At 58.0% G+C, this 57671-nt stretch carries 44 protein-coding genes (2 of these 44 running past the window's edge); 16 read left to right on the forward strand and 28 right to left on the reverse strand.

All coding sequences use genetic code 11. The annotated features are described in order from the left end of the window. Positions 1-1804, reverse strand: the 5' portion of a protein-coding gene (locus tag P4G45_RS12220; protein WP_348266756.1) for a tetratricopeptide repeat protein. The gene continues 17 nt to the left of window position 1, outside the view; 1804 of the gene's 1821 nt are visible here — the first part of the coding sequence; its start codon is at positions 1802-1804; its stop codon lies beyond the left edge, outside the window. A 109-nt stretch (positions 1805-1913) separates the two neighbouring features. Next, a complete protein-coding gene (locus P4G45_RS12225) occupies positions 1914-3728 on the reverse strand; it encodes an alpha-glucosidase (protein WP_348266757.1) in 1815 nt (604 codons plus the stop codon). 630 nt (positions 3729-4358) lie between these two features. On the opposite strand from P4G45_RS12225, the gene P4G45_RS12230 reads away from it, so the two are divergent. Next, positions 4359-7949 (forward strand): TonB-dependent receptor, encoded by a 3591-nt coding sequence (locus tag P4G45_RS12230; protein ID WP_348266758.1) that lies wholly within the window; start codon positions 4359-4361, stop codon positions 7947-7949. A 255-nt stretch (positions 7950-8204) separates the two neighbouring features. Then, on the forward strand, positions 8205-9125 hold the full coding sequence (locus tag P4G45_RS12235) for a tetratricopeptide repeat protein (RefSeq protein ID WP_348266759.1): 921 nt from the start codon (positions 8205-8207) through the stop codon (positions 9123-9125). A gap of 30 nt (positions 9126-9155) precedes the next feature. Here P4G45_RS12235 and P4G45_RS12240 read toward each other — a convergent pair whose 3' ends face one another. After that, the gene (locus P4G45_RS12240; protein ID WP_348266760.1) at positions 9156-10925 is read right to left on the reverse strand and encodes a patatin-like phospholipase family protein; all 1770 of its coding nucleotides are present in this window, start codon (positions 10923-10925) and stop codon (positions 9156-9158) included. A 197-nt stretch (positions 10926-11122) separates the two neighbouring features. Between P4G45_RS12240 and P4G45_RS12245 the strand changes: the two genes are divergently transcribed. Then, on the forward strand, positions 11123-13552 hold the full coding sequence (locus P4G45_RS12245; RefSeq protein ID WP_348266761.1) for a RecQ family ATP-dependent DNA helicase: 2430 nt from the start codon (positions 11123-11125) through the stop codon (positions 13550-13552). Between the two features lie 20 nt (positions 13553-13572). On the opposite strand, the gene dgt is transcribed toward P4G45_RS12245, so the two are convergent. The 5 genes from dgt to P4G45_RS12270 form a co-directional block, all read right to left on the reverse strand. Further along, positions 13573-14715 carry a dGTP triphosphohydrolase gene (gene dgt / locus P4G45_RS12250; RefSeq protein WP_348266762.1) on the reverse strand — a complete coding sequence of 381 codons (1143 nt, stop codon included), beginning with the start codon at positions 14713-14715 and terminating at the stop codon, positions 13573-13575. Between the two features lie 97 nt (positions 14716-14812). Further along, entirely contained in the window at positions 14813-16897 is a 2085-nt protein-coding gene (locus P4G45_RS12255; RefSeq protein ID WP_348266763.1) for a tetratricopeptide repeat protein, read from the reverse strand. Between the two features lie 142 nt (positions 16898-17039). Then, complete coding sequence (purH, locus tag P4G45_RS12260; RefSeq protein ID WP_348266764.1) at positions 17040-18653, reverse strand: bifunctional phosphoribosylaminoimidazolecarboxamide formyltransferase/IMP cyclohydrolase; 1614 nt, start codon at positions 18651-18653, stop codon at positions 17040-17042. 58 nt (positions 18654-18711) lie between these two features. Continuing rightward, positions 18712-19650, reverse strand: a complete 939-nt coding sequence (locus P4G45_RS12265; RefSeq protein ID WP_348266765.1) for a dihydroorotate dehydrogenase — start codon at positions 19648-19650, stop codon at positions 18712-18714. Between the two features lie 70 nt (positions 19651-19720). Next, complete coding sequence (locus P4G45_RS12270) at positions 19721-22105, reverse strand: GH92 family glycosyl hydrolase (protein ID WP_348266766.1); 2385 nt, start codon at positions 22103-22105, stop codon at positions 19721-19723. Positions 22106-22380: 275 nt separating this feature from the next. On the opposite strand from P4G45_RS12270, the gene P4G45_RS12275 reads away from it, so the two are divergent. Next, on the forward strand, positions 22381-24570 hold the full coding sequence (locus P4G45_RS12275; protein ID WP_348266767.1) for a glycoside hydrolase family 3 C-terminal domain-containing protein: 2190 nt from the start codon (positions 22381-22383) through the stop codon (positions 24568-24570). A 67-nt stretch (positions 24571-24637) separates the two neighbouring features. Here P4G45_RS12275 and P4G45_RS12280 read toward each other — a convergent pair whose 3' ends face one another. Together P4G45_RS12280 and P4G45_RS12285 are read right to left on the reverse strand one after the other, a co-directional pair. Then, complete coding sequence (locus tag P4G45_RS12280) at positions 24638-26212, reverse strand: glycosyltransferase family 39 protein (RefSeq protein WP_348266768.1); 1575 nt, start codon at positions 26210-26212, stop codon at positions 24638-24640. 594 nt (positions 26213-26806) lie between these two features. Continuing rightward, positions 26807-28036: a YncE family protein gene (locus P4G45_RS12285; protein ID WP_348266769.1), complete on the reverse strand. Its 1230-nt coding sequence runs from the start codon at positions 28034-28036 to the stop codon at positions 26807-26809. A 96-nt stretch (positions 28037-28132) separates the two neighbouring features. Between P4G45_RS12285 and P4G45_RS12290 the strand changes: the two genes are divergently transcribed. Then, positions 28133-28609 carry a hypothetical protein gene (locus P4G45_RS12290; protein WP_348266770.1) on the forward strand — a complete coding sequence of 159 codons (477 nt, stop codon included), beginning with the start codon at positions 28133-28135 and terminating at the stop codon, positions 28607-28609. A gap of 47 nt (positions 28610-28656) precedes the next feature. Next, positions 28657-29178: a hypothetical protein gene (locus P4G45_RS12295; protein ID WP_348266771.1), complete on the forward strand. Its 522-nt coding sequence runs from the start codon at positions 28657-28659 to the stop codon at positions 29176-29178. A gap of 197 nt (positions 29179-29375) precedes the next feature. On the opposite strand, the gene P4G45_RS12300 is transcribed toward P4G45_RS12295, so the two are convergent. The 7 genes from P4G45_RS12300 to P4G45_RS12330 form a co-directional block, all read right to left on the reverse strand. Further along, positions 29376-29519 (reverse strand): hypothetical protein, encoded by a 144-nt coding sequence (locus P4G45_RS12300; RefSeq protein WP_348266772.1) that lies wholly within the window; start codon positions 29517-29519, stop codon positions 29376-29378. Then, on the reverse strand, positions 29516-30250 hold the full coding sequence (ccsA, locus tag P4G45_RS12305) for a cytochrome c biogenesis protein CcsA (protein ID WP_348266773.1): 735 nt from the start codon (positions 30248-30250) through the stop codon (positions 29516-29518). Before ccsA ends, P4G45_RS12300 begins: the two co-directional genes overlap by 4 nt. A 167-nt stretch (positions 30251-30417) precedes the next feature. After that, positions 30418-31101, reverse strand: a complete 684-nt coding sequence (locus P4G45_RS12310) for a heme exporter protein CcmB (RefSeq protein WP_348266774.1) — start codon at positions 31099-31101, stop codon at positions 30418-30420. After that, on the reverse strand, positions 31098-31577 hold the full coding sequence (gene ybaK / locus P4G45_RS12315; RefSeq protein ID WP_348266775.1) for a Cys-tRNA(Pro) deacylase: 480 nt from the start codon (positions 31575-31577) through the stop codon (positions 31098-31100). The genes P4G45_RS12310 and ybaK overlap by 4 nt, the downstream gene beginning before the upstream one ends. Further along, a complete protein-coding gene (locus P4G45_RS12320; protein ID WP_348266776.1) occupies positions 31574-32281 on the reverse strand; it encodes an ABC transporter ATP-binding protein in 708 nt (235 codons plus the stop codon). The genes ybaK and P4G45_RS12320 overlap by 4 nt, the downstream gene beginning before the upstream one ends. Further along, a complete protein-coding gene (locus P4G45_RS12325) occupies positions 32282-32731 on the reverse strand; it encodes a cytochrome c maturation protein CcmE (protein ID WP_348266777.1) in 450 nt (149 codons plus the stop codon). A gap of 125 nt (positions 32732-32856) precedes the next feature. Continuing rightward, a complete protein-coding gene (locus P4G45_RS12330; protein WP_348266778.1) occupies positions 32857-33360 on the reverse strand; it encodes a DUF892 family protein in 504 nt (167 codons plus the stop codon). Positions 33361-33650: 290 nt separating this feature from the next. Here P4G45_RS12330 and thiC point away from each other — a divergent pair, with 290 nt between their 5' ends. Next, on the forward strand, positions 33651-35120 hold the full coding sequence (gene thiC, locus P4G45_RS12335) for a phosphomethylpyrimidine synthase ThiC (RefSeq protein WP_348266779.1): 1470 nt from the start codon (positions 33651-33653) through the stop codon (positions 35118-35120). A gap of 122 nt (positions 35121-35242) precedes the next feature. Next, positions 35243-36397 (forward strand): acyl-CoA dehydrogenase, encoded by a 1155-nt coding sequence (locus P4G45_RS12340; RefSeq protein WP_348266780.1) that lies wholly within the window; start codon positions 35243-35245, stop codon positions 36395-36397. Positions 36398-36399: 2 nt separating this feature from the next. Here the strand turns inward: P4G45_RS12340 and P4G45_RS12345 are convergent, their stop codons facing one another. Genes P4G45_RS12345 through P4G45_RS12355 form a run of 3 tightly spaced genes read right to left on the reverse strand, consistent with a single transcriptional unit; the run spans position 36400 to position 37934 of the window. Beyond that, positions 36400-36741: a DUF488 domain-containing protein gene (locus P4G45_RS12345; protein ID WP_348266781.1), complete on the reverse strand. Its 342-nt coding sequence runs from the start codon at positions 36739-36741 to the stop codon at positions 36400-36402. A gap of 36 nt (positions 36742-36777) precedes the next feature. After that, positions 36778-37500 carry an FAD-dependent oxidoreductase gene (locus P4G45_RS12350; protein ID WP_348266782.1) on the reverse strand — a complete coding sequence of 241 codons (723 nt, stop codon included), beginning with the start codon at positions 37498-37500 and terminating at the stop codon, positions 36778-36780. Positions 37501-37526: 26 nt separating this feature from the next. Further along, positions 37527-37934, reverse strand: a complete 408-nt coding sequence (locus tag P4G45_RS12355) for a cupin domain-containing protein (RefSeq protein WP_348266783.1) — start codon at positions 37932-37934, stop codon at positions 37527-37529. Positions 37935-38089: 155 nt separating this feature from the next. Here P4G45_RS12355 and P4G45_RS12360 point away from each other — a divergent pair, with 155 nt between their 5' ends. From P4G45_RS12360 to P4G45_RS12385, 6 genes are all read left to right on the forward strand, one after another. Continuing rightward, positions 38090-39535: a dipeptidase gene (locus P4G45_RS12360; RefSeq protein ID WP_348266784.1), complete on the forward strand. Its 1446-nt coding sequence runs from the start codon at positions 38090-38092 to the stop codon at positions 39533-39535. Positions 39536-39597: 62 nt separating this feature from the next. Continuing rightward, positions 39598-40236, forward strand: coding sequence for a molybdenum cofactor guanylyltransferase (locus tag P4G45_RS12365; RefSeq protein WP_373695286.1), 639 nt, complete (start codon positions 39598-39600; stop codon positions 40234-40236). A gap of 28 nt (positions 40237-40264) precedes the next feature. Then, on the forward strand, positions 40265-41296 hold the full coding sequence (locus P4G45_RS12370; RefSeq protein WP_348266786.1) for an ATP-binding cassette domain-containing protein: 1032 nt from the start codon (positions 40265-40267) through the stop codon (positions 41294-41296). Positions 41297-41603: 307 nt separating this feature from the next. Beyond that, positions 41604-43118 carry a sugar transferase gene (locus tag P4G45_RS12375; protein WP_348266787.1) on the forward strand — a complete coding sequence of 505 codons (1515 nt, stop codon included), beginning with the start codon at positions 41604-41606 and terminating at the stop codon, positions 43116-43118. A 17-nt stretch (positions 43119-43135) separates the two neighbouring features. Then, a complete protein-coding gene (locus P4G45_RS12380) occupies positions 43136-44824 on the forward strand; it encodes an NAD+ synthase (protein ID WP_348266788.1) in 1689 nt (562 codons plus the stop codon). Positions 44825-44942: 118 nt separating this feature from the next. Then, positions 44943-45989 carry a thioredoxin domain-containing protein gene (locus P4G45_RS12385; RefSeq protein WP_348266789.1) on the forward strand — a complete coding sequence of 349 codons (1047 nt, stop codon included), beginning with the start codon at positions 44943-44945 and terminating at the stop codon, positions 45987-45989. 65 nt (positions 45990-46054) lie between these two features. Here the strand turns inward: P4G45_RS12385 and purU are convergent, their stop codons facing one another. The 3 genes from purU to P4G45_RS12400 all read right to left on the reverse strand — a co-directional run bounded on the left by purU (position 46055) and on the right by P4G45_RS12400 (position 49431). Further along, on the reverse strand, positions 46055-46912 hold the full coding sequence (purU, locus tag P4G45_RS12390) for a formyltetrahydrofolate deformylase (RefSeq protein ID WP_348266790.1): 858 nt from the start codon (positions 46910-46912) through the stop codon (positions 46055-46057). A 125-nt stretch (positions 46913-47037) separates the two neighbouring features. Further along, positions 47038-47394, reverse strand: coding sequence for a hypothetical protein (locus P4G45_RS12395; RefSeq protein WP_348266791.1), 357 nt, complete (start codon positions 47392-47394; stop codon positions 47038-47040). A 138-nt stretch (positions 47395-47532) separates the two neighbouring features. After that, the gene (locus P4G45_RS12400; RefSeq protein ID WP_348266792.1) at positions 47533-49431 is read right to left on the reverse strand and encodes a glycoside hydrolase family 88 protein; all 1899 of its coding nucleotides are present in this window, start codon (positions 49429-49431) and stop codon (positions 47533-47535) included. A 140-nt stretch (positions 49432-49571) separates the two neighbouring features. Here P4G45_RS12400 and P4G45_RS12405 point away from each other — a divergent pair, with 140 nt between their 5' ends. Further along, a complete protein-coding gene (locus tag P4G45_RS12405) occupies positions 49572-50939 on the forward strand; it encodes a hypothetical protein (protein ID WP_348266793.1) in 1368 nt (455 codons plus the stop codon). A 22-nt stretch (positions 50940-50961) separates the two neighbouring features. On the opposite strand, the gene guaA is transcribed toward P4G45_RS12405, so the two are convergent. Genes guaA through leuS form a run of 4 tightly spaced genes read right to left on the reverse strand, consistent with a single transcriptional unit; the run spans position 50962 to position 56294 of the window. Beyond that, entirely contained in the window at positions 50962-52521 is a 1560-nt protein-coding gene (gene guaA, locus P4G45_RS12410; protein ID WP_348266794.1) for a glutamine-hydrolyzing GMP synthase, read from the reverse strand. 41 nt (positions 52522-52562) lie between these two features. After that, the gene (locus P4G45_RS12415) at positions 52563-52733 is read right to left on the reverse strand and encodes a hypothetical protein (RefSeq protein ID WP_348266795.1); all 171 of its coding nucleotides are present in this window, start codon (positions 52731-52733) and stop codon (positions 52563-52565) included. 58 nt (positions 52734-52791) lie between these two features. Beyond that, positions 52792-53745, reverse strand: a complete 954-nt coding sequence (locus P4G45_RS12420; RefSeq protein WP_348266796.1) for a hypothetical protein — start codon at positions 53743-53745, stop codon at positions 52792-52794. Next, positions 53745-56294 (reverse strand): leucine--tRNA ligase, encoded by a 2550-nt coding sequence (gene leuS, locus P4G45_RS12425; protein WP_348266797.1) that lies wholly within the window; start codon positions 56292-56294, stop codon positions 53745-53747. The genes P4G45_RS12420 and leuS overlap by 1 nt, the downstream gene beginning before the upstream one ends. 211 nt (positions 56295-56505) lie before the next feature. On the opposite strand from leuS, the gene P4G45_RS12430 reads away from it, so the two are divergent. Beyond that, complete coding sequence (locus P4G45_RS12430; RefSeq protein ID WP_348266798.1) at positions 56506-57315, forward strand: hypothetical protein; 810 nt, start codon at positions 56506-56508, stop codon at positions 57313-57315. A 26-nt stretch (positions 57316-57341) separates the two neighbouring features. Here P4G45_RS12430 and P4G45_RS12435 read toward each other — a convergent pair whose 3' ends face one another. Next, positions 57342-57671, reverse strand: the final stretch of a protein-coding gene (locus P4G45_RS12435; protein WP_348266799.1) for a deoxyribonuclease IV. It continues 540 nt past the right edge of the window; only the last 330 of its 870 coding nucleotides appear in the window; the start codon falls outside the window, past its right edge — the gene reads right to left on this strand; it ends in the stop codon at positions 57342-57344.

Below are 57671 nucleotides of genomic sequence, written 5' to 3' on the forward strand. Positions count from 1 at the left end.
CAGCATTGACTGGTGCTTGGGGAACCAGAGCAAGCTGTTGGGCCTTCTGCCGTTCGAGCGCAGCGGCTGCGCTTTGTCCCTGCCGTTCGAGTGCATCCGCCAGCGCGGAATGGGCCTCCGCATACTTTGGATCTGCATCGACCGCCGATTGCAACTGTGCCACCGCCTCGGCTACCTGCCCCTTTTTGAGAAGTGCGCGGCCTGAATCCAAAGCGAAGTTTGCGCGCTGACGGCTGACCGCAATACGGCTGAGATCGGCTGCCTTCTTGCGCTCGGCCAATGCGCCCGCGTGATCGCCCTGCTGGCTGAGAATTGCGGCAAGACTGATGTGCGGGCTCGGCTGATTCGGCATTAGCTCCATGGCCCGCCGCAGTGCAGTTGTTGCCTTCTCTAACTGACTCGTCTCCTTGTAGACATTGCCGAGGATCGCCCATGCCTCCCCGTTATCCGGACGTAATACAGTCGCTCTCTCCAGTTCAACCTGCGCATCGGCAAATCGCCCAAGTTGCATGTAGAGCACGCCCAGCGTGTAAGGAGGATCGGACAGCTGTGGGTCGAGCTCTTCGGCCTGCTTGAACTCAGGGACCGCTGCGGAAGTATCATCCTTCAGCTTGAACGCCAGCCCGAGGTCGTAGTGAAGCTGCGAGTTGTTTGGTTCCAGGGCAAGTCCCGCGCGAAACTGCTCGATCGCATGGTTCAGATCACTCTGCTGCAGGTAGGCGACACCAAGGTCTTCGTGCAGCGTCGCACTCTTCGCATTTAGCGCAAGAGCGCGGTTGTAAATGGGAATCGCGCTCTTTGCATCGCCCGTCTGAACCAGGGCGAGGCCAAAGTTTGTCAGCGCCGCAAAATCTTTTGGCCGCGCAATCGTCACCTGCTCGAAGAGCGGCAGAGCTTCGTGGGCGTGCTCGCTAGCCTGCAAGGTGAGCGCAATTTCATATTTAGTATCGATCGATGCTGGATCAAGCGCCAGCGTTCTATTCAATACAGCAAGGGCCGCTTCGTCCTGATTGTCCGCACGAAGGGCGCGCCCAAGCTGTAGAGCGTATGCAACATTCGCTTTATCAAGATCGTTCGCCTGCGCAAGCTCCGTGACCGCTGCGGCAGGCTGGTTTCGGTTCAGGTAAACGGAGCCAAGGTGAAAGTGCGCGCTCGCCAATGAAGCATCGAGCGAGGTGGCATGCTGAAACTCCGCAGTTGCCTCATCGTAGCGCTTCTGCTGTGCGAGCAATGCACCAAGGGCATCGTGCAGTACAGCGCTGTCAGGCGAGGTTTTGAGTGCGGTCTCCAACTGCCCGAACGCCTCTGCCGACGCCCCCGTCGCAGTCAGCGCGGCGGCATAAGCAATTGCAGCCTGAGAGTTCAGCGGTTCGGCATTTTCCTGGCCGAGAAGCCGAAACGTCTTCACCGCTCTCACAGAATCGTGCAGTTGGGAGTAAGCAATCGCGAGGTTGAGCGTGATACCCGCATCACGCGGATTGATCTTGTGGGCTTTATCGAGCTCCGCGACTGCGGCTTGAGCGTGCCCCTCTGCGAGCAGTACCGTCCCGAATGCACTATGCCCGGCAGCGACATCCGGGGCAAGCAGCACTACTCTTGCAAACTGCACATGTGCTGTGCGCAGATCGTTCTTAAGATACGCGGCTGATCCGGCGCGAAAGGCTTCATCAGCATCCTTCAGCCTCATGGTGGCCGAAGAAGTTGGACGCGCAGGAGGAAGGGTGGAAGTCTGCGCCCAGACCAGTGGCTGCATGGTCGCGATGACGCTATAGAAAAACAACGAGCCTGTTCGAGAAAATAGCATCCAGCGTGATTGTAACCACGCAGGAGTTGCGCGGTCTTTTGGCTTGAAAAAGGCGCCTGAGGAAAGTTGCAAAACCGTCCTCAGGCGCCCGGGTTGAAAGATGCCACCACTATTTAACGCTGCCAATCCAGGAAGCATACGGCGGCAGCGTTATGTTCTGCAGACTGCCATTCCGCTTAAGCGATGGAGCGTCGGTGAGCAGCGTGGTGACTGCCTTCCCATGCACACCTGCCGCCGAAGGATCAAGCGAGATCGTCTGCGGCTTGGCTGTAAAGTTGAGTGCCACAATAATGGCCGGGTGACCCTCCACTCCCTCGCGAACGTACGAGAGAACAGATGGGTTGCTCTCATCGATCATTACCTGCTTTCCATCACGAAGCGTCGGGTCGTTTCTGCGCATGGTAATCAACTGTTCGTGCCAGTGAAGCAGCGAAGAGGGCTCGCTCTCTTCCGTCTTCACATTGACGGTTCGATAATCCGGCGCGACAGGCAGCCACGTCGTTGCAGCATCACTGAATCCTGCATTCTTCGAATCATCCCACTGCATCGGCGTACGCTCGCCGTCGCGGCCCTTCTCCTTTGGCCAGCCGGTTATGCCGATAGGATCCTTCACATCTTCCTTGCGCGTCGGCGTGGTCGTGACCATGCCAAGCTCTTCTCCGTAATACATCAGCGCCGTTGCACGAGAAGTGAGCAAGGTCGTTGCAATCAATCGGGCGATGGCCTGGTCGTGAACACCATCTCCGTAGCGGTTCCAACTGCGAACATTGTCGTGGTTGTCGAAAACGAACAGTGGCTGATTACCGTTGATCTGCGTCTCTGCATCGTTGATCCGTTTACGGAACAAAGACGCATCCAGCTTGTTGGTGAAGCCTACCTGCATATCCATCGGCAGTTGCAACTCATTGTGCTTTGCGCCGCCATACCACTTATCCAGTTCCTGCACGTTCGGCAGATAGGTCTCTCCGATCAGCACGCGATTTCCCGGGTACTTGTCGACCAACTCACGAAGTCGCCGCATGACATCATGCACCTCCGGCAGATTGTTGGTGTAGATATCGCTGAGGTTCGGATCGCCCTGAGCGTTAGTTCCACCTGTTGCCGGTTCATCACGAAGCTGGGGGTCTTCAAAAAGTGTTGGAATTGCATCGAGGCGGAATCCGGCCACTCCGCGATCCAACCAGAAGCGCACCGAGTCGAACATTGCTTTTTCGACCTCCGGGTTACGCCAGTTCAAATCTGGCTGCTGCTTGTAGAACTCGTGATAGTAGAACTGCTTCGTTGTGGGGTCGTACTCCCAGGCAGAGCCTCCAAAGAGGCTGACCCAGTTGTTCGGCGGCAACGGTTTACCATCGGGCCCCACGCCCTTACCGTCGCGCCACACATACCAGTCGCGTTTTGGATTGTTTCTCGAACTCTTCGACTCGAGAAACCATTTGTGCTGGTCAGACGTATGGTTCATCACCATGTCCATGATGATGCGAATGTTTCGTTTCTTCGCCTCCGCAACCAGTTTGTCGAAGTCGGCAAGCGTGCCATACTGCGGGTCGATATTCTCGTAATCGGAGATGTCGTATCCAAAGTCGACTTGCGGCGAAGGATAGATTGGGGACAACCATACCGCATCGACGTCCAGCGAATGAAGGTAATCAAGCCGCTGCGTAATCCCGTTCAGATCGCCTATGCCATCTCCATTCGAATCCTGAAAGCTCCGGGGATAAATCTCGTAGATGAGGGCATGTTTCCACCACGGGCCATCGTTCTGATGCGCGCCTGAACTCCTCTGAGTCGTTGCGGTGACTGTCTGTGGCGCTTGTGCCCATGCGTGGCTCCCTGCGCTCCCCAGGGAGAAAGAGATTAGAATTCCGAGGACGGCTAGAGGCGTCCAGTTTGCGAAAATTGCCGTGCGATGGCGTTGAGTCATATTCAAAGGGTGCCTCCTGGAGTCTGCAAAACTATATAGCTCTGGCTATGCAATAGAGGCCAGTTGCTATGTCACTTGCGTCACTACAATTGCGGGCCGAACGAATGAAGGGTGCCTCGTTCAAAAATCATCATAGCAGTGGCTCACACCTGGGAACGCATCCCAGGCCGAAGCAGACCATGTCGATCTGAAATCGAATGCCACTGCCAACCACGCCTCCCAATATCGTGCAGTTCGGGCTGCGACGGGTGGACGTGCACCATGCGATATATTCGCTCTGCCAACAAATTGATCTGCGCACGCGCTACAGGGTTCTATCTCTCGGCCAGCGGTAGGTTGCATGATCGTTATTTTGCAAGGTCGTACCACCGTAAAACCATAGAATCCTACTCGAATATGTAGTGTCATATCAGCCCATAAAACATGGCGATATAACCTGTGAAAACAATTGACATTCAGTTAGACACGGACGTATGCTCCGCAACGTAACTCAAAACAAATTTTGAGCTTTCCGAGACAAAGGTTTGTTCAGTACACAACAAGGTCGGCAAGTCCACGAAAGTCCGGACAGGAACCGGCAGGGCAAAGAACAGAACCGGCTTAGCAGTACATTTTTTGGAGGACATTGATATGAACAAGATGCGAGTAAGTCTAGCTCTCTTGGCCGTCTGCCTGTTGACTCTGGCGCCCATCAGTTTTGGACAGGCGGTCTATGGATCCATCTACGGAACCATCACCGATGCAAGCGGGGCCGTCGTTCCAAACGCCGCCGTCACCGTGACGGATGTAGCGAAAGGTACATCGACCACCGTTCAATCTAACGGCAGCGGCGAGTTCACCGCCGAGCACCTTATTCCGGACGTCTACGACGTCAAGATTGAAGCGGGTGGCTTCAAGGGCTTTCAGCAAAAAGGCATCCAACTCTATGCGGATACCTCCACTAAGGTTCAGGCAGTTCTTGCCGTTGGCGGTTCCGATCAGACCGTTGAAGTCAACGCCGACTCGGTCCCCCTGTTGAAGACGGACCGCGCCGACGTTTCTACGACCTTTGCTGCGAAGGAGATTGTGGACCTCCCGATTCCGGACAGAAATTTTACGAATCTGCAACTGCTGCTGCCCGGCGCGCAACTACTGGGTTGGAACCATGCTGCGGACGAGAATCCGCAGGGGTCTAAACAGATTGAAGTAGATGGTCAGGCGTTTGCCGGAGTCGCGTTCCAATTAGACGGAACGGATAACCAGGACCCAATCCTCGGAATCATCGTGGTCAATCCAAACGCAGATTCGCTATCGGAGACCAAAATTACGACACAGAACTTCGATGCCGAGTTTGGTAAAGCGGTGTCGTCGGTAGTGACGGCACAGACAAAATCCGGGTCCAATACCTGGCATGGATCCGCGTTCGACTATCGCGAGAGCAACGCTAACCTTGCACGAGATCCGTTTACGCAGGGGCCAGCCCAGCTTTCGGCGGTCAATCCTTTTCCTCAAGGCCTGAAGAACCAGTTCGGCGGATCACTCGGTGGAAAGATAATCACGGACAAGCTGTTCTTCTTTGGAGACTACCAGGGAGTAAGGCAGAAGGTCGGCATCGCAAACGTGCAGACGGTTCCGACTGCGCACCTGGTTTCGACATGCCTTGGACAGGCTACGACAACAACTGGAACTGCAGGGTGCGATTTCAGCGACTATACGCCGGCAGTCGGGCAGCTTTATCACCAGGTAAATGGACAATCGGTTCCGTACGCCGGAAACGTTATCCCAACATCAGATCTTTCTGCTCCGGCAATCAACTTTCTCAAGCTCCTACAGCCGTACGCGCCGAATACGGCGGGCTCGGCAGTGAATGGGGTCTCAGGCCTGAAGAACAACTATGCCGGAAGTGGAACCGGCGGCTTCAACAGCAATCAGTGGGATGTTCGTATCGATTGGACGGCCAACGATCGTGTTCATGCCTTTGGGCGTTTCAGCCGGTTTACCGACACTCTGACGGGTAAGACGATGTTTGGACCAGCCGGCGGCGCAGGGTTTGGGCTGGGCGGCTATGGCGGCACCTCGCAGGGCGCCAACGACAGCGCGGCCGCAGGCGCGGATATTGTGGTGAGTCCGAAGCTGGTGACAGACGTTCGGCTCGGCTACTTCCGGTACAACATCGGCACCTCCAAGTACGACGCGGGCACAAACCTCGCGACGCAGCTTGGCGCGCCGGGTCTGAACATGGGAGACAAGACCACCAGCGGTTCACCTTCGTTCCAACTGACCGAAGTCGGCAGCTTCGGCGGCCCAAATAACTCTCAGGCTACGGGTCCACAATATGGCGCGGGGCTCAACGTCGACCGTTGCAACTGCCCCTTGACTGAGCGTGAAGACCAGTACCAACTGGTAAACAACTGGACCAGGGTAATCGGCAACCATAGCGTGAAATTCGGCGCGGACCTTCGTTATGCTCGCAACCTCAGGGTGCCGAGTGATAATGACCGCACCGGTCTTCTTTTATTCGGCACGGGACCGACGTCAAACGGAAATAACGGAACAACGGGCCTGGGTTTCGCGTCGTTTGTCACCGGAAACGTAACCCAGTTTCAGCGCTACGTGAGTACGACGACAAATGCGAAGGAGTTTCAGAAACGCGACTTCTTCTATGTGCAGGACACCTGGCGCGCTTCGCCGAAGCTGACACTCAATCTCGGCCTGCGGTATGAGCTGTATTTCCCGGAAACTGTCAATGGAAAAGGGAACGGTGCGTTGCTGAACATGGCGACTGGTTATCTCCAGGTCGCTGGTTACGGAAACATCGGCAGCAACATGAACTACCATCTCCCGAACAACACATATAACCCGCGCATCGGTGTCGCGTATCAGGTGACCCCGAACACGGTGATTCGCGCAGGATACGGGCGAAGCTTCGATATCGGCGTATTCGGCTCGATCTTCGGACATGCGGCGACCCAGAATCTGCCGGTGCTTCAAAATCAGGCAATCACCGCGAGCGGAACGGACTCTGCATTCAACCTGAGTGTCGGGCCGCCGGCTGCGACGCCGATCCCAGTGCCTGCCAGCGGATTACTGCCGAACCCTGGTTCCCAGGTAAGCTCGCGCGCGCGGCCGACGACACTTCGACTCCCGACGCTCGATGCCTGGAATGCGAGCCTTCAGCAATCGCTCACGCCCACTCTGTCCGTGACGATCGCGTATGTCGGCAACAAGGGTACCCACACCTTTGGCGACAGTTCCGGCAACACTACCAACCCGAACGAAGCCGCAATCGCCTTGTCTCCGTCGCAGAGCTTTAATGGCCAGGCCCTGCACTGGGATCCGAATCTCCCCGATATTGGTGGCGTGAGCCAGTATGTCAATGGCGTAGGACCCGGCGGCGCGGTCAACAATCAAAACCTGCTGCGGCGGTACTATGGCGGTTCCCTACCGGCCTGCAATGGCCCATGCGGATGGACCAACGACATACAAGACTTCTCCGACAACCTCGACACTCACTACAACGCGCTGCAGGTAACAATGGCAAAGCAATATACCCACGGTATCTCGCTGAATGCGAACTATGCGTGGCAGCAGGCGATCAGCGATGCGACGGGCTACTCCTCCTGGGACAAGCACATCGTAGCGGGACGCGATAGCGCGCTGCGTCAACAGCAGATCATCGTATACGGCCTGCTCGAGTTACCCTTTGGAAGAAAAAGGCAGTTCCTGGCGCACACGAACCGGGTAGTCGACCAGATTGTGAGCGGCATCCAGATCAGTCCGGTCATCAATTTCTCGAGCGGACTGCCCTTTACTTTGAGCTACTCAACCTGCAGCCAGGAGGTCCCCGGCAGCGCACCCTGCCGTGTCAACGGCGATACCCGCGGATTTCACCCCAACGTAACGGGCATTCCGGGAAACAGTTTGTCGTTCTACCCGGCACAGAATATCGACAACGGTGGAATGTTCAGGCGGCCCGCTTTGGATCAGATCGGCAACGTCGGAAGGAACACGGTTTTTGGGCCGCACTTCTTCAATGCTGACCTTTCGATCCAGAAGAACTTTACCATCCGGGAGAAATACACCTTCCAGCTTCGGGCAGATGGCTTCAACGCCTTCAACCACATCAACTGGGGCACGCCGAACGGCAATATAGACCAAGGAGGCTCCATTTCGTCAGGGCCCTTCCCAGGCGGTTCGGCGAATCCTCGACAGCTACAGTTCTCCGGTAGAGTGCAGTTCTAAACCTCAACGACAGACAGCACAAAAAGGAGGAGCCACGGCTCCTCCTTTTTGCTGGTTTATACTCGAGCCGGATCTCCTATGCGTTCCCTGCAGATAATAGTTCAACATCTTTTCCTCTTCACGCTGGCGGTGTGTTCCCTACCGTCTGGATTAGCTCAGACCAGCGCTGCTTCGACGGCACATTCACCTAATCCAACGACCTCGACCAGCGAAGCTACAGCACGCGATTCTTCGCCAGATTTAAAGCGGCTGCGCATGATGATCGATCGCGGACAAATTGCGGAGGCGTTGAAGGAACTCGATGCTCTCGCCGTGGAGCAGCCTGCGCCGCCGGGAGTCAATCGACTGCGCGGCATTGCCATGTATTCCCAGAATCGATTCGCTGAAGCCGACGCTGCTCTTGCGAGTGCATTGAAACAAGATCCCCATGATGAAGAGTCGACGCAGATGCGCGGTCTGGCTCTGTTTCGATTGGGCAAGGCTGCTGAAGCGATTCCACTGCTCGAATCGGCCCACAACTGGACCCCACAAACTCGGGTCGATCCCACCTACGTGCTCGCCCTCTGCTATATCGACACACATAATTACGACAACGCACGCAAAGCCTTCGCCCTGCAGTATGGCTTCCCACCGGATTCAGCCGCGGCCTATCTTCTCGCCGCACGCATGTTATTGCGTCGCGACTACCGCCCCATCGCGCAGCAGTTCGCGCACAAGGCCGTCGAACTCAACCCACAATTGCCGCTGGCGCACCTGCTCCTGGGCGAAATCGCACTCGCCGACGAACACGTCGATGAAGCTATCACTGAGTTTGAAAAAGAACGTACCCGCAACCCCCTCGAGGGCAGCGTCTACGACAGGCTCGGCGACGCCTACACACGCAGCGGCGACTACGTGAAAGCGCAGCAGTCCCTTCAGCAGGCGTTGTTGCTGGAGCCAAACTCAACAGGCCCCTTCATCCTGCTCGGCAAAGTACTGCTCAAAGAGAACGACCCGATGAACGCCATCCTGTACCTGGAGCGCGCGGATCGAATGGATACTGGCAATTACATTACCCACAACCTGCTTGGACGGGCCTATCGCTCCGTAGGCAGGACCGAAGATGCCAACCGCGAATTTCAAACCTCCCAGAAGCTTCAAGCCGGGGACCAGCCCAAACTCGAAACGGTTCACTAAGCATCTTCTTGAAAGGGCGCTAAGTGATCGCTATCTCTGATATGAATCGCCGAGTTGCTTGATGAGTGTCTCGGTGAGGGGACGCCGGGCAAGCCAACGGATGAAGGGCTGACCAAATCTGAGGAACCACTGGAAAACTCGTGACGGGACCAGATCAATGAGGCGGGAAATTACCTCCTTGGAACGCTTGAGAATAAGGGTGACGATAAGTTGAACTCGGTTATGGCTGATTGCGGCACGTTTGACACGAGGTAACTTTTCGCGAAGAGAGTCCGTGCACAGCGGAATGATTGGGAACCACGTGTCGCCACCTTGCTGCTGGTCGGCAGGGAGAGGGATAGCGGCCCATTGCAGCATCTCGGCCGTGTGGGCGTATGTGCCGGGCGCGGGGCGCTTGAACCTTTTGTAGACGGCCTTGCGTGCGGCCGGATCGAGAGCGGCCAGACCCTCCGCGATGATGGCGTTCTTCTCCGGCAAGACGAAAGAGGTGCTGAGAAACTTCTGGCAGTTGCGTCGACCCAGGGCGTAGTCATGCGCGCGGAACTCTCGCTCGAGAAAACCTCCGAAGGCACCCAGCGTGGCGCACTGAAGCGCTGGAGGCTGGTCTTGTGGCGAACCCGCTGCCAAGTATCTTTTTGCGAGTTCGTCGTCCGATGGGGCGATGACAAAACGGCTGAACGTAGTGCCGGTCATGATCTCGCTGAGCGATTCACCAAAGAAACGGGACTGTGAGACAAGTGCGGAGAAGAGTTCCGAAAGGATGGAGAAAATAGAGAACTTTGCCTCTGCATTGGGAATGGGTTTGAACTGTCCCGTAGTCGGAAATGGAGCGATGCTGATGACGGAGCGGTCCGCCTCCAACGGTTTCTGTTGGTCATGACCATCTTCCGGGACGGGATCAAGCGAGGCAAGATAGTCGTGGGCGTAGTTGAAAGGATCGTTATTGGTGACACCCCCATCGGCATTGAGCGTAAGAAAAGGTTGAGAAAAATTTTTTGGGAAGTTCGGCGGAACGGGCGGCGGTGTACCGGTGGCTGCGGAAGTGACCGACAACCAGTGGGGCGGCAGGTATTCGCTGACGTAGCGGTCGAGCAATCGCGGAGCGAGGAAGACCGGGAAGGCGCCAGTCGCCATCGCCGCCGTCTGGAGCACGTCCCACCCGCCAGCCTTTCCCTGAGTTGTGAGATCGAGCTTTCGTACGGTATTTTCCACCAGAGAGGTCGGCCTGGTATGAGTCGTCTCAAAGCGAATGCGATCTCCATAGAAGAACGTGGTCTCTTCGATCGAGCCAGGTGCAGCCGAGTTGAGAGAATACGGAATTCCACCCAGGTTCGTCAGCGAAAGAAAGAGCGTCAGGTGCGGAGATACATAGCGGCGCGGCGTCGGTCGTGGAACTTTGGGAGTGAGAGCATACTCCGCAATGGTGCTGACAATCGCGGAGTCAAGGAGCGAAACGATAGACCTGCGCTTCTTAATATCGTCTGTTTTAAGCAGCTCCTCAATGTCGATTAGGTTGACCCAACTCTCGTAAAACCTGTTGCTCGTGCCTCGTTTGCTTGTGTCGTGAATATGCTCGAAGTCTTCCTGCAGCATGACTGTTGCAATGGCGGCGCACATTCCTCCGGCGGAAGCCCCCGCCAGAACTTCAATGCAAACATCGTGCCGGAGAACAGCCTCGTTATTGTCTTTGGCTTTTTCCCATGCGTCCAGCGCTTCGGTAAGAAAGTCGAGGACACCGGCTGTATAGGCGCCCGCAGAGATGGCGCCCGCCATGCTGATTCCAATCTTGAAGGATGCCATTGTAAAACTACCTCCATCGGCGAAATTGAGGCTATGTCGCAGACCGCATACGGCAACCATCCTAGTCTGTAAGTCTCTTAAGGCGTAATTATCTGAAATAGCTCCTTTATGCCTGCTGGAACTACCGGTCATATCACAATCCCATGCAATTCTGGGGTGCTCAACATGGCAAACAATATGCGAAGATAGGCAAGCGCATGGATTCCGACTCCGATCCCGTAGATCTCTCCGTCCTCCTTCACCAGACCTTCGGTTTCCCGGCCTTCCGCGCCAACCAGGAGGCTGTCTGCCGCGCTGCCACCGATGGCCGCGACGTCCTTCTGGTAATGCCTACCGGCGCCGGCAAGAGCCTCTGCTATCAACTTCCCGCCATCGCTCGCGGCGGCACCGCCCTCGTCATTTCGCCGCTCATCGCCCTCATGGACGATCAGGCCGCCAAGCTCTCCGCCCTCGGCCTGCGCGTGGCGCGCATCCACTCCGGCCTCAGCCGCGAAGACTCCCGTCAAGCCTGCCGCGATTACCTCGACGGCACTCTCCAGTTTCTCTTCATCGCCCCCGAGCGAATGCGCGTCCCCGGCTTCCCTGAGATGCTGGCCAAAAAGAAGCCTGCACTCATCGCCATCGACGAGGCCCACTGCATCTCAGCTTGGGGCCACGACTTCCGCCCCGACTACCGCACCCTCGGCGATTACCTCCCTGCCCTGCGCCCCGCTCCCATCATCGCCCTCACCGCAACAGCGACCCCCACCGTTCAAAAAGATATCGCTACGCAGCTCCAACTCCATCAACCCGCGCTGTTCATCCATGGCTTCCGCCGCCACAACCTCGCCATCGAAGTTGTCGAGATGTCGAAGCCCCGGCGCAACGAGTTCACCGCCAACCTCCTCAAATCCCCGGCCAATCGTCCCGCTATCGTCTACGCCCCTTCGCGCAAAGCAGCCGAAGAGTTGGCCTCCGTCCTTGGCGGTAGCGCCGCCGCCTACCATGCTGGCCTGGAACCCAGCGTCCGTGAAAGAGTCCAGCGCCACTTCCTGTCCGGAAAACTGGAAGTAGTCGTTGCCACCATCGCCTTCGGCATGGGCATCGACAAGGCCGACGTCCGCACCGTCGTCCACACCGCGCTCCCCGGAAGCGTCGAAGCCTACTACCAGGAGATTGGCCGCGCCGGCCGCGACGGGCAGCCCTCGAGAACGGTACTCCTCCACTCCTACGCCGACCGCAAGATGCACGACTTCTTCCTTGAGCGCGACTACCCGCCACCCACCGAACTGGCTCGCCTCGCCGCCGCTCTCAATAACGACTACCAGATGCCCGACATTCTCCGTCAGCGCCTCAAAATGGATATCGAGACCTTCGATCGCACCGCGGAAAAACTCGTCTCCCAGGGTGCGGCGGCCTTCGACATTGCGGGCAACCTTCGCTCCACCGGCCAGACCAACTGGCGCTCCAGCTACGACACGCAACTTGCATTCCGCCGCAGCCAGATCGACCGCATCGTCGCCTTCGCCGAGTCTCCACAGTGCCGCATGTCTGCCCTCGTTCAGCATTTCGGCGACACCGCCGATGGTCTCCGGCCGTGCGGCCACTGCGACTTCTGCTCTCCCGAACGAGCCACGGCGCAAACCTTCCGCCCGCCCACCACACACGAAGACCGCCAACTCAGGACCATCCTCGAAGCTCTCGAAGGGGGCGCCACCAAAGCCACCGGAAAGCTACACACCGATCTCGCTCTCGGCATCGACCGCAAGCAATTCGACGCTTACCTTGACGCCCTCACCCGAGCCGGCCTCATCACCCTCACCACCGACACCTTCACCAACTCCGAAGGCACGCTTATCAACTTCAAGCGAGCCTCCCTCACTCACGAAGGCCGCACCCGCGACGAAGAAGACGACCTCAACGTTCTCCTCAAAGATGCCGCCGATCAAAAAGCCTCGAAGTCTCGCACGACAGCCAGCAGCAAGAGATCCTCTGGCAAAGCAGACAAATCCGAGGCCAGCGCAGCCTACACTCCGGCGCAAAAAGACCTCGATCAGCGCCTCCGCGAATGGCGCAAAGCCGAAGCGGCAAAGACCGGCAAGCCTGCCTTCATTGTCTTCTCCGATGCCATCCTCACCTCCATCGTCCACGCCTGCCCAACCACCATTCCAAGCCTGCTGAATATCTCGGGCATCGGCCCGGAGAAAGCCGACCGCTACGGGGCCGCAATCGTCGCCATCTGTGGTTCAAAACCTGTACCACTCGAGTACGGTGCCATCGACAAACCCGCACCGATCCGCTCTGCCAATTCACGGTCAAAAGTCTCCACGACAATCCCGCGAAAAAGCGGAGAATCCTCACCCGAACTGCACACGGAAACCTTCCAGCGCCATCGCCCCGTCGCTTCCGCCCCGGCAGAGTCCCTCACACCCGACCAACAGGCACTCGACCAACGCCTTCGCGACTGGCGCAAAGCCGAAGCCGAAAAACTTGGCCTTCCTCAATTCTTTGTGCTCGGGTCATCGACCCTGCGAAGCATCGTCCTCGCGCGCCCGCAAAATATCGCTCAATTGAAGACAATTGGCGGCATCGGCTCGGAAAAGACAGAACGCTTTGGGTCCGCTATCGTCGAAGTTTGCAAAGCCTAAAGCGAATTTTACTTAATTTTTTATCGCCGAATCGCCCGCTTGATCTGCGCGTATTGCAAAAGGATAAAGCTGTCGGTCATCCCGGCGATATAGTCCGCGACCACCCGTGCGAGTCCTTCTTCTTCGATGTCTTCAAAGTGCCCTTGCGGCAGCTCTTCCGGATCGTTGATCCAATAGTTGAAGAGCGCAGTCACAACCTCTTCTGCCTTGTCGTGCTCATTTTCTAAAACCTCGCAGGTATAGAGCGTCTCGTACAGATAGCGTTTCTCCTGCAATCGCTCAGCCTCTACCCGAGGCGAAAAGACCGCGAGCCGTGTCGGGCATCGGCGTATATCTTCCAGACTATCAGCCCCGATGGCCTCTGCATTGCGCCGTGTGGTCGCGATTAAATCATCCGTAAGTACGTTCTGCATCAGTTGCAGCGCTTCGTTAAAAAGATACTTCTCTTCGACTCCGGCGTGCTGCTTCTCAACCATTCGATAGCACCTTGCAAGGATGTCGACATGCTCGCGGATATGACCGATCGCCAACAAGCCGGATTCGACGCCATCATCGAGATCCGCCGTCAGGTAAGCAATCTCATCGGCGAGATCGATCAACTGGGCCTCCAGCGGAGGCCGCTGATCCAGCATGTACTCCGCAAGCTCTGGATAATCGAGGACACTGTAATCCCGCGAATGCTTGATGATTCCTTCGCGGACACCAAGCGTAAGGTTCAGTCCACGATGCGCCGCGTATCGCTGCTCAAAGTGTTCAACGATACGCAGCGCATGCAGATTATGGTCGAACCGCCGCCCATGCTCTCGCAGACACTGATCGAGTGCCCGCTCCCCCGCATGGCCAAATGGCGGATGCCCGATATCGTGGACGAGTGCCAGCGTCTCTGCCAGATCTTCATTCAATCCAAGCGTGGACGCCGCAGCCCGGGCAATCTGCGCGACCTCCATCGTGTGCGTCAGCCGACTGCGAAAATGGTCGGAGGCCCGACTGGTAAACACCTGTGTCTTCCCCGCGAGACGACGAAAAGCTCGCGCCTGCACGATGCGTTCACGATCCCGTTGAAAAGGCGTACACGAAGGCCTGAATGGCGCAGGATAGGCACGCGCCATCAGAGGATCGTCCGGCCCACCAATGACCGCACAACGAGAAAGTTCGGTCGACATAGTCAGTTCGAGTGTAACGGAAGAAGAAGCCGCAGCGAAGATCGCTCCTCTCTTCCATTCCGTAAAGAAAGAAGAGAGAGCGATGTCTTCGGCGTCTCTATTTTGCTGGTGCCGGCGACACCTTCGCCAGCTTCACCCGCGCATTTTCGAGCTTATGCTGTACCTTGGCGACATCCGCCGGATCGGCATCCGCAGGCAGGGAGTGCGCATACTCCGTCATCGAGCGCTCCCACTGCGTGACCGCCAGCTTCAGCTTGCCCGTCTTCTCATAGACCTCGCCCAGATGGTCGTGAACGGTCGGATCGGTGCTCATGCGTTCCATTGCTTTACGCAGATTCTGCTCCGCCAGGTCGTATTGTCCGGACTTGAAGTAAACCCATCCCAGCGAATCGAGATAAGCACCGTTCTGCGGGTCGAGATCGACCGCTTTGCGAATCAACGTCAACGCCTCAGGCAGCTTCACTCCGCGGTCGGCAAGCATGTAGCCGAGGTAATTCAGTATCGTCGGGTTCTGCGGGTCGATAGCAAGCGCCTTGTGGAACTCCGCCTCCGCTTCATCGTAGTGCTTCTGCCGGTCTGCAAGCACTCCGCGAAGGAAATACACGTAGAGCTTCTCATCTGGCTTTGTCGACAAAGCCGCAGCACTATCCAACGCCGCAGCAGCATCCGGCCACTGCTTCAGTCGGGTGTAGATCTGTGTCAGCGCAAGATAAGTATCGCGATCCTCCGGCGTAGTCCGCGTCGCCGAAAGCTGCGCCTTCGCCAGCGCGATCCCCTGCTCGGCCTCGCCCGTATCGGCAAGCTGCCCTGCGTACATCAGCTGCACTGCCTGGTCCTTCGGCTGCGCTTTGGCAGCGGCGGCTGCTGAGGCAGTAGCGTCCTTCCACTGGTGAGCATCGCGGTATGCATCTACCTGTCCCTGATACCCGCCCTTGGCGTATTCTCCCCCAAGATCCACCATCTGCTTGTACGCAGCCACAGCCTCGGTTGTCTTATTCTCTTCGCGATAGATGATGCCCAACCGGTCAAGAAAAACCGCTCGGTTCGCCTTATCTCCGTCGCTGTACTTTCCATCCGCATGAGCGGTGTCCGCCACCAGCTTGGTCAGGACCGCCGTTGCCTCGTCATACCGGCCCAGTGAATCATAGAGCAACGCCTCGTTATAGCTAAGTTCCAGCGAATTCTCCGCAAGAGGTTTGGCTTTCTCCAGAGTAGCCAGCGCCTGGTCGTAATGTCCCTGCCTGCGCTCAATCTCCGAGATATGGATCTGCGACTGCGCATCCTGCGGTTCGGCCGCAACAATCTCATTGAAAATCTTCAGCGACTCGTCCAGCTTCCCATCCGCAAGCAAAGCATTTGCCAGACCGCGCTCCGTATCCAGGTTGCCAGGCTCGAGGTCCAGTGCTCGCTGATAAGCCGCTGCAGCTTCCTGCGGCTTCTTGAGCTGGTCATACGTAGCGCCAAGGGCGTACTCAATCCGCGCGCTTCGGTCATCCATCGGAATCCCGTTCAGTACATCCGCGGCGCGCTTCGCATCCCCCTCCTCGCCATAGAGCCGCGCCATATTCAGCGCTACCTCTTCCGAGTTCGCATCGACCTTCTGTGCTTCCTTGAACTGTGCCTCCGCCTTGGCCGAATCGTGGTTCAAGCCATAAAGCTGGCCAAGAAGAAGGTGCGTCTCCACATCTTTGGGCTTAAGTTCAGCCAGCTTCTCATATTCAGTAATCGCAAGCTTCAATACCTGTCCCGATTGAGGCGTCTGCGTGTCCCCCAGCGACCGCAGGTAGACCTTGCCCAGCAACTCATGGGCCCCAATATCGTTCGGGTCTTTGGCTATCCGGTCCTGCGCAGTACTTACCGCCTCGCGAATCCGCCCAATTTTGAAGTAGAGACTGGCCAACCCATCCTGCAGCAGTTGAGAGTTCGGGTCGGCATTCAATGCCAGCTTGTACTCCTCCACCGCCTGCGTCGCATAATCCGACCGGCCAGCGCTTACGGCCATGTCTTCATAAAGATGCGCCAGTCCGTAGTGGTAGTAAGCCGAAGCCCGGTCAGGCGTCGAAGGAGCAGCCTTCGTGGCAGCGGGCGTCTCGGCAAACATCGAATGCGCCGCAAACAATAACACAGCCGCCGGCAACAAGCGGTACGGGCGAAGAGACGAGGCACGCAAAAACAAGGTCATGTGATCTAACTTTCTTGGCTTGCAAACTCTGGACCGAATCATTGCGAGACGAAAGACAGAGGTTAGACGGCTCCGCCTGACGATTGGATGCAGCGCCAGACCGCCGTTTGCGAGGCTGGCGCTGATTATATCCGTCAGTGCCTCATCCGTGCCGGAAGTGCCGGACCCCGGTAAAGGCCATCGCCACCCCCAGCCGGTTTGCGGCTTCGATGACTTCGGCATCCCGGACCGACCCGCCCGGCTGAATCACCGCCGTAGCTCCTGCCTTGGCAACCGTCTCCAAACCATCGGCAAACGGGAAAAAGGCATCCGAAGCCGCGACCGTTCCAGCCAGAGGAAGCACGGCCTTCATCGCTCCAAACCGCGCCGCATCGACCCGGCTCATCTGTCCGGCGCCAATCCCGACCGTCTGTCCGTGGCCATCGGCAAAACGCGCATACACTATCGCGTTCGATTTCACATACTTACAGATACTCCACGCAAACAGCAGCGCCCGCAACTCTTCTGCCGTGGGCTTCCGCTCAGTCACCATCTTCAACTCAGCTTCCGTGACCCGCAGACGGTCAGCATCCTGCACCAGCAGTCCGCCCGAAACCTGCTTCAGCATCCGAGGCGTATCCGCGGGAGTAATCTGCACCAGGCGCAGGTTCTTCTTGACCGCAAAGCGTTCCAGAGCCTCAGGCGTAAATGACGGAGCAACAATCGCCTCGACAAATAGCTTGGCAATCTCCTCCGCGGCCTCGGCATCCACCTCGCGATTGATCCCGATCACGCCGCCGAACGCCGAAACCGGATCAGCCTCGAGAGCCCGCTTGTAAGCCTCCAACACTGTAGACCCGGTCGAAGCCCCACAAGGATTGGTGTGCTTGATGATCGCCACTGCTGTCTCGTCGAATTCGCTTACCAACTCCCAGCAGGCATCCAGATCGACGATGTTGTTGTAGCTAAGCTCCTTACCCTGCAACTGCTTCGCCCCCGCGACGCCCTTGCCGCTGCCATCGACATAGAGCGCAGCCTTCTGGTGCGGGTTCTCGCCATAACGAAGCGTCTTCTCCAGCGGCTCAATAATCCGAATTACCTGCGGCAATTCTGTCGAAAACACCGCCGCCCCACCCGGTTCCTCGATGCTCTCGAGCGCCGTAGCAATCCCCGCATCATAAGCAGCCGTAACCGCAAAGGCCTGCTTCGCCAACCGCCAGCGAGTGGCCCGGCTCAAGCTCCCCCCATTCGCCTTCAACTCCTCCGTCAGCGAGCCGTAATCACCCGCCGAGGTCACAATAGCGACATCGCCAAAGTTTTTCGCCGCCGAGCGCACCATCGAAGGTCCGCCAATATCGATATTCTCAATCACATCGGCAAACGCCACACCCGGCTTCTGCGAAGTCTTCTCGAAGGCATACAGATTCACCACCACCATATCGATCGGCTCAATCGCATGTTCCTTCACCGAAGCCTGATGCTCCGCATTGTCGCGGATATGCAGAATGCCGCCATGCACCTTCGGGTGCAGGGTCTTCACGCGGCCATCCAGCATCTCCGGAAAGCCGGTCAGGTCGCTGATATCCCGCACTGGCAACCCAGCCTCACGCAGGGCGCGAGCAGTCCCTCCCGTCGAGACAAGGTCTACGTTGAACGAGGCGAGCGCACGGGCAAAATCGACAAGGCCGGTCTTGTCCGTCACGGACAAAAGAGCACGGCGAATGGGCCGAAGATCGGCAGGAGCGGCTGAGTTGGAAGCGGAAGAATGTTCAATCATCACACTTCTATTATGCTTGACCCGCCGCCATAAGTTACAGAAGAGCAACCCCGATAAATTACAGCAGCGCCGCCCCAGTCAACGATGCCACCTGCGCCATACCATGCCCCGCGCACCAGCGTTTCAGCCCATTGGCAATGTTTTCTACCGCTCTCGGATCGGCATAGCTTGCGGTGCCGACCTGCACCGCCGTCGCCCCGGCCAGCATAAACTCCACCGCATCTTCCGCCCGCACAATGCCGCCCATTCCCACTACCGGGATCTTCACCGCCCGCGAAACCTCATTCACCATCCTCACTGCAATCGGCTTGATCGCCGGCCCCGAAAGGCCGCCCGTGACGTTGGCGATTCTTGGTTTCCGCGTCTCCACATCGATGGCCAGCGAGACAAACGTGTTCACCAGCGAGACGGCATCCGCTCCGGCATCCTCTGCCATTTTGGCCATCTGTCCAATGCTGGTCACATTTGGCGACAGCTTCACCATCAGTGGCCGTTTCGCCGCCGCCTTGCAACGCGCCGTCAGCTCATACAGGAGTGCAGGATCGGTGCCAAACACCATCCCCCCATGGCTCGTATTTGGGCAGCTCGCATTCAGCTCATACATCGCGATGCCCTCGGCGTCATTCAGGGCCCCGATCACCTCGAGACAATCCTCAATCGTGAATCCGAAGACATTCGCGATCACCACGACGCCTGCGAGCTTCCGCAGCTTAGGCAGCTTCTCCGCGATAAACGGACGCACCCCCATATTCTGTAATCCAATCGCGTTGATCATCCCTGCCGCGGTCTCGATAATTCGCGGAGCGGTATTGCCTGCCATCGGCTCCCGCGACAGACCCTTGGTCACAAACGCGCCAATGCGGTCGAGCGAAACGATCTCCTCGAACTCAATGCCATATCCGAACGTCCCGCTCGCCGCAATCACTGGCGAACGCAACTCTACCCCCGCAAAGCTCACCCGCATATCCGGCCCTTTACTGTGTGCTGCGGTACTCATGATCTGTATCCTTCCTGGCTGGTTCATATCTCGCTTTAGGTTTTTGGAAATGGACGCAACAGATAGCTATTTACTCGGCTCCGAAAGATGGTGGCTCGTCGCCGCGGTTCACGCCCCAGCTCTTATCCGGTGTATCACCCAGATCGAATTCAAGCGTTCCCCCTTTGAGCGCGAAGCTCTCCGGCAGCCAGGTCTTTGAACTGGCTTTTCCATTTACCAGAATGCCACGGATATAAAACCTGTCAGCCGCAGCGGACTTGGACAGTATCCGAATATCTCCTTCGGTTCGATGAATGATCGCTGTTGAGAAGACAGGGCTCCCGAGCACAAGCTCAGCCCTGCCCGGTATCTCGGGATAAATCCCCATCGAAGCAAATACGGCCCAGGACGACATCTCTCCGAGATCGTCGTTACCGGGAATGCCGTTCGGCGCATTCTTCCATATCGTGTTGAGCACCTGTCGCACCAGTTGCTGCGTCTTCCAGGGCTGTCCGGCGAAGTCATAGAGCCATGGCGTCTCAATCGACGGCTCATTATCCAGCTCCGCATGAAGCGGGCCGCACTTGGTCACCGCCGGCGCTCCCTTGTCGTCATAGAAAAACCGATCGAGCCGCGCGACGGCCTTGTCGCGGCCACCCATCTGTTCGAACAGCCCGGCAACGTTGAACGGCACCATCCACACATACTGCGCAGCGCTGCCCTCTACAAATCCAGCGCCGGTCGCTGGTGTAAAGGCATGCGGCTTCTGGTCGTTGTCATCGTCATCGTCCTGCTGCACGGCAGGCCAGCTTCCATCCGCATTGCGGTTCATAAAGTAACCGCCGTCCGGAGCGGCATTCGGGTTCCAGATATTCTTCCAATACTGCGCCCTCACCGCGAACCGCTGGCGCACGCTTTCATCGCCAAGATGTCCTGCCAGCGCCGAGATACCAAACTCCGCCGATACATCCTCCAGCGTGTCAGCCGCCGGTCCCCACGCCGGAGCGCCAACAGGGATGTAGTGCAGCTTCAACCACTGATCGAGTCCAGGCCGCTGGCCCACGCACTCCACCGGGCATCCGTCGTGGCTTAAATCTTCCTTGGTCGGAACGTCGGCCGCCCGCACCAAAGAAGCCAACGCAGCCTTCGCATCAAACCGTCGTCCGCCAAACGCCCATATATCCGCCACCGCTGCCGCTGCCGGGTCGCCGTTCATCACATGCGTCGCCCCGCCCAAGTGGGTCCAGCGATCCCATCGTCCGCCATCCTGCACCGACTGGTTGTACAGGCTCTGCGCAATATCGCTCCCTTGCTTCGCATCCAGCCAGGTCAGCAATTGAAACTGTGATCGATACACATCCCATCCCGAAAAGTTGGCATACTGCACGGTCTGCGGCGCAGCCACTCGGTTGACCTTGCCATCCATGCCCGTATACTCGCCGTTCACGTCGCTGTAAGTGGTTGGCGTCATCAGGGCGTGGTAGAGAGCGGTCGTGAATACGGTTTTTTGCTCCTCCGTACCGCCTTCAATCTCGATCTGATTCAGTCGTTTATTCCAAGCTGCTCGTGCCCGCGCGGCCACCTGTTCGTAGGTTGCGCCGCCGCGGCTCTCCGCATCGAGATTCGCCTTCGCATTCGCCTCGCTTACATAGGAGATCCCAATCCGCACTCGCACCACGCCGCCCGTGCCAAAGCCCAACCACACGCCAGAGCCGTGACCGGCCTCCGGGAATCCCTTCGTCCCAAATCCCGTGCCACCTTCTGCTGTCGTTTCTCCCAAGCTCACTTTGTCATCTTTCCATGCACCCGTCTCCGTCACCGGCCGATCGAACCGCGCCACGAAATGGAGCGTGTAGTAGGAGCGACGATCTTCCGTACCGATGTATCCGCAGAAGTTGCCACTGGTCACCGATCCTGTAACAGTTTCAGTCGCAGTGTCGATGCTGGTCTGCGCCGCAGTAGACCCTACCTCCGAATCAGAAGTTCGCACCAGCACTCGTGCCGGCTTGCCATCGGGAAACCGGAAGGCCGCAACGCCCATCCGCGTCGCTGCGGCAAGGTCGACTTCCACGCCATTGCCCAGTTTCACCCGATAGGAACCCGGCTCTGCCTTTTCATCCGCATGGCTGAATGCCGCAGAATAAGCGTGGCGAAAATCCAGAGACGGCGACTTCTCGACTGCATCCGTAATCGGCATCAACGGTACATCGCCTGAGCCACCCGCGCATCCCCAACCCTCCACATTAGTCAGGCTGAAGCCTCGTATCCTGTCAGCGCGATACTCATAGCCGCCGGGCGCGGCGATCATGCGCTTCAAGTTGACCGGCGTCGCCTCGGGGCTGAACTGCACCATCCCAAACGGCATCGTCGCTCCAGGAAATACATTGCCGCCATTGGCGGTCCCGATCAGCGGATTCACATAAGAAGCTCGATCCGCGGGACCGGCCGCGGCCAGAGATGATGCCGTTGTTGCCATCAGGACAGCAGCAAAGAGTTTGGAAGACACAGATTTGAGGATCACGCACATGACAGTAGCGTAATGGATTGGGCACCTTATCGCCGTAGAACTGCAACTGCAGCGGCGATGTACCCTCAGGGCAACTTTAGAAAAAACTATAAAAATCAGCCATTCAATCGAATTAGCTCCCCGTCGAGTGGTAGCATGGGTTGCTCTCAAGAATGGGCGTGGCGGTCGCATCTAAATCTCGCGCCGCGCTCCGTTCGTAGTAGAAGCGGGAACTCAAAACCATCATGCAAAAGAAATCGCTCGGAATCTTCGTCAGCATCCTCGCCGTCACGCTTGTCCCAGCCTTCGCGCAGCAGCAGAAGCCTTACCCATTCCGCGACACTTCACTTCCTGCCGAAAAGCGCATCGACAACATTCTTTCGCTGATGACCACCGATGAAAAAATCGATTGCCTCAGCACCGATACCGCCGTCCCGCGCCTCGGCATCCCCAGCTTTGGCAGCTCTGAGGGCATCCACGGTGTTGTTCAGCGCGAGCGCATTGGCGGTCCATATGCCCAGGCGGCCATTCCCACCACGCAGTTCCCGCAGCCTCCCGGCATGGGTGAGACCTGGGACCCAGCGATCGTCCGGCAGGCGGCTGGAGTCGAAGGTCACGAGGCGCGCTTCATCTCGCAGACCGCAAAATATCATCACCCCATCCTCATGCTCTGGGGTCCGCAGGCCGACCTCGCCCGCGATCCACGCTGGGGTCGCAGCGAAGAGGTCTACGGCGAAGATCCTTTCTTCAATGGAACCATGGTCACCGCCTTTGTCCACGGCCTTCAGGGCGACGACCCCCATTACTGGCAGGCCGCCTCGCTGCTCAAGCACTTCCTCGCCAACAGCAACGAGAAGGACCGCACCAAAACCTCCTCCAACTTCGACGACCGGCTCTTCTGGGAGTACTACTCCGTCCCCTTCCGCATGGGCTTTCTCGACGGCGGAGCCAAAGCCGTCATGGCCTCCTACAACGCCTGGAACGGCACTCACATGGCCGTCAATCCGGTCCTCAAAAACATCGTCGTTAAACAATGGGGTGTAGACATCCTCTCCAGTGACGGCGGTGCAGTTAAAGCCCTCGTCAAAGACTCCAAGACCTATCCCAACCAGCAAGCCGCCGTCGTAGCCTGCCTCAAGGCCGGTATCAATCAGTTCCTCGACACCTACAAATACGAGACCCGTGCCGCGCTCAAAGATGGCTCCATCACCACCGCCGATCTCGACGAACTTCTGCGCCCCAAGTTCCGCATCACTCTCAAGCTTGGCCTGCTCGATCCGCCATCGATGGTTCCCTACTCAAACGTGAAGGACTCACCCGAGCCCTGGACCACTGAAGCGGACACGTCGGTCTCCCAAAAGATCGCGCTGGAATCGGTAGTTCTCCTCAAGAACGAAAGCGCCACTCTCCCGCTTAATAAGCAGACCCTCAAGTCCATTGCCGTCATCGGCCCGCTCGCTAACTCTGTTCACTGGGATTGGTATGGAGGCACGCCTCCCTACACCGTCACGCCACTCGAAGGCATCCAGAAGATCGTCGGCCCTCAGACCAAAGTCATCTACGCTGCCGACGAAACCAACAACGCCGCCGTCAATGCTGCACGCAAAGCTGAGGTTGCCGTAGTCGTCGTCGGCAACGACCCCACCTGCGGCCCCGACATGGCCCACGACTGGACCGGCAACGGCACGTTGCCCTGCACTGTCCCCAGCAACGGACGCGAAGGCCGCGACCGCGACAGCATCGACCTCGGTCAGCAGGAGCAACTCGTCAAGCAGGTCTACGAAGTCAACCCGCACACTATCGTTGTTCTTGTCTCCAGTTTCCCGTTCGCAATCAACTGGACCCAGGCCAACGTTCCCGCCATCCTCCACATGGCGCACTCCTCGCAGGACGAGGGCACAGCCATCGCGAAGGTCCTCTTCGGCGACTACAACCCCGGCGGCCATCTCGTCACCACCTGGCCTAAATCCGTAGACCAACTCCCCGCGATGATGGACTACAACATCCGCGATGGGCGCACCTACATGTACTTCAAAGGGGAGCCGCTCTATCCCTTCGGCTATGGTCTGAGCTACACCACCTTCAAATTCTCGAACCTCAAGCCCAGCGCCACACACGTCACAAAAGATGGCCACATTACCGTCTCGGTCGACGTCACCAACACGGGCACGCGTACCGGAGACGAGGTCGTCCAACTCTACGTGCAACATCTGAAATCAAAGGTCGAACGTCCCCGCGAGGAACTAAAGGGCTTCCAGCGCGTCACCCTGCAGCCCAACGAAACCAAGACCATCCAGATCCCGCTCGAAGCTGCAAATCTCGCTTACTGGAATGAGAAGCAATCAAAGTTCGACGTCGAATCCGAACCGGTCAAACTCATGGTCGGCGACTCCTCGGCCGACATCAAGCTCAACACTACGGTCCAAATTAACTAGATTCGCCGTGCCGTACAAATAAAGACGACGCCGCTCAATCTACGAAGCGACCCAGGCTGCTTTTTCGTCAGTGATAGTGCTTCTGGTTCTTCCAGTCCGACTGATAGGTTGTTTTTCTGCCGTAACAAAGAAGAATGCGTCTGCGCTCGTAAGGCATCGAGAGAGGATTGTCGACTTTACCTGCAACCTTGCAGGAGGTATAGACCTGCTGTGCCTCATCGACGCTTGCGCTGGAGATGAGAATCATCTCTTTGCCGGTATAGCCTCGCGGGCCCCACAGCCAATAGTTCTGGTGTCCGCTGATGCTCATCGGCAAATCGTATTGGCGTCCAAGAATATCGATGGCCCCTGCTTCTCCATAGTTCTGCGCATAAATGCCGGTCACAGCCTGCTCCTGCGGCGGCAGCGAGTGGTAGACGCGCGCTACCTCTTCAACAAGATCGCTCCACCCAAAGCGGTCCGCATAAAACTGCGGCAGCAGCGGCTCTTCTTCCTGCGTCTCCGAATTCGCAGAGCGATAGTGCAGCTTCTTGGCATAGGCAAGATATTGCATCGGCGGCAGCACGGGTATAGAAAACGGAAGAAATACGAAGAGACCAATCACTTCTACGGCAACAAAGACAAGCACCACCGCATTGCGCCACGCCTTCTGTGCGGCCCATACCATCCACGCCACCGCACCCGCGGCAAAGAAAACAGGATAAGCAGGCGCAAGATAATAGTCTTTGCCATGCAGCGTGAGCATCAGTCCAAAGAAGACCAGGAAGAAGAAGCCCAGAAACCGCACCGGTCGCGCCGCGCGTGCTAACAGCAGCCAAAGAACACCCGTGCCCCACAACAACACATTTTGCGGTGTAAGCATCATGATCTGCTGCAAAATAAATTGTAACGGCGGAAGTTTCGTATTCTTTCCCGAGACCTGAACATTGTGCAGGAACTCTATCGTCGGAAAATGATGTGTCGCCTGCCAGAGGAAGTTAGGCAGCGCAATCAGCAGCATGATCCCAAGCGCTGCCGCCATCCACCGGCTGGCCAAGATGCGCCGCTGCGGTGTAAGCAAAAGGGCCACCAGCATGGCGATCAGAAAGAAGGCAACGGAATCCTTGTTCTCAAACGAGAGTCCCGCACTTGCGCCAAAGACCAGCCACCAGTTACGAATTTCTTTCTCCGACCCCGCCTGCGTAATGCGAATCAGTGCAAGCACGCAAAGCATCCAAAACACCGGGTCGAAGGAGTTCATCGAAAGGAAGCCGTCGATGCCGAGATAGACTCCCGCACTGAGCACACCCAGCATGGCCAGCGCAGCCGCTCGCCGGCTACCGCCGAGCGCCCAAGCTAGCAGGCCGGTAAGAAATACTTTGGCTGCTCCGGCAAGCGCGGACAAAAGCCGTAGCGACCACATATGGTCGTGGCCGAAGAGCAGCTCCGTCAGCCGAGCCTGCAGCGCCACCAGCGGAGGCTGGTCGACATAGCCAAACGCAAGGCGCTGTCCGCAGACAAGGTAATACAATTCGTCACGAAAGATCCCGTAGCCCGCATGTTGCGCCAGAATATTACCGACAATCTGAATGGCAAGCTTTATCCCCGCGAATGCGAGGCAAAGCCAGAGAACAGAGCGCAGATCGGTGCGGGGTCGAGTCATATCCATAGGCATTCGATAAGTATCAGCATGGTATACGAGAGCCGCAATGCAAAGTTCAAACCTGAAGGAACCATCGTCAAAAGAGTTCTCTCCCGCAACCTCATAGCCCTGCCCCTTGAATCACTCTTTTTTTGTCCATCTCTCATCTCCGCCGATGAAAGCATTGTGCCGCAACGTACAACCTCAAACGGCAGCTTCAGGGAGACAAAGAGATGATCCGGCAGGCGATCAATTGCGATATGTGCGGAGCGGAAAAGCAGGAGGCCACTACACACTGGTTCGTGGCTTATGAGCAGGGTGGAGAGCTGAAGCTGCGCGGATGGGAGTCTCCGAAGCACTCCCGAAAGGACGTAAAGCACCTAATTGTAGCGAATTGGGTGGAACTGTTTTGCAATCGATATTTGGTTTGTTTTCTTTTAGTTATATGGTTTCCGAGCTTGACAGGTTTTTGCTTGGGTGTAAGGCCTCCGAGCAGTTTCCGGCGGGGATAGGTAGTCCAAACGCAGATTCCTCTGCTTCGCCTGCGGAATGACAACCAAAAAGAAAAACTCTTTTTCGAAATGTGCGTTCTGCCCCAACTCTCGGGATACTGCGTCAGGGTTTTAGTTTGAAGGCTTTGGTGACGATGGCGTTGGGCATGCTTCCGGCGGGGAGAATGGTGAAGAGGGTGGGGCCGGTCTTGTCCTGGGTGCGGATGACGGAGACGTCGCCGGAGTGGGCATCGGCGGCGAGGAGGAGATGCTCGTCGGCGGAGAAAGCAAGGGCGTCGGGCTCGGAGCCGGTGTGGACGCTGCTGGCAACGCGACCGTCGTCGATGCTGTAGAGGCTGAGGGAGTCGGCGCCGAAGTTGGAGACCCAGAGGGAGCTGTTGTCGCGGCTGACGATGCCGTGGGTGGGCTTGTTGCCGATGGCCTGGGTCCAGCCGACCTGGTTGTTCCAGGTGTCGATCTCGGAGATGCTGTCGGAGTCGAAGTTGGAGACGAAGATCTCGCCGCCGTCGGGCTTGAGGGCGAGGTTGACGGGGGTGTCGCCGACGTCGAGCAGGGTGAGCAGATGATCGGTGAGCAGGGACGGGTTCTGCTTTGCGTTCCAGGAGCCGGGGGCGGCGGCGAGGCTGACGGCCATGACCTGATGGCCTCCGGAGCAGGCGACGAAGGCCTTGGAGGAGTCGGGTAGGATGACAGCGTCGGTGGCTCCGGGACAACCGTTGAATGTGGAGCGGAAGTGGAGGATGTGGGTGCGGTCGGCGGGAGATTTCTCATAAGGCGCGACATCGTAAATAGATACGCTGCCGCTGCCGCGGTTGGTGACGAGGAGGGTGCGGTTGTCGGGCGAGATGCGGGCGAGGCCGGGCTGCTCGCCGGTGCCGGCGAGGGCGATCTCGCGGCGCTGGTCGAGGTCGATGACGCTGACGGTGTTGGAGCCGGAGTTGGCGACGTAGGCGCGGTGGCCGGTGTCGTCGACGCTGATGAAGTATGGCTGACGATGGACGGGGATAGTGGCTACGACGAGGTTGGTTTCGGCGTCGATGACGGAGACGCTGTCGGACTTGGTGTTGACGACGTAGACCTCGTTGCGGACGGGGTTGACGGCGAGGCCGGTGGGGCCGTCGCCGACGCGGAGGGTGCGGTCCTGGCGGAGATAGACGAGGTCGAGCACGGTGACGGTGTTGGAGCCGCCGTTGCTGACGTAAGCGAACTCGTGGTATCCGGCAGGGACGTCGGGGAAGCCGTTGCGGCGGCAGCCGGAGCAGGCGGCGAGGAGCGCGATGGCGGCTACGGCGAGACAACGGGATGAGAGTTGGAAACGGCGGGGGGTTGGCACTGTTGCGAGTCTATCGGGGGAGGATTGGCGGAGGCAAGGGTGAGCGGCAGTTTCTCCGTTGGGGCTGGAAGGACGGGCGTGTGATTGGAGGGGAAAATGCAGAAGACTTTCACGGCACAGAAAAATCTGACTTTTATCGCGCTGTGTCTCGTTCACTATGCTGCACTGCGTGATATGATGCGCTGCGTTACAGAGGAGGCGGATATGAATCCGACTCGAAAATTATGCGTCCTGATGTTGCTCTGTGCTTCAAGTGGGCTTGTGGCGCAATCGTCTGATGCGTCGAAGCCTGCCGCCAATGCGGTTGAAAAGAAAGCGGATCGAAAGGCGTCGCAGGACGAAGTTCCTCGGCGATCCAAATTATCCGAACACGACAAATCAACCATGCTGTACGACAAAGCGCCCGCGGCTGCTGCGCCGGCAGCTGCTGCTCCGGCACCTGCTGCTCCGGCCACTGCAGCGGCATCTCCAAGGCCGTATACGGCGCAATCCAGCGGAGATGACGGAGCTGAGAATACAACTCCCGTTCCTGTGGGAACTACGCCGCCGACACCCAAACAGGATACAAAGTGAGACGGCTGCAACGTCGCGAGGGTCGTTCTCCAGGGCATGCCGGTAGTGTGCAGCAAAGGTCCCCGGAACGCATCGACAAGGTAAAGATATGGATGGAGATCATTCAGGCGGTCGCGACGGTATTGGCGATCGCAGGGGGGCTAATCTGGTTTGTCCTGCAGCGCTCGACGAAGCCGGAGGTGAAGATTGAGCAAACGGTGACGCACCGTTCTGTTGCGGGACATCCAGACCAATCGCTCATCAGCGTGGACGTGCGCGCTACCAATGTGGGAAAGGTAAAAGTTGACCTTGAGCCTGGAGTGCTGGAGATATTGCAGATTAATCCCATCCTGGAGAAGGACAAGCAAACGGCGTGGCCGAAATTTCAATTGAAGAGACTGACTCTCGAGCCAGGTGAAAGCGATCAAGCCTTATTCCGGGACTTCATTGTGCCTGCCACTGTTCAAACGATCCAGATTCATTCGCGCTACACGGTTCCCGGCGAGCCGGGCCTGTACTGGAATTTACTGAGCTTTGCAGATATCGGGGTTGAGCCAAGCCGGAACGAGACTGCCTCTTCGGTGCATTGATTTTCGGTTATGGCCGAAGTTGTATCTAGCCTGGCCCTCCGATGGGAGACTAGGAGCAGACAAGAATATTTGCGCAACCTTCTTGCAAGAATGGGGTTGAGATGAGAGATACGGAAAACCTGTATCAGCGATTTTCCGCTATCATCTGCAACTCTTTCTCGGACAACGAAGCTACGGTTTCGTGGCTTCGTTGCTTTTTAGTCGCGTGGGTTCTTCGTCCGCAACCATTCCTTTGCAACCCATAAGAAGTACCCGCCCTGAATGATCAGGACCGTGGCGTATGCGCCGAGAAGGTGCCGGTGTTCCAAGGTGCTGAAGTTGAAGAAGGAATGCCAGGTCATTGTGCGGGCTCCAGAGAGGCTTCTATGGCGCTGAGGGCTGCGTCCTGCTCGGCTATCTGGCGGCGGCGCTCGAGGGCGAAGCGGAAGCCGAGGATGAAGATCCCCCACATGGCCCAGGCAATGATGTTCCAGACGAACGCGGGCATCATGGAGGGGTCTATGCCAGAGTCAGGGCCTCCACCGAAGACTGGAGCAGGATGCTGGGTGCGCCACCAGCGGATGGACATGTAGACGATCGGGACATCGACTGCGGCGAAGACGGAGAGGACTGCCGCAAGGGTCTGGCTTTGGCCGCTCGAGGAGAAGCGGCGGAGCATCAGGTAGCTGACGTAGAGGAGCCAGAGCAGCAACATGCTGGTGAGGCGCGGGTCCCAGGTCCACCAGATACCCCAGGTGGCGCGGCCCCAGATGCTGCCGGTGATAAGACAGATGCTGGCGTAAACGACCGTGACTTCGGCGGCAGCAAGGGCGAGGGCGTCGGAGGTGAGGGCCTTGAGGGGGTCGCGCCGGCGCCAGTAGAGATAGGCGAGCGAGGCCAGGAAGTTGATGTAGGGGAAGATCAGGCTCAGCATCGAGCTGGGGACGTGATAGTAGAAGATTCGCCCGGCATCTCCCTGTGCCGCATCGGTGGGCACGAGGAAGATGGCCTCGCGGAAGCCGATGACAAGGACAACCAGGCTGGCAAGGAACCAGAGCCAGCCGACGGTGCGGAGAATGGAGGATCGGGACACTATGCGGATAATTTTACCGCGAATCGTTTGCCCAGAGTGTTTTCATCGATAGGAGGTCTTGCCGGGGCAAGCGAAAGGCAAATACAGGGGTCTTCTCCACTGCCCCATTCGACTTCGCTCAGGGTCCGGTCGAGATGACGTGGATTTGTGTTCCCAGTGAATTGGCGCTATTCGGCGTTGAGGACGGTGTCGAAGAGGAGGATGCAGATGATGGTGAAGACCAGGTCGTATCCGGCAAGCTGGGTGATCCAGGTGTTGATCTCGAGAGGATCGAGCTGCGCGGTGAGGACTCCGGTGGTGGCTTCGACCATTCCGAGTAACGCCGGGAGGGAGATGGGGAGAAGCAGCAGGGGGAGGAGAAGTTCGCGGTTGCGGGTACGCAGGCCGAGGACGGCGAAGAAGGTTCCGTTGACGACCAGGGCCCAGGTGCCGAGGGGAAGGATCAGCGCGAGCAGCCAGGCGTTGCCGAGGACATGCAGGTTGTAGAAGACGATGAAGACCGGAGCCAGGATCGCCTCGACAACGAGGACGAAGAGCATGTTGGCGATGGCTTTGCCGAGGAAGAGGGCCGAGGCCGGGGCGGGGGCCATGCGCTGGGCTTCGAGGACTTGGTGGTTCTGCTCGCGGGTCCATGCCTGATTGAGCGCGGTGACGGTGGCGAAGAGGAGTGCCACCCAGAGAATGCCGCCGGAGATCTGGCGGGAGACGGCGGCGGTGGGGTCGAAGGCGAGCGAGAAGACGACGACTACGAGCAGCGAGAAGAAGAGCATTCCGTTGATGGAGTCGCGGGAGCGCCATTCGATGCGGAGGTCTTTGCGCAGGTGGGCGAGGACGTGGCCGATATATTTCATTTTGTCAGATCGGCCAGGGTAGCGTTGGCTGCGCGGAGGTAGTCGGCGGGGGAGAGGAGGAGTTGCAGGCCACGTTGTCCGGCAGAGACGGAGATGAGGTCGTGAAGTTCGATGGTCTCGTCGGCGTAGGCGGGGAAGGGCTTGCGGGCGGCCATGACGGTAACTCCTCCACGGATGTAGCCGGTGAGGGGCTCGACTTCTTTGAGGGAGGCTAGTTCGGCCTTCTTTGCGCTGGCGGCATTGGCCAGCTTTTTCAGATCGAGTTCGGTGTCTCCGGGGATAACGGCGAAGAGGTGCTCGCCTGTATTGGTCTCGGCTAGGAGGGTCTTGAAGACCTGCTCGGGAGGGAGGCCGATCTTGCGGGCGACCGAGATGGCGGTGAGGTCGTCGGGATCTACCTCGTAGGCGCGCAGTTCGTAGGTGATTCCGAGACTGTCGAGGAGGCGGGCGGCGTTGGTTTTGGCAGGGGGCTTCACTGGGCGGCGGTCTCCGGCTGAACGATTTGGCCGTTGCGCATGCTGAGTGTGGTGTCTGCTATGGGGTCGGCGAGATGGGCCTGATGAGTGGTGAGCAGGATGGTGCGTTTTCCTCCCCCGGCGACGGGCCAGGTGCGGAAGTCGGCGAGCAGCTCGACCATGTGATGGGCGGAGGCTACGTCGAGGTTGGAGAAGGGCTCGTCGAGGAGGAGGAGTTCGGGGTCGGTCTGGAGGACGCGGGCGAGCGAGGCGCGCTGACGCATGCCTTGGGAGTACTGGCCGACGGGGCGGGTGAGCGCGGGGTCGAGGCCCACGGCGCGGAGGGCCATCTCGGGACTGCCTACGCAGGCGCAGCTGCCGTCGCGGTAGAGGGAGGCGAAGTAGTTGAGGTTCTCCATGGCGGTGAGCTCGTCGTAGAGCATGGTCGAGTGGCTCATATAGGCCATGCGGCGACGCTGGTGCTGTGGAGACTCAGCGAAGACTTGCGCGGTGCCGCGGGTGGGAGTGATGAGGCCGGCGATGACGCGCAGTAGAGTTGATTTGCCGGCTCCGTTTTCGCCGACGATGACGGTGCAGGTGCCGGAGGCGAAGCTTGCGGTGACGTTGCGGAGGGCAGCGAAGGTGCCGTAGATCTTTGAGACGGATTGTAGTTCGGCGGCGATGGGGCTAGGTGCGCCGTTGGCCGGCTTGGCTGACTTCTCCATTTATTTTTTGAAGTCGGCGGGGAGGGCGGCTGCGGTGGTGGTTGTGGCGGGTTTGGCCGGAGCGTACTTGGAGGCGCATTTGGCCTGAAGCTGCGTGGCGTGGAAGACGCCGTCGTGTCCGTAGGTGCCTACGGCGAGGGCTTGAGCGTCGTCCTTGAAGGTATCGGGCGGAGGCTCGACGCCTTTGTAGCTGACCTTGAGGGTGCGGTTCTGCTCGAGGAGAGAGAAGTCGACGTAGGTGCCGCTGCGATGGATGCTGCCTGGAGCTACGTTGCCTGCGACGCGGAGATGGCGGACGTAGGCTTTGTTGCCCATAGCCTGCAACTCGCCGATGGTGACGTAGTAACTCTTGTTGTCCTGGACGCCAGTGTAGGCGAGGTAACCCATCGTGGCCATGATAATGACCGCGGCGATAACGATCTTGATCGGGCTTTTCTGGGCAGTAGACATGGCTTCTGCGATAAGTCTACGGCTTTGGATGCGGTTTGGGTAGAGTGCCTTGATTTCAGAAAGCGCTCATCACAAAAAAAACAGCCCACGGTGGACTGTGGGCTGCCCGGTAAAAAGGAGATGGCTCAGGCTGCCACTTGCTGGTTGACGTGTCCGGCGATCTGGGTGAGGAGGTGGTCGGCGGCTTCTTCTTCCTTAAGGATGGATTCGAGCACGGCCATGTCGTCGCGCTGGCCGAGGAGGCCAGCCCATGTGCGGAGAGTTCCGTAGACGGCGATCTCGTGATGCTCGACCTGCTGGCCGGAGGCGATGAGGGATATGTCGCGGATGCCGGTGTCTTTAGCATCCTTGATGCTGTCTTCAGCCGAAGCGACGAGGCTGGAGATGACTTTACAGGTGGAGGTGCTGGCTTCGCCAGTGGCCTTGCGCAGGAGTCCTTCGACTTTGGTGACGTGGCCCTTGGTCTGTTCGAGGTGATTGCGGAATGCGGTGGCGAGTTCGGTGTCGGTTGATTTTTCGATCATGGTGGGAAGGGCCTTGACGATCTTCTGTTCCATGTCCAGGGCTTTCTCGAGGGTATCTGTGTAGAGAGTGCGTAGGTCTTCGATATTCGCTGAGAATAATTTCATGGTGTGCTCCTTCGGATGTTTGCGGGCGCGGTTTTGCACCGACTGCGCGCGGATTGATATGGTGACTTGCTCGTGCCTGGATGAGCTCGGCTAAACGTGCATTGCCGGAAGAACTCACGGTCGTGCTTCTATTGGTTAGGATGCGAGGTTGGGATACGGGGTGGTTTCCCAAGGGAGGGGTCAGGGAATAGGTCGCGCAGATGGCGCATGGGGCTGTGTTCCGGCGGTAGTGGGAGGGCGAGACGCGGCGTATACTTACTCGATAACACTGGTACGAACTGGGGAAAACAATGAGCACTCATGAAAACGGGAATAGCGCGAACGGCAATGGATACAAGGTGCCGACGGGGCGTGCGGAATGGATTGTAAAGCGCAAGGCTGAGGCCGAGCGGACGGGCGATACGAACATGTCGCAGATGCACTTTGCACGCAAGGGGCTGATTACCGAAGAGATGGCCTATGTTGCCCAGCGGGAGAAGATTGCCGCGGAGCTGGTGCGGTCTGAAGTTGCGAAGGGGACGATGATTATCCCTGCCAACATCAACCATGTTGAGCTGGAGCCGATGGCGATTGGAGTGGAATCGCTTTGCAAGATCAATGCGAATATCGGCAACTCGGCGCTGGTGTCGAATGTGGATGAAGAGCTGCGGAAGCTGCATACCGCCGTGCATTTTGGCGCGGATACGGTGATGGACCTTTCGACGGGCGGCGATATTCCGATGATTCGGGAGCAGATTCTGCGGCACTCGCCCGTGCCGATTGGGACGGTTCCTCTGTATGAGGCTTTGAGCCGGGTGAAGAAGCTCGAAGATTTGAATATTGACCTGTACCTCGAAGTGATTGAGGAGCAGGCCCAGCAGGGTGTGGACTACTTCACGATCCATGCCGGTGTGCTGATTCAGTACGTTCCGCTGGTGGCAAAGCGCATTACCGGCATTGTGAGCCGTGGCGGCGCGATTATGGCGCAGTGGATGACGGCGCATCACAAGCAAAACTTCCTGTATGAGAACTTCGACCGGATCACGAAGATCATGGCGAAGTATGACGTGAGCTATTCGTTGGGAGACGGGCTGCGGCCGGGTTGCGTGGCTGATGCCAGCGACGAGGCGCAGTTTGCTGAGTTGAAGACGCTGGGCGAGTTGACCCGGCAGGCTTGGAAGAGCGATGTGCAGGTGATGATCGAAGGGCCGGGGCATGTGCCGCTGGACAAGATCAAGGAGCAGGTGGACAAGGAAGTGGAGCTTTGCGATGGCGCTCCGTTCTATGTGCTGGGGCCCCTGGTGACGGATATCGCTCCGGGCTATGACCACATTACGTCGGCGATTGGCGCGGCGATGATTGGATGGCATGGCGCGGCGATGCTTTGCTATGTGACTCCGAAGGAGCATCTGGGACTGCCGAATGAGAAGGACGTGAAGGACGGCATTATCGCTTACAAGATTGCCGCTCATGCGGCGGATATTGCGCGGCATCGGCCCGGAGCGCGGGATCGTGATGATGCGATCTCTCATGCGCGGTACACGTTTGATTGGGACAAGCAGTTTGCGTTGTCGCTTGACCCGGATACGGCGCGTGGGATGCACGATGAGACACTGCCGGATGACTACTACAAGGAAGCGGCTTTCTGCAGCATGTGTGGGCCGAAGTTCTGCAGTATGAACTGGTCGAGCAAGGTGGATGAGTTCAATGCGAAGGAGCATGGATTGAAGAAGCCGGACTTGACGCAGATTGTCACCGAGCAGATGGCGCTGCGCGGGTAGGTTTTTCGAAGCAAGGTTCTCCGGTTGGCCCAGCAGCGATGCTGGGCCTTTTCTTTTTGCTGCCGAGGTATGCACGGATGTGATAGGTTGATTAGTTTTAGTTATGGTGTGGAGGTTTGCGGATGTTTGGGCTAACTGAAGAACAGGAACAGTTACGGAAAGAGGTGCGGGCGTTTGCGGAGCGGGAGATTGCGCCGCATGTCTCGGAGTGGGACGAGAAGAGCCTGTTTCCCGATGAGGTAGTGAAGAAGCTGGGACCGATGGGATTGATGGGGATTATCTTTCCGGAGGCGCTGGGTGGCGCGGGGATGGGCTATGTGGAGTATGTGCTGGCGGTGGAGGAGCTGTCGCGGGTGGACGGGAGCATAGGTATTATTGTGGCTTCGCATAACTCGCTTTGTACGAACCACATTATGCTGGCGGGCAATGATGACCAGCGGCAGCGGTGGGTTACGAAGCTAGCCAGCGGACAGTGGCTGGGGGCGTGGGGACTGACGGAGCCAGGGTCCGGTTCGGACGCGGCGGGGGCGCGGACTACAGCGGTTAAGCGTGGGGATAAGTGGGTGCTGAATGGCAGCAAAACATTTATTACGAATGGCAGCCATGCGGACTGCTCCGTGGTGCTTGCGGTGACGGACCGGGAGCAGGGCACGCGGGGAATTTCGGCGTTTGTGGTGGAGAAGGGGACGAAGGGGTTCCGTGCAGGGAAGAAGGAAAACAAGCTGGGGCTGCGGGCGAGCGATACTTCGGAGCTGATCTTTGAGGAGTGCGAGATTCCGGGGGAGAATCTGGTGGGCAAGCTGGGAGAGGGATTTAAAGATGCGATGCGGGTGTTGGATGGGGGCCGGATTTCGATTGCGGCGCTGAGCCTGGGGATGGCTCGAGGGGCGCTCGATGCGGCGATGAAGTATGCACAGCAGCGGCGGCAGTTCGGCAAGGCGATCAGCGAGTTTCAGGCGATCCAGTTCAAGCTGGCGGACATGGCGACGCAGCTTGACGCCGCGTGGCTGCTGACGATGCGGGCGGCGCAGATGAAAGATAAAGGGCAAAGGGTGACGCGCGAGGCGGCGATGGCGAAGCTGTTTGCCAGCGAGGCGGCGTGCCGGATCTGCGATGAAGGGGTGCAGATTCACGGCGGGTATGGGTTCATCAAGGACTATCCGGCAGAGAAGTTTTACCGCGACGTGAAGCTGTGCACGATTGGTGAGGGGACGAGTGAGATTCAGCGGATGGTGATTGCGCGGGAGTTGCTGGGGACTACTCCCAGCCGAGGGTGAGCTCAGCGGCTTAGAAAGTGCTGGAGAACGATGGCTTCGTTGTGCTGCTCGTCTTTTGCTCCGTAGAGGAGGGTCGTCGGGCCTTTTGCTATCTCTTTCTTCAGAAGCGCTACTTGTTCGGGGTTATTTTTCAATTCGGCTTTATAGCGGATTTGGAATTCGGGCCATTTGGCTGGGTCGTGGGCGAACCATTTTCTTAGCTCCGTGCTGGGGGCGATTTCTTTTAGCCAAAGATCGACGCGGGCTCTTTCTTTGGTGAGTCCGCGAGGCCAGAGGCGGTCTACGAGGATGCGGGCGCCGTCTTCTTTGGCGGGAGCTTCGTAGACTCGTTTGAGCTTGATCATGAGTTCTCTTCCCAATCAATAACCCGATTTTTTATATCAATAGCCTGAAAACTCTTCGGAGCGGACGTTGGCTTCTCTTACCCTAGCGTTTTTGAGGAGCTTCTGCATTGCGGCGACCATCTGTGGTGGGCCGGTGAGATAGTAGATCGGACGGTCGAGGTCGGGAAGGTGCTTTCGGAGCATCGCTTCGGTGATGTAGCCGGTTTCACCGCTCCATTGCGTGTAGGAGTTATCGACTTCGGTCATGGTGGTGATGAGCGTGAAGTGGGGGTTCGCCTTCTCAGCCGCGAGGAGTTCGTCGAGGAAGGCTGCGTCGTTGGCAGTTCGATTGGAGTAGAAGACGAAGAGCGGATGTGCGAGCTTGTCGTGGGTAGCTTGAAGGACGATGCTTCTGACGGGAGTGATGCCGATGCCACCGGTGAGGAAGACGGCGGGGATGCGGGCGTCGTCGTGGAGAGTGAGTTCGCCCCAGGGGGCTTCGAGTTCAACTTCGGTGCCGAGGGCGATGATCTTCAAGGAGCGTTTGAAGGCGGTGTCGCGCATTCGCGTGGTGATGATGAGGTCGTCTTCGTAGGGTGCGCTGGCAAGTGTAAAACTGCGCTTATTACCCTCGGCATCGGTCTGGGGCGGGTTGGAAAGAGTGAAGTCGCCGCATTGGCCGGGTTGGAAGCTGAAGCCGGGTGGCTTTTCGAAGTGAAAGGCCATGGTGCCGGAGGCCACTTCGTTGCGGCTCTTCAATTTGATCTTGTAGGTCGCCACTTGATCCCTATTTTTAGAACGACGGGCTAGGTGCCGTAGCCGCGGTGCTTCATGGCTGCGAGTTCCTCGTCGCTGGGCCAGGAGATGGTCAACAGGAAGGCTGAGTCTTCGACCGCTTCGACATCGTGACGGATGGAGGCGGCGAGGGTGAAGAGATTGCCGACACGGAGATCGTGCGGATGGCCGTTGACGTTGAGATTTATCTGACCCTTGAGAACCTGGACGGAGATGGTGCCGTCAGCGTGGTGCTCCTTCATCTTGGCGGCTTTTTCCATGGTGATAAGAACGATTCTGAAATCGTGCTTTTTGAAGAGCGTTTTAGCATAGTGACCGGCGGGCCAGGGCTTCTTTTGCTCGGAGTCGGCTATCTCTTTGAGCAGATCGAACTGCGCCTGTTTGTCGATCATGGTGCCGTCTTGCTGGGAGGTGGTCATATGTTTCCTCCTAAAATGCGGAATGGTTGCTGATGTTTTGATGCAGGAACGCTGGGCTATGGATAGATGATTCGGGTTTGGGCTTGGCGGGCGAATGTTTCATATACTTATGGTTCGCTGTGTGCGGCTTGACAGGCGGATGGGGAGATGAAGCGGTGACGACGAATAATACTACAGCGGCGGTTGGGTTTGCAGAGAAGAATCAGGCGCGGTTTGTTGAGGAGCTGAAGGCGTTGCTGCGGATTCCTTCAGTATCCACGCTGCCGGAACATGTGGGCGACGTGCGCCGGGCGGCGGAGTTTGTGGCGGCCGAACTGAAGCGCATTGGAATGGAGAACGTTCGTCTGATTGAGACGAGCACCGACGAAGAGATGATTGCGGATGCAGCGGGCCAAACGCGGGTAGTGCCGCCACGGCTTGGACACCCGCTGGTTTATGCGGATTGGCTGCATGCTGAAGGCAAGCCTACCGTGCTTTGCTATGGGCACTACGATGTGCAGCCGCCCGATCCTCTGGAGGAGTGGAAGACACCGCCGTTTGAGCCTACGGAGCGAGATGGGAACATCTATGCTCGTGGGGCGGTGGATGACAAGGGGCAGATGTGGATGCATGTGAAGGCGCTGGAATCTCTGATGGCGGCGGGTGGGGGTAAGCTGCCGGTCAATGTGCGCGTGATCGTCGAGGGAGAGGAAGAGGTTGGCGGCGAGGGGATTGCCGCGTTTGTGCGGGAGCATGGTGAGAAGCTGAAGGCCGATGTTGCGCTGGTCTCGGATACGGAGATGTTTGCTCCTGAGCTGCCTACGCTGTGTGTGGGATTGCGCGGGATGATCTATACGGAGATCGAGGCGCGGGGGGCGCGGACGGATTTGCACTCGGGGATGTATGGCGGTGCGGCTCCGAATCCTTTTGTTGCGCTGGCGCAGGTGATTGCGAAACTGAAGGATGAGGACGGGAAGATTCTGATTCCCGGGTTCTATGACAAGGTTGAGAAACCTACGGACGCGGAGCTGAAGGCGTGGAAGGCACTCTCGTTTGATGAAGAGCACTATCGCGAGACGGAGGTGGGCTCAATCGCATTGACCGGGGAGCCGGGGTATAGCGTGCTGGAGCGGACCTGGGCGCGGCCTACGCTCGATGTACACGGGATGCCGGGTGGGTTTACCGGGGCGGGCGCGAAGACGGTGATTCCGGCGAAGGCTGTCGCGAAGGTGAGTATGCGGCTGGTTCCGGATATGACGCCTGCGGAGAGTTTTATGCAGTACAAGGCTTATGTGGAATCGATCTGCCCGAAGGGGATTGAGGTGGAGGTCAGGCTGATTCATGCTGGCGATGCGATTGTGGTGAGCACGGACAATGAGTATGTTCGGGCAGCGACGGCAGCGATGCATGAGGTCTTCGGCAAAGAGACAGTGTTTGTGCGTGGAGGCGGGTCGATCCCGATTGTGGGGGACTTTGAGCGCGAGTTGAAGATCCCTACGGTGATGATGGGATTTGGGCTGCCCGATGACAATCTTCATGCACCGAATGAGAAGTTCCATCTGGCTAATTTTCATCGTGGGATTGAATCGATTGTGCGGTTCTTTGCGCGGCTGGGTGCTTGATGGTGGGGCGAACTCCTGCTGACGTGAGTGGCTATGTGCTGGCGGGGGGCAGGAGTTCACGCATGGGGCAAGACAAGGCCCTGCTGGAATTGGCGGGGAAACCGTTGGCGCAGCGGGCGGTGGAGAAGCTGCGGCAGGTCTGCGCGGAGGTTTCTGTTGTGGGAAACAGGGCGGAGCTGGAGGCTTATGCGCCGCTGGTTCGGGATCTGCATGAGGGGTGCGGGCCGTTGGGCGGGATCGAGGCGGCACTCTTGCAATCGGCGAGACCGTGGAACCTGTTCATGGCTGTGGATATGCCGTTTTTGCCCGCGGGGTTTCTACGCGCGTGGGTAAGAAAGGTGGCGGGGCTGGAGTGTGCCAGGGTGGCCTTATTTACGGTGGACGGCAGGCCACAGCCTGCACTTTGTCTGCTGCATAAGGATGTTGCTCCGTTCGTAGGCGGGGCAGTGACTCGGGGTGAATTCAAGTTGTTTCCGGTATTAGTGGAGGCAGGGAGAGAGCTTGCGGCGGCACAGGGAATTGAGTTTGATCGGGTATTTCTGAATTTGCCTGAGCGTTCCGATGCTTTCGAGGATTTTGACGCAGGATGGACTCCGACAGAGATGCAGCGTGAGGCGATGCATCTTTGGTTTGCGAATCTCAATACGCCTGAGGAGTTTGCCGCGGCTGCGGCTGTTGCCGGAGTGCTGGACACGGACTAATTCACAGGAATTGCATAAGAACAGCCTCTTGGCGCATCTGATGGAAGAGCAGGCACAACTGAAAGTAGAGACGATGATGGAGCTGAACAGGGAAAGTGACCCGCGGCAGAAGAACACGCGGCCGGTTGAGGCGACAGACCATGAGGGATCGTCGCATGTGTCGGATGCAGAAACTGCGGTTGCGAATGCGGACACTTCGTTAACCGCGGACGTATCTGCGGAGGTGTCGCCTGCGGTTGAAGAATTTATGGATCAGGCCGCGCAGCAGAATGAGGCTGCGGCTGAAGCTGTGCCGGATGTTAGAAATAAGCCCGGTTCGTATATCTCGTTTGAGCATGTGCACAAATCATTCGGCGACTTTGTGGTGCTGGACGATGTCAGTTTCTGCGTCAATTCGGGAGAGACGCTGTGCATCATGGGGCGCAGCGGCGTGGGTAAGTCGGTGTCGCTGCAGATGTTGTTGGGGTTTTTGAAGCCGGACAAGGGAATCATCCGTGTAGCGGGCGAGGATATCTGCGGGCTCAATGAGCAGCAGTTGCAAGTGATTCGGCGCAAGGTCACGATGGTGTTTCAGAATGGGGCGCTGTTCGATTCGATCTCGGTGGGGGAGAATGTGGCGTTTCCCCTGCGGGAGCGTGGAGAACTGGCGGAGGAACAGATTCACCAGATCGTAAAGGGACTGCTGGAGATGGTGGGTGTGGCGGGGATGGAAGGTTTGCTGCCGTCGGATCTGTCCACGGGAATGAAGCGATCCGTAGCAATCGCGCGCGCCCTGGCGGCGCAGCCGGAAGCGGTGCTTTATGACGAGCCAACGACGATGGTGGATCCTCTGATGGCTCATTTGCTGGGAAATTTGATAGAGCGGCTGAAGCAGCAACTGCATCTGACGAGCGTTGTTGTGACCCACGATACCCGGTTTGCGAAAAAACTTGCCGACCGTGTGGTGTTGCTGCACGGAGGGAAGGCGCATTTCTTTGGAACGATGGAGGAGATGGAGCAGAGCGACGACCCGGTGCTGAAGGAATTTCTCGCCATGGATGAGTTGACGATGCCCGTGTAGACAAAGGTAATGAATCTGGGTCACGACAATAATCTGGAGCAAAGTTACGTGGCAAAAGTTTGCAAATTTGATTGCTATGCTGATCGGACCGACGTATGCTTAAAAGTGAACATGTAGGTTCGGGCAGAATTCTGCGAGCTTTGATTTGTTGAAGTTAGCGAAAGAACTTTGTGCCCTGAACCGTGTCTCTACCTTGCAGCACTCTTGCAGCATTTGAAAATTTTTATCGCGCAACATGCCTGGGGTTATTTCTGGCATCTTACCGACTGTGAAGTCAAAGGGATATCACAGTAAAGAGGCGTTCGCTATGGCGACACCGGATTATCTGCAACAGGTTATCGTTTCGGCACGCGCGAGGGCTGTCCGCGACCGACGTACTTATTCGACGCGATTTGGATTATTTCGCAGGCCATCGGTGACCAGCATGGTGTGGGCATCGCTGGATCTGCTGACTATTTTTTTGGCCGTGATTCTGGCGCTGCGCGTTCGGATTGCGTTGCCACCGCAGGTTCACGTGCTGTATGTCGTGCCCGACCTGATCGAGGCATCGCCTCGGGTCCTGTTTTTGTATATTGGCTGGTTTGCGGCTTGCCTCATCTTCTTTGCTCGTTCGTATGGACTGTACGGTCCCATACAAAACCGCAGTGGCCTGCATGAACAGAGGATGACGGTGCAGGCGTCCTTGATGTCGGGGCTTCTGCTGTGCGGCGCGCTGTATTTGTTCAATGGGATTGCGGTCTCACGTATTGTGGTTGCGCTGGTCGTGCTGTTTTCGGCGGTGTTGTTGTGCGTGCGCCGGGCGGTGTGGCGGCGGATGGCCTATAAGCGCTTCCGGGAGGGCATAGAGACGCGTAACGTGCTGATTGTGGGCGCGGGCCGGGTGGGGTATGCACTGCGGAACCATCTGGAGTCATTGAACCATCTGGGATTCCGCTTCAAAGGGTTTGTAGCGCTGACCGAACGGGAGGCGGAGTCCGGCGACGCCGACGTGATTGGTGATGTACGCAACTGCCTTTCGCTGGCGCGGTCGTTGTTTGTGGATGAGATTTTCTTTTCCGTTCCTGCAGATAAGAAACTGGTCATCGGCATGGTGGAAGAAGCACGCACGGCCGGGATTGATGTCCGCGTTGTGCCGGACATGTATGACGGGCTGGCGTGGAATGCGCCGGTCGAATATATCGGCCAGTTTCCGACGATTCCGCTGCACCGCCGGGATTTCCCCATGGGCGCATTTCTGTTGAAACGCGCGATGGATATAGTTCTGGCATCGGCTGCGCTGGTGGTGGCCTCCCCTGTGATGCTGGCGATTGCCATTGCTATTCGCTGGGACTCCAAGGGAACGATCTTTTATGGAGCGGAGCGAATTGGACGGAAGGGGCGGACGTTCTGCTGCTACAAATTCCGGACCATGGTAAAAGATGCCGAGAAGTTGAAGGCCGATCTGGAGCATATGAATGAGAGAGACGGCATTCTCTTCAAGATTGCCAACGATCCCCGCATCACGCGAGTGGGAGCAGTGCTGCGAAAATATTCGCTGGATGAGCTGCCGCAGTTTTATAACGTGCTGCGCGGAGATATGAGCCTGGTGGGTCCGCGGCCTCCCATGGCTGCCGAGGTCGAGCAGTATGACCTGGCGCACCTGCGCAGGCTGGATGTGCTGCCAGGAATTACCGGGCTTTGGCAGGTGGAGGCCCGACAGGACCCGTCGTTCGACAGCTATATCTCGCTGGATACGGCTTATGTGGAGAACTGGAGCCTCTGGCTTGACCTAAAGATTCTGGCGCGAACGGTGCATGTAGTGTTGAGCGGAACGGGCACCTAAGCAGTAGACTTAGACCTGTGAAGATAGCTCTCGCGCAGATTAATCCGACGGTTGGGGACTTCGCCGGGAATACCAAAAAGATACTTGAATATGCTGCACGCGCTCATGAACAGGGCGTGAGCCTGGTTATCTTTCCGGAGCTTGCGGTATGCGGATATCCGCCCGCTGATTTTCTGGAGAAGGCTTCCTTTATCGCCCGTGCGGATCAGGGGGCGGCAGAGATTGCTTCATGGACGGCAGGGAGCGGGCGTCCGGCGATTTTGTGCGGAACGGTGATGCCGACTCAATCGCCCGTAGGCAAGCGCGTGCGCAATGTGGCTGCATTACTGCGTGGCGGACACGTTAGTTTTGTGCAGCAGAAGATGCTGCTGCCGTTCTATGACGTGTTCGATGAGCAGCGCTACTTTGAGCCTGCGGTTGAGCAGACCCTGACGGTTTTTGATGGACAACCGCTGGCGATTACGATCTGCGAGGATGCCTGGAACGATAAGGGATTCTGGCCGCGGCCCATGTACCAGGTAGATCCGGTGGAGGCCCTGATGGGGCAGTGGGGCGCGCAGCCGGACGATTTGGCTGGAAAGCAGCGGATTATCTTGAATATTTCAGCGTCGCCGTACTGGCAGGGTAAGCCCGAGGTGCGACAGAAGATGCTGGCGGCTCTGGCGGAGCGCCATGGCGCTTACGTCGCTATGGTGAACCAGGTGGGCGGTAACGATGGATTGGTCTTTGATGGCTCATCGCTCGTGATTGGGCCAAAGGGTCGCGTCCTGGCACGGGGAAGTTCGTTCGCTGAGGACCTTGTGATCTTTGATACTGTGGGCTTTGGGTCTGGCGCGACGGCAGCTAGTGCTCCTGCGTCGGATGAGACTGCGGAGGTTTGGAAGGCTCTGGTGCTGGGGACGCGGGACTATGTGCGCAAGTGCGGATTTACCAGGGCGGTGGTGGGACTGAGCGGAGGCATCGATTCGGCGCTGGTGGCGGCGATTGCGGTGGAGGCGCTGGGGGCGGAGAACGTCCTTGGAGTAGGAATGCCGAGCGAGTATTCTTCTCTGGGATCGATTGAAGATGCGAGGGCCTTGGCGAAGAATCTTGGAGTGAGGTTCGAGCTGTTGCCGATCCATGATGTGTTTGCTCAGTATCAACAGACATTGAGGCCTCTCTTTGAAGGAACGCCGTTTGGGCTGGCGGAAGAGAATTTGCAGGCCCGGATACGCGGCTCGCTGCTGATGGCGTTGGCGAACAAGTTCGGTTCACTGGTGCTGACGACGGGCAATAAGAGCGAGATGTCGACGGGCTATTGCACGCTTTACGGTGATATGGTGGGCGCGCTGGCAGTGATTGGCGACGTAATGAAGACGAAGGTCTACAAGCTGAGCCGGTATGTGAACCGGAAGCGCGAGGTGATCCCATGGGCGACGATCGAGAAGCCGCCGTCGGCAGAGTTGCGGCCAGAGCAACGGGATACGGACTCGTTACCACCCTATGAGGTGCTGGACCCGATCCTGGAGGCCTACGTGGAACGATACTGTTCCGCCGAACAGATTGCGGAGGAGCAGGAGGTTGACGTTGCTCTGGTACGGTCCGTCCTACAATTGGTTGAGCGCAGCGAATACAAGCGGCAGCAGGCGGCGCCGGTGCTGAAGGTAACAAGAAAATCGTTTGGAACGGGCCGCCGGTTTCCCATAGCGGTCCGGGTTCAGGTGTAATAGGTTCAGGTGTAATAGGTTCAGGTGTAATAGGTTCAGGTGTAATAGGTTCAGGTGTAATAGGTTCAGGTGTAATAGAAGTGCTGCACGCGTAGAGCGGCGGCGGAGGAAAGATTCTTTGAAGATTTCAAAATGGATGTTGGCAGGATTGGCGTCAGTTCTCAGCGTTGCTGTAGTCGCGGGGGCACAGACAGGGACGACGGGTACGGCACCGAAGACAAACGCTCCGGCTCCGGCGCTGCATTTGAACGATCTGGGACAGACGGTCAAAGCGGACCCGTTTCCGCCTGCGAACCCGAAATACTTTACTGCACCTTCGCCGACGGTAGATACGGTGAATGCTTTTCTCAAGGCATTGTGGGGATACGATGACAACCGTATCTGGCGGGTTGAAGCCATCCAGACGACAGCCGCGCCGGGCGTGAGCAAGGTCGTTGTCTTTATCTCGGATAAGTCCCCGAATGCGAAGGTGCAGACCGCAGCATTTTTTGTTACGCCAGACGGGAACCATGTGATTGCCGGCGATGGCGTAGTTCCGTTTGGCGCGACGCCGTTTGCAGAGCTGCGCAAGATACTGCAGACGCGTGCCGATGGCGCGTCGCGTGGAGCGGCAAGCAAGGACTTGTTGCTGGTTGAGTTTGCTGATCTGGAATGCCCGCACTGCAAGGAAGCGCAGGCGACGATGGACCAGTTGGTGAAGGATTTCCCGAATGCTCGCGTGGTCTTTCAGAGCTTTCCCCTGGCGCAGATTCATCCCTTCGCATTCAAGGCTGCGGCTTATGGATATTGCGTGCAGAAGCAGAAGAATGACGCCTTCTTTACATACGCCTCGGCGGTATTCGACACGCAGGCTGGTTTGACGGCGGAGACGGCTGACGCCACGCTGAAGAACGCCGTGACCAAGGCTGGACTTGATCCGGCTGCGATCGATGCGTGTGCGGCGACGCCGGCCATCAAGGAGCAGGTGAATGCTTCGATCAAGCTCGCGGAAGATGTGGGAGTGAATCAGACGCCGGAGCTTGCTGTGAATGGGCATCTTCTGCCGATTTCGCAGGTTCCGTACGAGACGCTGAAAAAGATCATTGCTTATCAGGCGCAGTTGGACGGCGTGAGTACAGGAGCGAGTGCTTCTACTGCTTCTGCTCCATCCCTTGCCGGTAAGTAATCTAAAGGAAGTTATCGAAGGGCGCATCCGAAATGGATGTGCCCTTTTTATGGTCGCGAGAAAAACTAGGCGAAGATTACGGTTTTGTTGGCATAGGAGAGGATGCGGTAGTTGAGGTGCCAGCGAACGGCGCGAGAGAGGACGAGGCGCTCGAGATCGCGGCCCTTCTGGATGAGGTCGGGTAGCTGGTCATTCTGTGAGACGCGGGTGACATCCTGCTCGATGATGGGGCCTTCATCGAGGATCTCGGTGACATAGTGGCTGGTGGCTCCGATCAACTTGACTCCGCGGGCGAAGGCGGCATGGTAGGGACGCGCGCCCGTGAAGGCGGGCAGAAAAGAGTGGTGCACGTTGATGATGCGCTGCGGATAGGCGCGGACGAACTCCGCCGAGAGGACCTGCATGTAGCGGGCGAGGACGACCATATCGATGGAATTAGCGCTGAGCAACGCAAGCTGCTGTTCTTCCACCTGCGTTTTATTGGCGGCGGTAAGGGGAAGATAGTGGAAGGGGATCTTGTGGAAGTCAGCCAGGGGGCGTGCCGCTTCGTGGTTGCTGATGATGAGCGCGAGGTTGCAGCTCAGCTCTCCCGTCTGGTGGCGATGGAGCAGGTCGGCCAGGCAGTGGAGGTAGTGAGAGACAAAGATGGCTACGTTCTGGGGCGGAGTGGCGAAGGTGAGGCGCCAGTTCATCTTGAACCGCTCTGCAAGGGGCGCGAAGGCTGCGTGAAAGTGCGATTCGTCGCAAAGGGTGTCATCGGTGGCGAACTCGATGCGCATGAAGAAGAGGCCCAGCTCTACGTCCTGATGCTGGTCGGCGTTGAGGATGTTGGCGTCGTATTGCTGGACCAGGAAGTTGGCGATGGCGGCGACGAGACCTTTGCGGTCGGGGCAGTCGATGAGAAGAACAGCGGTCTTGGGCATGGCGATGAATTGATTAGAGCATTTTCTGGGTGGCCGTTGGGACAAATGCCGGATGCCCCATGTCTCAGAATCGGGACATGGGGAATCCAGGCAGAATCTTCACGGTGACGCAGAGAGATGTGGTTTCAGGCCAGGCGTTGAAACGGTCTGGACAGCGGTAGCTTTACGCGAGCCGCGTCGATGAAACTTTCGCGCTCGACTTTCTGTTTACTCTCTGCTGTCCGCGAGGCGGCTTTAGGCTTTGGTGGGCCAGCCCAGGACTCCTCCTCAATCAGTGCCGCGGTTGCGCGGTCGTAGCCCATGCGCTCGAGGATGGGCATCTCGTCGCGGTCGCTGGACTCTGCGACGGTCTGTTCCAATGTTTCGCAGACAGGGATCTTGGCGCTCTCACTTGTATTTCCTGCGGACATCACCGAGGCCGTGAAGTTGGCGGTGAGGCGCTGGGCGCATTTCTGTCCACATACAAAGAAGCCCCGGTCCAAAGACCGGGGCTTCCAATTTTGCCGCAAAATCCAGACTCAAGTCCACCATCAAGTCCAGATCTAAACTCCCTCGTTCGAAGACTTTAGGACCTAAAGTACAGGGGGTATCTCCGGAAAGGAAGCATCATGCCAGTCGAGCTACTGCCGCACCGCCCAGCCAGCCAGATCGATCGCCCCGGCTAAGTTGTCATACTTCTCTGGCAGATGGTTCCGCCGGTCCACATACTCGTTGTAGACCCACGGATCGACCACGGCGAACACCGTTCCCTTACCATACCTCGCCACCGCGATCATCACATCGCTGCCCTTGGTGACCACGGCCTTCGCTGGTCCCTTCACCGAGATCGTGCAGGTGTCCTTCATATAAGCCAGGTGAGGATGTTCAAACACACCCGTACCTGCCGGAATCTCCAGCTCCCCTGCCGGAAGGTCGTCACCGACGACGTGGTTCACCAACACCTGGTTGAAGTGAATGCCAAACCGCTCGCTGAGAGTGTTGAAATGCTCAAACTCCGCATTCGGCCCATCGTTCTCCATCAGCAGCAGAACGCCGCCCCTCTTCACCCAGTCGGCGATCACCTTGCCACTCTCTTCGTCCATGTAATGCGGGTTCGGATTCTTCGACGGAATATCCGGCGACGCCAGAATATAGATCTGCGCCTTCTTCAGATCCGCCGCAGTCGGTGCCGTCTTCTCAGTCGCCAGTTTCGCGCCATATCGCTGAAACACCCGTCCAAAAAACGCGAAGCCACTGTTCGAGTCATCGTCCCATTTGTAATGAAACAGCTCCGTCTGTCCCGCTGCATTCTGCCGCGTCTGCGAGTTGAACCACGCATCAACCAGCACCGTCTTTCCCTGTCCCAAAGCCTCAGTCGATGCCTGCTCCATCTCGCTTCCCGCCAACAGAAACGCGCCAATGCCTTTGGCATCGTTCACCCGCGTCTTCTCGCCGATGTAGTAGTCATAGCTTCCCGAGCGATAAGGCTTTCCTCCCAATCCTCCAACCGCTACTGTCCCGCTCAGCGCCATCTTTCCATCGGCAGTTGTCACAAACGCCTTCTGGACTCCGTCCCATCCGCGCCGCGCGCTGACCTCATCCGCCTGCGGCAGATAACCCATGCGAACGCCCTTGGCCAGCGCATAGACGAACATGCAGCTATCCGAAGCCTCCGTATAGTTGCCCGCTTTTCCGCCCTTGTCCATCACCTGCCACCAAAGACCGGTCTTCGCATCCTGATACTTCACCACCGCAGCCATCGTCCGGTTCAGCGCAGCGACAAGCTCTGGCCGCTGCGGCTGGTCCTGAGGCAACCAGTCCAGAACATCGACCAGCGCCATCGCATACCAACCCATCGCCCGTCCCCAGACCTCTGGCGACAAACCCGTCTGCGGATTCGCCCAAGGCATCTTCTCCGACTCATCCCATCCATGTCGCATCAGCCCGGTCTTCGGCTCGCGCATGTGAGCATCCATCAGCAGCAACTGCTTGGCAATATCGGCAAAGTCTCCGGACTCATGGAACGTAGCAGCATAAGCTGCACGAAACGGCTCCGCCATATAAGCGCCATCCAGCCACATCTGGTTGGGATAGATCTGTTTATGCCAATAACCGCCGCTCGCCGTCCTCGGCTGCGCCTCAAGCTGATCGTGCAGGAACTTCGCCGCCTTGTAGTACTTCGGCTGCTGCGTCACCCGATAGACCAGCAAAACCGCTCGACCCAGCTCGATGTTGTCCAGACTGTGCGCCTCGGGCTTGTATCCCGTGATCGTTCCATCTGCCGTCACATACTTATCGACCGCAGCCTTGATGTAGTGGAAGTCCTGCCCGTCCGCCGTCGTATGCCACTCCGCTGCCATTCCATCCAGCAGCACGCCCTCTTCATATCCCCAGGTTGCCGGATGTCCCGTCGTCGTAATGACTCCCGCGGGCCACTCCGCGATCACCGTAGCCGCCATCTTTTGCGAAGGCGATTCCTGCGCCACCATCCCCTGCGCACCCAAACATCCCAGCACCAGCAATCCCGCCAAAAACCTCATTCAAAGTCCCTTTCATAGCCAGCAGCAACACGCAAACCAGCATACCCCGTTCAAATCGGCTCTTGCAGGTTTGCTGTCGCACGCCGGACATCGAACCCCCTTCAGCGTTCCTTAATCCATCTGCGTTACCATCAACCCAGATGACGTTCCGACGCTCCCTGCTCCTGCCGTTCCTGCTGACATCGTGCGCAGCGCTGTGTCAGACACCTTCCGTCACGCTCCCCGCCGGAACTCCGTTTCCTGTCCAGACGGACGATCATCTACCCATGCGCGTCGGCCAGCCTGTCCGCGCCGAACTCATCTACCCGGTCTATGTCGACAATCAACTTGTCCTCCCCAAGCACACTATTCTCTCCGGTACGGTCATCAAGCTCCGCTCCGACCGCTCTCGCCGTATTCGCGCACGGCTCGGTGGCGACCTGACCCCCTTCCACATCCCCGTGGTCAGCTTCACCCAGATCATCCTTTCCGATGGTTCCACTCTTCCCTTCTCTTCAGGCCCCGCCACCGACGGCTCTCCCATCTACCGCGCCGTCGCCCCGCCACCGACCAAAGGCGGATTCTTCCGCCAGCAGTTCGACAATGGTCTCTCTATCGCTCGCGACGATATCGCCATCTTTATTGCTCCCGGCAGAGGCGACCGATTGAAACAGTTTGTCTACAATCGGCTGCCCTATCATCCCGAACGCATCGAAAAGGGCACAGCGTGGACTATAGAGACGGGCGCTCCCCTAGACATTCCAGCCCAGCCAGCTCCTCCTGTAGTCGCAATTGCCCCTGCGCCAAAGCATCATTTCTGGCAGAAGCCGATCCCCGCAGCAGAGGCCCCGCCCGACAATGGTCCCGGCATGTGGACCATCCAGGCTTATCTCGCTAATCCCCTTAGCTCCGAGACTTCGACCGCCGGACAGGTCATCAAGGCCACCGTCGCCCAACCCATCTATAATCCGGACCACACCATCGCAATTCCCCAGGGCGCAACTCTCGTGGGCGCCGTGACCAGAGCAAAGCCGGCGCGGCGCTTCGGTCGTACCGGGACTCTGAACTTCAGCTTCCGCCAACTGACGCTTCCCGGAGGCGAGCCCCAGAATGTTGAAACCACCCTCACCGGCGCGGACTCCGATCAGGCGCTTGCACTCAACTCCGAGGGCCAGGTGAAGTCAAAGCCACAAGACAAGCTCAGTGTGCCCATCTTTCTCGCCCTTCTCGCCAGCCGCCCACTGGATCGAGATCACCATGACGGCGGCGGCGACAACGGGCTTGGAAAAAATGCCGCTGGCGGCGCTGCCGGTCTGGGTTTCGTTGGATCTATCATCGGCCTCTCCGGCGTATCGCCGAACGTCGTGGCGGGCATCGGCTACTATGGAGCCGCGCTAGCCGTTTACTACAGATGGATCGCGCGCGGAAAGAAAATTACCTTCCCCCGCGATACCCGAATTGTCGTGCAGACGGTAGCTCGCCATTCTGAGGTCATGCACGCCGATCCATCACGCGCCATCCATCGATAACGGAAGCGAGATCAATAGAGCACTACTCCCACTCAATCGTCCCCGGTGGCTTCGAGGTAATGTCATACACCACACGGTTGATTCCGCGGACCTCGCTCACAATGCGGCTTGAAATCGTCCTCAGCACCTCGTAAGGCAAAGGCGCCCAGTCCGCGGTCATCCCATCCTCCGACTCGACCGCTCGCACGGCGCAAGTGTAGGCATAGGTCCTCTGATCGCCCATCACGCCGACACTCTTTACCGGCAGTAACACCGCGAACGACTGCCAAACCTTGCGATAAAGCCCCGCCGCTTTGATCTCGGCGACGACAATCTCATCTGCCTCCTGCAGCAAGGCCACGCGATCCGCAGTCACCTCGCCCAGAATCCTCACTGCAAGCCCCGGCCCAGGGAACGGCTGCCGCTCCAGAATCTCCTCGGGCATCCCCAGATCCCGGCCAATCCGCCGAACTTCATCCTTGAACAAGTCCCGCAGCGGCTCAATCAATTTGAGCTTCATATCCGCAGGCAAACCGCCGACGTTGTGATGACTTTTGATCGTATGCGACGGCCCATGCACACTCGACGACTCGATCACGTCAGGATAAAGCGTCCCCTGCACCAACCACGCAACTTCCTCGCCGACATGCTTTTCGGCTTCGAAAATCTTCTTTGCCTCGTCGTCGAAGACGGCAATGAACTCGTTGCCAATTACCTTCCGCTTCTTCTCTGGATCGGTCACGCCAGCCAGTTTCGCCAGGAATCTCTCGCCAGCATCCACGGCCACAACATTCAGCCCAAGCTGTTCCCGCATGGTCTTCTGCACCTTGGGGAACTCATCCTTGCGCAGCACACCGTTGTTCACGAAGATGCAGGTCAGACGATCCCCAATCGCCTTCGCCACCAACACCGCGGCAACGGACGAGTCCACGCCTCCGCTCAAGCCACAGATGGCATGGCCATCGCCAACCTGCGCCTTCACACGAGCAACGGTCGCCTGGATAAAGTGCTCCGGCGTCCAATCCTGCTTGGCCCCGCAGATATCGAGGCAAAAGTTCTTCAACAGCTCCATTCCCTGCCGCGTATGCGCGACCTCGGGATGAAACTGCACTGCCCAGATGCGCCGCGCCTCATCGGCAATTCCGGCCACGGCATTCGCCGTCTTCGCCGTCAGCGCAAAACCCTGCGGCAGCTCCAGCGCCTCATCTCCATGCGACATCCACACATCGAGCGCCTGCGGCAGCCCGCGAAACAGCGGAGTCTCCGCCACCAGCGTCACCTCGGCGTGGCCGTACTCGCGCGCCGAAGCCGCCTGCACCTTGCCTCCCAGATGATGCACGATGAACTGCAACCCATAGCAAATACCCAGCACCGGCACGCCCATCGCCAGTACCGCCGGGTCCGCCGCCGGGGCGTCCGCGTCGTAGACCGAGCAAGGCCCACCGGAAAGGATCACGCCCTTCGGCTTCAGCTCACGCACTTTTTCAAGCGAAGTAGTGCAAGGCAGCACTACGGAAAAAACGTTGAATTCCCGAATACGCCGTGCAATCAACTGCGTATATTGCGACCCAAAATCCAGAATGACTATCGTTGAAGTATCCACGTATCCAGTGTAAATCCGAGCACGTAAATACCTTGCTCCCTTTAGCTCGGATCTTTGTGTCGTGTACTCTGCACCCCAGTGACGATGCCAATTCCCACCAGAATAATTGCGCCGGCCACAATGTAAGCCTGCGGAATATGCATCAGATGCGCCAGATAGGCCACACCCACAATCAAAATGAGATAACCAATTGCGTAAATGCCAAACGACATAAAAAGCGCCTCCGCCCAAAACGTACAGAACTCTGTCAACGTGAGATGCACAATTCGTTCACCTCAGAGAAGAACCTTGGTGACTTTCGTATGCTCGCCAAAGCTCCAGATAAGCCACGAGCCGCGCCACATGGAAAAAATCCGATGCAACACAATAAATCACTGACACGCCGACCCACCACCAGAACATAAACTCCGGCGTCGCCACAGCCTCGAACGGCAATGGACAAGCCGATAGCACCATAGCCAGCACGATCAGCGCAATCTTCACAATCCCCATCACCAGGTTGATCTCCATCAGCTTCGACTTCAGTGGCCCTAATCGGAAGGCCGCCGCAAAACTTTTGCCGACTCCCGCATTCCGCAGCATGGCCAGCAGCGGAGCCACGCTCAGCCCCCAGCTTGCGATTGCCCAAAGCGAAAACAACCCCAGTGTCCCTACGATCACCATCGCAAAATAGCCCACCAGATTCGGCTCATTGCCTACGGCAATCGGTCCGGCAATATTCACCCTCGCCGCCCATTGCATACACGCAAACCACACGGCAAAACTAGCCAGCAGCGCCACTACCCGCACCGCCTGCAACACAATTAGCGTTCCAATTCGCGCATGGAGCCTGCTATCGACACGCCGCAAAACGACCGTCCGGCCCACCGCTGATACCAGAACCCACACCAGCACCATCACTGGCCCCAGCCACGCCAGCACCTGCATTACCGGAGGCAGCAGCAACACAATTGCATCTGTCAGCGTCTTTGCCGACCCCATCGCGTCAAGTATCGACATCTGCTTCAGCGCCGTCACGTCCAACGGGACAGTCTTCAGAATCCGTGTCGCCTCGTACCACAACACCAGCAGCGCCGGAATGCCGTACACCCAGCGCCACAGCACCTCGAGAGCCGTCCACGACGGATGCTTCCAGCCCTGCGAGAGCACATGCACAAACGACTGCGTTCCGCGCACCGTCCCCGCGGCAATGACCACGCCGTCCTGAGGCGGCGAAGTCGGCACTACTTCACCACCAGATTGACCAGCTTGCCCGGCACCACAATCACCTTCACCACAGTCTTTCCTACTATCCTGGCGACAACCTTCGCATCAACCAACGCCGCTGCCTTCACCACATCTTCAGTGCTGCCTACCGGAACTTTTACAACATTGAGCAGCTTGCCATTCATCTGCACAGGAATCTCTAACTCATCTTCCCGCAGAAGGTCAGCATCCGCCATCGGCCACGGCACGCGGAATATGACTCCCTCGCCGCCAATTTGCTCCCACAACTCTGCTGCAAAAAATGGAGCGAACGGAGCCAGCAGCAATACAAGATTACGAAAAATCTCCGCGACGACTGCCGGCGAAACATCGCCATCATCGATCGCCGCCTCTGAGGCCACGATCTCATTGACCAGCTCCATCGTGGCTGCGATGGAGGTATTGAAATGCCAGCGTCCGCTGAAATCCAGCGTGATCTTCGCAATCGTCTGGTGCAGCTTGCGCAGCAGCTTCTGCTCCACAGCAGTCCCTCCACGCGAAGCGCCTCCCACTGAGGCGACGGCACTGTACTTCGTAGTCAACCGGTACACCCTGCTCAAAAACCGGCTGATTCCCGCAACCCCATCCTCCTGCCACTCCAGGTCCTTGTCCGGCGGTACCGCGAATAGCGCATACATGCGCGTAGCATCTGCTCCGTACCGCGCGATCATGTCGTCAGGCGAAACTACATTGCCTTTCGACTTCGACATCTTCGCGCCGTCCTTGATGACCATTCCCTGCGTAAACAGTCGCGCCGCAGGCTCATCGTTCTTGATCAATCCAAGGTCGCGCATCACCTTCGTCCAGAACCGTGAATAGATGAGGTGCAGAATCGCATGTTCCACGCCACCGATGTACTGGTCAATCGGGAACCAGTAGTTCGCCTTCTCACTCGCAAATGGAGCATTGGAATTTTTCGCATCCGTATAGCGATAGAAGTACCAGCTCGAATCGACGAACGTGTCCATCGTGTCCGTCTCGCGCCGCGCCGCGCCGCCGCATACAGGGCAAGTCGTATTCACAAACTCTGGTACCCGCCCCAGCGGAGAGCCACCCTGCTGCGTAATATCCACCTGAGGCGGCAGCACTACAGGCAGCGCGCTCTCTGGCAGCGGAACCACACCGCCGGGTTCAACGCCCTCGTGTCCGTTCACGCAATAAACCATCGGGATCGGCGTACCCCAATATCGCTGACGGCTCACGCCCCAGTCCTTCAGCCGATATGTAACCGTAGCCGTACCAAATCCATTCTCCTTCGCAAACGCAGCCATCTTCTGCTGCGCTTCCACGCAACCCTCGCCAGTCCACTCACCCGAATCAACGAGCACGGCATCGTCTTCCGCCGTATAAGGCAGCTCCGAATCGCCAGCCTCAGCCTTCGGAACAATCACCTGCTTGATGGACAGGCCATACTTCCGGGCAAACTCGAAGTCCCGCTCGTCATGCGCGGGAACGCTCATGATCGCGCCTGTCCCATAGTCCGCCAGAATATAGTTCGCCACCCAGATGGGCACTCGCTCGCCGTTGAACGGATTTATCGCGAACCGGCCCGTATCCACCCCATGCTTCTCGATCCCGCCAACATCCCCGGCCTCACGCGCCAGCGTCTGTTGCGCCAGTAACTCCTCGATCTTTCCAGCAAGCGCAGCATCCTCTGCGGCAAACGCCTTCGCCACCACATGTTCCGGAGCAAGCTGCACCGAGGTCGCTCCAAAGATCGTATCCACCCGCGTCGTAAACACCGTGATCTTCGCGCAATCCGCGGCCTTTACCTCGCCGTCCACGGCGAAGTCGACCAGCGTTCCTTCGCTGCGTCCGATCCAGTTCCGCTGCATGGTTCTGACCTTCTCCGGCCAGCCCTCCAGCTTGTCTAACCCATCCAGCAACTCATCTGAATACTTCGTGATCCGCAAGAACCACTGCGTCAAATCCCGCTGTTCGACGATCGTGTCTTCATGCCGCCAGCAGCGGCCGTCGACCACCTGCTCGTTGGCCAGCACGGTCTGGCAATCGGGACACCAGTTCACCTTGCTCTTCTTCCGGTAAGCCAGCCCGGCCTCGAACATCTTCAGAAAGAACCACTGGTTCCACCGGTAATACTCCGGCAGACAGGTCGTTACTTCCGTTGCCCAGTCATAGCTCAGTCCCAGCCGCTGCATCTGCTTCCGCATCGCGGCAATGTTCGCCAACGTCCACTCCCGCGGCGGAGTGTTGTTCTTCAGCGCGGCATTCTCCGCCGGCAGACCAAACGCGTCCCACCCCATCGGATGCAGAACGTTATACCCGCGCATCCACATGTGCCGGGCCAGCGCGTCGCCAATCGCATAGTTCCGCACATGCCCCATGTGCAACTGCCCACTCGGATAGGGCAGCATCTCGATGCAGTAATACTTCGGCTTACCGGAGTCGTGCCCTTCGGCGGCATACAACGCCAGATCGGCGTCCCATCGCTGCTGCCATTTCGGTTCAATCTCCGCCGGGTTATACCGCCCTTGCTTCTCGATCTCGTTCGTTTGAATCTCTGGCATATGAATCTGATTGTAAAGAAACCGCGCCACCGCTGCTCACCGAAGCGCCAACCCAGCGATTTATCCGAATATCAATCAGTCTTTGCAAAAAGGACTACACTTCTAGCCAACATCGGCGCGCATCACGCACCAGAGAACGACCGTGTATCTGACCCCCTTCAAATCCGATCCAGCAGGCTCCCATCGCAAGCCACCCTCTGGAGCATCCAAAGTGCTTCGACTCTCAACCCTTGCCGCCTCTCTCATCATCCTCTTAGCCTCATCTTTGCTCGCGGCGCCAATACTTAAACCAGCACCAGAAGCCCCCATAGCGACGCATCCCGCCCTCAAGTCTCTCGCAAAAGAAGCCGCTACAGCCTCCCCCGTCATCGTGATTGGATTCCTTGGAGGCCGCGTCAAGAAAAACAACCTCATCCACCGCGAGGTTCAGCTCGCGATGCATCTACGCCAGAACCACCCGGTTGGAGTCGATGCGGAGATATTTCAAAACTCACACGGCCAAAGGGCATTCCAGCGAATTCTGCACCTGCTCGACGTAAACCACGACGGAATCCTAACCCTCGCCGAAAAGCAACATGCCCGCATCATCATCTACGGCCACAGTTGGGGCGCTTCAGAGGCGGTCACCATGGCCCGGCAGCTTCAGGACGATAAAATTCCCGTACTGCTAGCCATTCTTGTAGACCGCGTATCGAAGATCGGAGAGGGAGACCCGCGCATCCCGGCGAACGTAGCCCAGGCCGTCAACTTCTACCAACTTGATGGTCTTCTCCATGGACGTCCTATCATCCGCGCCGTCGATCCGACGAAAACGCAGATCATCGGCAACTATCAGCTCAACTACAAGGACACCCACGTCTCCTGCGACAAATATCCCTGGTACGCCCGCCTGTTCATGGGACCGCACATCGAGATAGAAAACGATCCGCGCGTCTGGAACCAGGTGGAAGCCCTCATCAGCGCAAAACTCCCGCCAGAAGTGGCCTCTACGACCGCAACGATCACGGGTCCCTCACAATAATCGCGAAGTCTGCAAATCAATCACCGTCACCCGGCCGCCAGCGTCCGCAGCACTCCCACATTTCTCGCTTCATCCCCCGGATTATCCACCGGCGTCTCCGCGATAAACGCCGCATGGGAAAACCGCGCATCGTGCAGCAGCCGCCGAAAGGCCTCCGCTCCAATCGTCCCCTCGCCAATATGCTCATGCCGGTCCAGCTTCGACCCCATCGCCGCCTTGGCATCGTTGCAATGCCACACCTTCACCGCATCGAACCCCACCGTCGACTCCACCAGCTTCATCGTCTCGATATATCCATCCGTGGAAACGATGTCGTATCCCGCCACATGCACATGGCAGGTATCCAGACACACCGC

The sequence above is a fragment of the Edaphobacter paludis genome (assembly GCF_039993895.1).
Classification (GTDB): domain Bacteria; phylum Acidobacteriota; class Terriglobia; order Terriglobales; family Acidobacteriaceae; genus Edaphobacter; species Edaphobacter paludis.

Bases quoted from the DNA above. Each gene is read 5' to 3' on its own strand.
- P4G45_RS12225 (WP_348266757.1), bottom strand. From the start codon at position 3,728: ATGACTCAACGCCATCGCACGGCAATTTTCGCAAACTGGACGCCTCTA.
- P4G45_RS12230 (WP_348266758.1), top strand. From the start codon at position 4,359: ATGAACAAGATGCGAGTAAGTCTAGCTCTCTTGGCCGTCTGCCTGTTG.
- P4G45_RS12235 (WP_348266759.1), top strand. From the start codon at position 8,205: ATGATGATCGATCGCGGACAAATTGCGGAGGCGTTGAAGGAACTCGAT.
- P4G45_RS12240 (WP_348266760.1), bottom strand. From the start codon at position 10,925: ATGGCATCCTTCAAGATTGGAATCAGCATGGCGGGCGCCATCTCTGCG.
- P4G45_RS12245 (WP_348266761.1), top strand. From the start codon at position 11,123: ATGGATTCCGACTCCGATCCCGTAGATCTCTCCGTCCTCCTTCACCAG.
- dgt (WP_348266762.1), bottom strand. From the start codon at position 14,715: ATGTCGACCGAACTTTCTCGTTGTGCGGTCATTGGTGGGCCGGACGAT.
- P4G45_RS12255 (WP_348266763.1), bottom strand. From the start codon at position 16,897: ATGACCTTGTTTTTGCGTGCCTCGTCTCTTCGCCCGTACCGCTTGTTG.
- purH (WP_348266764.1), bottom strand. From the start codon at position 18,653: ATGATTGAACATTCTTCCGCTTCCAACTCAGCCGCTCCTGCCGATCTT.
- P4G45_RS12265 (WP_348266765.1), bottom strand. From the start codon at position 19,650: ATGAGTACCGCAGCACACAGTAAAGGGCCGGATATGCGGGTGAGCTTT.
- P4G45_RS12270 (WP_348266766.1), bottom strand. From the start codon at position 22,105: ATGGCAACAACGGCATCATCTCTGGCCGCGGCCGGTCCCGCGGATCGA.
- P4G45_RS12275 (WP_348266767.1), top strand. From the start codon at position 22,381: ATGCAAAAGAAATCGCTCGGAATCTTCGTCAGCATCCTCGCCGTCACG.
- P4G45_RS12280 (WP_348266768.1), bottom strand. From the start codon at position 26,212: ATGACTCGACCCCGCACCGATCTGCGCTCTGTTCTCTGGCTTTGCCTC.
- P4G45_RS12290 (WP_348266770.1), top strand. From the start codon at position 28,133: ATGCAGAAGACTTTCACGGCACAGAAAAATCTGACTTTTATCGCGCTG.
- P4G45_RS12300 (WP_348266772.1), bottom strand. From the start codon at position 29,519: ATGACCTGGCATTCCTTCTTCAACTTCAGCACCTTGGAACACCGGCAC.
- P4G45_RS12310 (WP_348266774.1), bottom strand. From the start codon at position 31,101: ATGAAATATATCGGCCACGTCCTCGCCCACCTGCGCAAAGACCTCCGC.
- P4G45_RS12320 (WP_348266776.1), bottom strand. From the start codon at position 32,281: ATGGAGAAGTCAGCCAAGCCGGCCAACGGCGCACCTAGCCCCATCGCC.
- P4G45_RS12325 (WP_348266777.1), bottom strand. From the start codon at position 32,731: ATGTCTACTGCCCAGAAAAGCCCGATCAAGATCGTTATCGCCGCGGTC.
- P4G45_RS12330 (WP_348266778.1), bottom strand. From the start codon at position 33,360: ATGAAATTATTCTCAGCGAATATCGAAGACCTACGCACTCTCTACACA.
- thiC (WP_348266779.1), top strand. From the start codon at position 33,651: ATGAGCACTCATGAAAACGGGAATAGCGCGAACGGCAATGGATACAAG.
- P4G45_RS12340 (WP_348266780.1), top strand. From the start codon at position 35,243: ATGTTTGGGCTAACTGAAGAACAGGAACAGTTACGGAAAGAGGTGCGG.
- P4G45_RS12345 (WP_348266781.1), bottom strand. From the start codon at position 36,741: ATGATCAAGCTCAAACGAGTCTACGAAGCTCCCGCCAAAGAAGACGGC.
- P4G45_RS12355 (WP_348266783.1), bottom strand. From the start codon at position 37,934: ATGACCACCTCCCAGCAAGACGGCACCATGATCGACAAACAGGCGCAG.
- P4G45_RS12365 (WP_373695286.1), top strand. From the start codon at position 39,598: ATGGGGCAAGACAAGGCCCTGCTGGAATTGGCGGGGAAACCGTTGGCG.
- P4G45_RS12375 (WP_348266787.1), top strand. From the start codon at position 41,604: ATGGCGACACCGGATTATCTGCAACAGGTTATCGTTTCGGCACGCGCG.
- purU (WP_348266790.1), bottom strand. From the start codon at position 46,912: ATGCCCAAGACCGCTGTTCTTCTCATCGACTGCCCCGACCGCAAAGGT.
- P4G45_RS12400 (WP_348266792.1), bottom strand. From the start codon at position 49,431: ATGAGGTTTTTGGCGGGATTGCTGGTGCTGGGATGTTTGGGTGCGCAG.
- P4G45_RS12405 (WP_348266793.1), top strand. From the start codon at position 49,572: ATGACGTTCCGACGCTCCCTGCTCCTGCCGTTCCTGCTGACATCGTGC.
- P4G45_RS12415 (WP_348266795.1), bottom strand. From the start codon at position 52,733: ATGTCGTTTGGCATTTACGCAATTGGTTATCTCATTTTGATTGTGGGT.
- leuS (WP_348266797.1), bottom strand. From the start codon at position 56,294: ATGCCAGAGATTCAAACGAACGAGATCGAGAAGCAAGGGCGGTATAAC.